This window comes from Aquidulcibacter sp., from assembly GCF_044346625.1.
Classification (GTDB): domain Bacteria; phylum Pseudomonadota; class Alphaproteobacteria; order Caulobacterales; family Aquidulcibacteraceae; genus Aquidulcibacter.
The window spans coordinates 1-44,543 of the sequence record NZ_JBIIYV010000021.1; the positions used below are offsets into that span (position 1 = coordinate 1).

Annotated in this window: 43 protein-coding genes and 1 tRNA gene; 31 read left to right on the forward strand and 13 right to left on the reverse strand. The window is 54.8% G+C overall.

Going from position 1 to position 44,543, the window contains the following annotated elements:
* Nucleotides 1–130: 130 nt before the first annotated feature.
* Nucleotides 131–1,387 carry a CaiB/BaiF CoA transferase family protein gene (locus tag ACIQ20_RS07290; protein ID WP_395778871.1) on the reverse strand — a complete coding sequence of 419 codons (1,257 nt, stop codon included), beginning with the start codon at nucleotides 1,385–1,387 and terminating at the stop codon, nucleotides 131–133.
* Nucleotides 1,388–1,476: 89 nt separating this feature from the next.
* Here ACIQ20_RS07290 and ACIQ20_RS07295 point away from each other — a divergent pair, with 89 nt between their 5' ends.
* Nucleotides 1,477–2,724 carry an MFS transporter gene (locus ACIQ20_RS07295; RefSeq protein WP_395778873.1) on the forward strand — a complete coding sequence of 416 codons (1,248 nt, stop codon included), beginning with the start codon at nucleotides 1,477–1,479 and terminating at the stop codon, nucleotides 2,722–2,724.
* Here ACIQ20_RS07295 and ACIQ20_RS07300 read toward each other — a convergent pair.
* On the reverse strand, nucleotides 2,721–3,344 hold the full coding sequence (locus tag ACIQ20_RS07300; protein WP_395778875.1) for a uracil-DNA glycosylase: 624 nt from the start codon (nucleotides 3,342–3,344) through the stop codon (nucleotides 2,721–2,723). The genes ACIQ20_RS07295 and ACIQ20_RS07300 overlap by 4 nt on opposite strands.
* Before the next feature lie 21 nt (nucleotides 3,345–3,365).
* Complete coding sequence (locus tag ACIQ20_RS07305; protein WP_395778877.1) at nucleotides 3,366–4,028, reverse strand: NYN domain-containing protein; 663 nt, start codon at nucleotides 4,026–4,028, stop codon at nucleotides 3,366–3,368.
* A 37-nt stretch (nucleotides 4,029–4,065) separates the two neighbouring features.
* On the opposite strand from ACIQ20_RS07305, the gene folK reads away from it, so the two are divergent.
* The 11 genes from folK to recO all read left to right on the forward strand — a co-directional run bounded on the left by folK (nucleotide 4,066) and on the right by recO (nucleotide 12,982).
* Nucleotides 4,066–4,596 carry a 2-amino-4-hydroxy-6-hydroxymethyldihydropteridine diphosphokinase gene (gene folK / locus ACIQ20_RS07310; RefSeq protein ID WP_395778949.1) on the forward strand — a complete coding sequence of 177 codons (531 nt, stop codon included), beginning with the start codon at nucleotides 4,066–4,068 and terminating at the stop codon, nucleotides 4,594–4,596.
* A gap of 92 nt (nucleotides 4,597–4,688) precedes the next feature.
* Nucleotides 4,689–5,042, forward strand: a complete 354-nt coding sequence (gene rpoZ, locus ACIQ20_RS07315) for a DNA-directed RNA polymerase subunit omega (protein WP_085340083.1) — start codon at nucleotides 4,689–4,691, stop codon at nucleotides 5,040–5,042.
* A gap of 15 nt (nucleotides 5,043–5,057) precedes the next feature.
* Entirely contained in the window at nucleotides 5,058–7,298 is a 2,241-nt protein-coding gene (locus tag ACIQ20_RS07320; RefSeq protein WP_395778879.1) for a RelA/SpoT family protein, read from the forward strand.
* Nucleotides 7,299–7,320: 22 nt separating this feature from the next.
* The gene (locus ACIQ20_RS07325; protein WP_395778881.1) at nucleotides 7,321–7,986 is read left to right on the forward strand and encodes an SDR family oxidoreductase; all 666 of its coding nucleotides are present in this window, start codon (nucleotides 7,321–7,323) and stop codon (nucleotides 7,984–7,986) included.
* Between the two features lie 30 nt (nucleotides 7,987–8,016).
* Nucleotides 8,017–8,613 carry an orotate phosphoribosyltransferase gene (gene pyrE, locus ACIQ20_RS07330; protein WP_395778883.1) on the forward strand — a complete coding sequence of 199 codons (597 nt, stop codon included), beginning with the start codon at nucleotides 8,017–8,019 and terminating at the stop codon, nucleotides 8,611–8,613.
* On the forward strand, nucleotides 8,610–9,359 hold the full coding sequence (locus ACIQ20_RS07335) for a pyridoxine 5'-phosphate synthase (protein ID WP_395778885.1): 750 nt from the start codon (nucleotides 8,610–8,612) through the stop codon (nucleotides 9,357–9,359). Before pyrE ends, ACIQ20_RS07335 begins: the two co-directional genes overlap by 4 nt.
* Entirely contained in the window at nucleotides 9,356–9,766 is a 411-nt protein-coding gene (gene acpS, locus ACIQ20_RS07340; RefSeq protein WP_395778887.1) for a holo-ACP synthase, read from the forward strand. Before ACIQ20_RS07335 ends, acpS begins: the two co-directional genes overlap by 4 nt.
* Nucleotides 9,767–9,781: 15 nt before the next feature.
* Nucleotides 9,782–10,579 (forward strand): signal peptidase I, encoded by a 798-nt coding sequence (gene lepB, locus ACIQ20_RS07345; protein WP_395778889.1) that lies wholly within the window; start codon nucleotides 9,782–9,784, stop codon nucleotides 10,577–10,579.
* On the forward strand, nucleotides 10,576–11,265 hold the full coding sequence (rnc, locus tag ACIQ20_RS07350) for a ribonuclease III (RefSeq protein WP_395778891.1): 690 nt from the start codon (nucleotides 10,576–10,578) through the stop codon (nucleotides 11,263–11,265). Before lepB ends, rnc begins: the two co-directional genes overlap by 4 nt.
* On the forward strand, nucleotides 11,258–12,235 hold the full coding sequence (era, locus tag ACIQ20_RS07355) for a GTPase Era (RefSeq protein ID WP_395778893.1): 978 nt from the start codon (nucleotides 11,258–11,260) through the stop codon (nucleotides 12,233–12,235). Before rnc ends, era begins: the two co-directional genes overlap by 8 nt.
* Nucleotides 12,236–12,244: 9 nt before the next feature.
* Nucleotides 12,245–12,982 (forward strand): DNA repair protein RecO, encoded by a 738-nt coding sequence (gene recO, locus ACIQ20_RS07360; RefSeq protein ID WP_395778895.1) that lies wholly within the window; start codon nucleotides 12,245–12,247, stop codon nucleotides 12,980–12,982.
* A gap of 3 nt (nucleotides 12,983–12,985) precedes the next feature.
* Here recO and ACIQ20_RS07365 read toward each other — a convergent pair whose 3' ends face one another.
* Nucleotides 12,986–14,065, reverse strand: a complete 1,080-nt coding sequence (locus ACIQ20_RS07365; RefSeq protein ID WP_395778897.1) for a GGDEF domain-containing protein — start codon at nucleotides 14,063–14,065, stop codon at nucleotides 12,986–12,988.
* A 151-nt stretch (nucleotides 14,066–14,216) separates the two neighbouring features.
* Here ACIQ20_RS07365 and ACIQ20_RS07370 point away from each other — a divergent pair, with 151 nt between their 5' ends.
* On the forward strand, nucleotides 14,217–15,671 hold the full coding sequence (locus ACIQ20_RS07370) for a coniferyl aldehyde dehydrogenase (protein ID WP_395778951.1): 1,455 nt from the start codon (nucleotides 14,217–14,219) through the stop codon (nucleotides 15,669–15,671).
* A gap of 75 nt (nucleotides 15,672–15,746) precedes the next feature.
* Here ACIQ20_RS07370 and ACIQ20_RS07375 read toward each other — a convergent pair whose 3' ends face one another.
* The 5 genes from ACIQ20_RS07375 to phaC all read right to left on the reverse strand — a co-directional run bounded on the left by ACIQ20_RS07375 (nucleotide 15,747) and on the right by phaC (nucleotide 22,594).
* A complete protein-coding gene (locus tag ACIQ20_RS07375; RefSeq protein WP_395778899.1) occupies nucleotides 15,747–16,988 on the reverse strand; it encodes a class I SAM-dependent methyltransferase in 1,242 nt (413 codons plus the stop codon).
* The gene (locus ACIQ20_RS07380) at nucleotides 16,981–17,766 is read right to left on the reverse strand and encodes a DUF1365 domain-containing protein (RefSeq protein WP_395778901.1); all 786 of its coding nucleotides are present in this window, start codon (nucleotides 17,764–17,766) and stop codon (nucleotides 16,981–16,983) included. Before ACIQ20_RS07380 ends, ACIQ20_RS07375 begins: the two co-directional genes overlap by 8 nt.
* Before the next feature lie 5 nt (nucleotides 17,767–17,771).
* Nucleotides 17,772–19,118, reverse strand: a complete 1,347-nt coding sequence (locus ACIQ20_RS07385; protein ID WP_395778903.1) for an NAD(P)/FAD-dependent oxidoreductase — start codon at nucleotides 19,116–19,118, stop codon at nucleotides 17,772–17,774.
* Nucleotides 19,115–20,608 carry a cryptochrome/photolyase family protein gene (locus ACIQ20_RS07390; RefSeq protein ID WP_395778905.1) on the reverse strand — a complete coding sequence of 498 codons (1,494 nt, stop codon included), beginning with the start codon at nucleotides 20,606–20,608 and terminating at the stop codon, nucleotides 19,115–19,117. Before ACIQ20_RS07390 ends, ACIQ20_RS07385 begins: the two co-directional genes overlap by 4 nt.
* A gap of 75 nt (nucleotides 20,609–20,683) precedes the next feature.
* Nucleotides 20,684–22,594 (reverse strand): class I poly(R)-hydroxyalkanoic acid synthase, encoded by a 1,911-nt coding sequence (gene phaC, locus ACIQ20_RS07395; RefSeq protein WP_395778907.1) that lies wholly within the window; start codon nucleotides 22,592–22,594, stop codon nucleotides 20,684–20,686.
* A 155-nt stretch (nucleotides 22,595–22,749) separates the two neighbouring features.
* Between phaC and ACIQ20_RS07400 the strand changes: the two genes are divergently transcribed.
* The 8 genes from ACIQ20_RS07400 (at nucleotide 22,750) to ACIQ20_RS07435 (ending at nucleotide 31,927) form a co-directional block, all read left to right on the forward strand.
* Nucleotides 22,750–23,289: a hypothetical protein gene (locus tag ACIQ20_RS07400; RefSeq protein WP_395778908.1), complete on the forward strand. Its 540-nt coding sequence runs from the start codon at nucleotides 22,750–22,752 to the stop codon at nucleotides 23,287–23,289.
* A gap of 73 nt (nucleotides 23,290–23,362) precedes the next feature.
* Nucleotides 23,363–24,556, forward strand: a complete 1,194-nt coding sequence (locus ACIQ20_RS07405; RefSeq protein WP_395778909.1) for an LL-diaminopimelate aminotransferase — start codon at nucleotides 23,363–23,365, stop codon at nucleotides 24,554–24,556.
* Nucleotides 24,557–24,614: 58 nt separating this feature from the next.
* Nucleotides 24,615–25,886: a homoserine dehydrogenase gene (locus ACIQ20_RS07410; protein ID WP_395778911.1), complete on the forward strand. Its 1,272-nt coding sequence runs from the start codon at nucleotides 24,615–24,617 to the stop codon at nucleotides 25,884–25,886.
* Between the two features lie 48 nt (nucleotides 25,887–25,934).
* The gene (gene glpX / locus ACIQ20_RS07415; RefSeq protein ID WP_395778913.1) at nucleotides 25,935–26,885 is read left to right on the forward strand and encodes a class II fructose-bisphosphatase; all 951 of its coding nucleotides are present in this window, start codon (nucleotides 25,935–25,937) and stop codon (nucleotides 26,883–26,885) included.
* A gap of 4 nt (nucleotides 26,886–26,889) precedes the next feature.
* Complete coding sequence (recJ, locus tag ACIQ20_RS07420; protein ID WP_395778915.1) at nucleotides 26,890–28,683, forward strand: single-stranded-DNA-specific exonuclease RecJ; 1,794 nt, start codon at nucleotides 26,890–26,892, stop codon at nucleotides 28,681–28,683.
* A 73-nt stretch (nucleotides 28,684–28,756) separates the two neighbouring features.
* Nucleotides 28,757–28,831: transfer RNA gene (locus tag ACIQ20_RS07425), tRNA-Glu, on the forward strand.
* A gap of 132 nt (nucleotides 28,832–28,963) precedes the next feature.
* Nucleotides 28,964–31,213, forward strand: a complete 2,250-nt coding sequence (gene parC, locus ACIQ20_RS07430) for a DNA topoisomerase IV subunit A (RefSeq protein WP_395778917.1) — start codon at nucleotides 28,964–28,966, stop codon at nucleotides 31,211–31,213.
* 285 nt (nucleotides 31,214–31,498) lie between these two features.
* Nucleotides 31,499–31,927, forward strand: coding sequence for a PaaI family thioesterase (locus ACIQ20_RS07435; RefSeq protein ID WP_395778919.1), 429 nt, complete (start codon nucleotides 31,499–31,501; stop codon nucleotides 31,925–31,927).
* Nucleotides 31,928–32,032: 105 nt separating this feature from the next.
* On the opposite strand, the gene ACIQ20_RS07440 is transcribed toward ACIQ20_RS07435, so the two are convergent.
* From ACIQ20_RS07440 to ACIQ20_RS07450, 3 genes are all read right to left on the reverse strand, one after another.
* Nucleotides 32,033–32,827, reverse strand: a complete 795-nt coding sequence (locus ACIQ20_RS07440) for a hypothetical protein (RefSeq protein WP_395778921.1) — start codon at nucleotides 32,825–32,827, stop codon at nucleotides 32,033–32,035.
* A 116-nt stretch (nucleotides 32,828–32,943) separates the two neighbouring features.
* The gene (locus ACIQ20_RS07445) at nucleotides 32,944–33,711 is read right to left on the reverse strand and encodes an arginyltransferase (protein WP_395778923.1); all 768 of its coding nucleotides are present in this window, start codon (nucleotides 33,709–33,711) and stop codon (nucleotides 32,944–32,946) included.
* Between the two features lie 80 nt (nucleotides 33,712–33,791).
* Nucleotides 33,792–34,682, reverse strand: a complete 891-nt coding sequence (locus tag ACIQ20_RS07450; RefSeq protein WP_395778925.1) for a flagellar motor protein MotB — start codon at nucleotides 34,680–34,682, stop codon at nucleotides 33,792–33,794.
* Between the two features lie 75 nt (nucleotides 34,683–34,757).
* Between ACIQ20_RS07450 and ACIQ20_RS07455 the strand changes: the two genes are divergently transcribed.
* From ACIQ20_RS07455 to ACIQ20_RS07465, 3 genes are read left to right on the forward strand one after another with little or no spacing between them, the layout of a single operon-like run.
* Nucleotides 34,758–35,246 (forward strand): flavin reductase family protein, encoded by a 489-nt coding sequence (locus ACIQ20_RS07455; RefSeq protein WP_395778927.1) that lies wholly within the window; start codon nucleotides 34,758–34,760, stop codon nucleotides 35,244–35,246.
* Nucleotides 35,243–36,121: an NAD(P)-dependent oxidoreductase gene (locus ACIQ20_RS07460; protein ID WP_395778929.1), complete on the forward strand. Its 879-nt coding sequence runs from the start codon at nucleotides 35,243–35,245 to the stop codon at nucleotides 36,119–36,121. Before ACIQ20_RS07455 ends, ACIQ20_RS07460 begins: the two co-directional genes overlap by 4 nt.
* On the forward strand, nucleotides 36,121–36,717 hold the full coding sequence (locus ACIQ20_RS07465; protein ID WP_395778931.1) for a hypothetical protein: 597 nt from the start codon (nucleotides 36,121–36,123) through the stop codon (nucleotides 36,715–36,717). Before ACIQ20_RS07460 ends, ACIQ20_RS07465 begins: the two co-directional genes overlap by 1 nt.
* A 3-nt stretch (nucleotides 36,718–36,720) precedes the next feature.
* Here the strand turns inward: ACIQ20_RS07465 and hemB are convergent, their stop codons facing one another.
* A complete protein-coding gene (hemB, locus tag ACIQ20_RS07470) occupies nucleotides 36,721–37,731 on the reverse strand; it encodes a porphobilinogen synthase (RefSeq protein ID WP_395778933.1) in 1,011 nt (336 codons plus the stop codon).
* 66 nt (nucleotides 37,732–37,797) lie between these two features.
* On the opposite strand from hemB, the gene ACIQ20_RS07475 reads away from it, so the two are divergent.
* From ACIQ20_RS07475 to ACIQ20_RS07505, 7 genes are all read left to right on the forward strand, one after another.
* Complete coding sequence (locus ACIQ20_RS07475) at nucleotides 37,798–38,940, forward strand: acyl-CoA dehydrogenase family protein (RefSeq protein WP_395778935.1); 1,143 nt, start codon at nucleotides 37,798–37,800, stop codon at nucleotides 38,938–38,940.
* Complete coding sequence (locus ACIQ20_RS07480; RefSeq protein WP_395778937.1) at nucleotides 38,930–40,075, forward strand: glycerophosphodiester phosphodiesterase; 1,146 nt, start codon at nucleotides 38,930–38,932, stop codon at nucleotides 40,073–40,075. Before ACIQ20_RS07475 ends, ACIQ20_RS07480 begins: the two co-directional genes overlap by 11 nt.
* The gene (locus tag ACIQ20_RS07485) at nucleotides 40,072–41,163 is read left to right on the forward strand and encodes an enoyl-CoA hydratase/isomerase family protein (RefSeq protein WP_395778939.1); all 1,092 of its coding nucleotides are present in this window, start codon (nucleotides 40,072–40,074) and stop codon (nucleotides 41,161–41,163) included. Before ACIQ20_RS07480 ends, ACIQ20_RS07485 begins: the two co-directional genes overlap by 4 nt.
* Nucleotides 41,157–42,044, forward strand: a complete 888-nt coding sequence (gene mmsB / locus ACIQ20_RS07490) for a 3-hydroxyisobutyrate dehydrogenase (RefSeq protein ID WP_395778941.1) — start codon at nucleotides 41,157–41,159, stop codon at nucleotides 42,042–42,044. Before ACIQ20_RS07485 ends, mmsB begins: the two co-directional genes overlap by 7 nt.
* 77 nt (nucleotides 42,045–42,121) lie before the next feature.
* Nucleotides 42,122–42,628: a MarR family winged helix-turn-helix transcriptional regulator gene (locus ACIQ20_RS07495; RefSeq protein ID WP_395778943.1), complete on the forward strand. Its 507-nt coding sequence runs from the start codon at nucleotides 42,122–42,124 to the stop codon at nucleotides 42,626–42,628.
* 192 nt (nucleotides 42,629–42,820) lie between these two features.
* A complete protein-coding gene (hemA, locus tag ACIQ20_RS07500; RefSeq protein WP_395778945.1) occupies nucleotides 42,821–44,041 on the forward strand; it encodes a 5-aminolevulinate synthase in 1,221 nt (406 codons plus the stop codon).
* A 41-nt stretch (nucleotides 44,042–44,082) separates the two neighbouring features.
* Complete coding sequence (locus tag ACIQ20_RS07505; protein WP_395778947.1) at nucleotides 44,083–44,370, forward strand: DUF6898 family protein; 288 nt, start codon at nucleotides 44,083–44,085, stop codon at nucleotides 44,368–44,370.
* Nucleotides 44,371–44,543: the final 173 nt, after the last annotated feature.

Below are 44,543 nucleotides of genomic sequence, written 5' to 3' on the forward strand. Positions count from 1 at the left end.
CTCAGCAACAAAAAGCCAAAAAAGCTCGCTCTCGCCGCCGTAGCCCGAAAACTCGTAACCATCGCAAATGCTGTCCTCAAACCAGTCCACATCTCACATGCTGAACTGACTTGATGACAGCGATTGCCCCCTAAATGATCCCCTTCGCCCGTAAGCCCTCAATCTGCGCATCACTGAGGCCCAGTAAGCTCTTGAGTTCGGCTTCGGTGTCCGCGCCAAGAGCCGGCGGGGCACGGCGTGGAACAGGTGGGGTCAGGCTCATTTTGATTGGGTTGGCGACCAGCGGGATCGTTGTGCCGTCGGCGCGGGACATTTCCTGCTGCATCTGGCGGGCGATGACTTGGGGGTCTTGGAAGACTTGTTCAATGGTCTGGATCGGGCCGCAGGGCACACCGGCTTGTTCCAAGATCGCGATCCAAGTGGCGGTCGTCTGCCCTGTCATGACGGGCATTAGGCCGGCGATCAAGCTGTCGCGATGGGCCACACGCTGGGCATTGGTTTTATAGCGGGCGTCTGCTGCCATCTCGGACAAACCGGCTGCCGCGCAAAACTGCTGCCATTGGCCATCATTGCCAACAGCCAGAACAATATGCCCGTCCTGGCTCGGGAAGACCTGATAGGGCGTGATGTTTGGATGGGCATTGCCCAGACGCTTTGGGGCTTGACCCGAGACCAGAAAATTAGCTGCCTGATTGGCTAGAACTGCCGTCTGACAATCCAGCAAAGCCATATCAATGTGCTGGCCTTGGCCTGTGGCCTCGGCGTGGCGCAGCGCCGCCAAAATGGCGATGGTGGCGTAAAGGCCGGTGAAGAGGTCAGCGACCGCCACGCCAACCTTTAATGGCTCAGCGCCGGGCGTCCCATCGGCTTGGCCGGTAACGCTCATGAGGCCGCCTGCAGCCTGCACCAAATAGTCATAGCCCGCACGGGGCGCATAAGGACCAGTTTGGCCAAACCCTGTGATCGAGCAATAGACCATTTTGGGGTTGAGCTTGGCTACGCTTTCATAATCGAGGCCATATTTGGCCAAACCGCCAGTTTTGAAATTCTCCACCAAAACATCATGATGCGGGATCAGGGCCCGCAAAATCTCGCTACCTTCCGGCGTTGTAAAGTCTAAGGTGAGGGAGGCTTTGTTACGATTGGCACAGGTGTAATAGGCGGCGTCGCCTTGGGTGCCGTTTTCATCCGTCAGGAATGGCGGGCCCCAATTGCGGGTATCATCGCCGACCCCTGGCTTCTCAACTTTGAGAACCTCTGCGCCTAAGTCACCCAAAGTCTGGGTTGCCCAAGGCCCGGCCAGCACACGGGATAGATCCAGCACCCGAACGCCTGCTAAGGCGAGGGGGGAAGCTAGCAGAGCGTTTGATTGCAGTGTTTTAGACATAGGTCGCGTTCTTTTCATTTGCTTCTTTGAAAAGATATATCATTGTCAGGCTTGCTGTTACTAGCGCAGCGCAGGGGGAGTCTCGCCACATGGCAGAAAGTGGTCATCAAGTTCAAGACACGCCAACAAAGCCGGCAAATGAATTCGTCCTCGGCTGGCCCATTCTTTTGGCTTCGATTGTTGGCGTCTATGCGTCTTTGGCGACCTTACCTTTTTATGCCGTGCAAAATCTGTTTGGCCCTTTAAAAGATGCGTTTGGGTGGAGCAGAACAGAAATCTCCCTAGCGATTACCTTGATGGGGGTTGGAAATCTCTTATCGTCCTATGTCGCCGGTGCGGTCACGGACCGGTTTGGCTCCCGTCCTGTAGCCCTGGTGTCAGGCCTGTTACTCGCGCTTTGTTTGTTCTTGGTGACGCTGAATACAGGTAATCTTCAGCAGTTCTGGTTGACCTACTTTATCATGACCATTGTTGCGGCAGGCACGCTGCCACTCACTTATACTCGTACGATCAATCAATGGTTTGATAAGTCCCGAGGTCTTGCCTTGGGGCTCACGCTCTTGGGCACATCATTTGGCGCGATCACATTGCCGATTTTCTACAAGATGGGGATTGATGCCTTTGGTTGGAAAGGCGTTTTCTATGTCGCGCTTGGCATAGTGCTCTTGTTCTGGCTGCCGATCTTTTTGCTCCTGTTCAAGGACCGCAGTGCGACGCACCAAGCCCAAACTGCATTAACGGCGACAGGGATGTCTCTGGGCGAGTCGGTGCGCACGGCGACCTTTTGGAAGATGGGCATCGCGTTTTTCTTCGTGACCTTCGCGATGAGTGGTATAGCCGTGCATATCGTTGCAATGATGAAGGATAATGGCCTGTCGGGCGCACAAGCCGCCCAGATTGCCAGCCTGATTGGCGTGTCTATTTTGGTTGCGCGTCTGGCCGTGGGTTATTTGATCGACAAGTTTCACGCGCCTCCGATTGCTGCTGCCTGTTTCGCTATCCCAGCCATCGGCTGCTATCTCTTGATGGGCGGTGGCCACGGACCGGCGATTGTGGCCGTTATTCTCGTCGGCGTAGCCTTAGGGGCAGAGCTCGATTTGATCGCCTTTTTCACCAGCCGCTATTTTGGCATGAAAAATTATGGCAAAATCTATGGCTGGCAATATGTGTTCTATACGTTGGGCGCAGGGATCAGCCCGCTCGCATTCGGTATCGCTTATGACAAATTGGGATCATATGATCAGGTCTTGTTCGCGTCATCTATCGGTTTGATACTGGCTGGCGTTTTGATGTTGAGCTTGCCGAAGTATCAAAAGACAGAAACGTTAGGGGCCTAAGCCCGATCAGCGATGGCCTTAGCAAACACATCCTCAAACATGTGCGTGGTCAGCCGCCCTGTGTTGGTGTTGTAGCGGCTGCAATGATAGCTGTCGTATAAGGTTTTATCGCCAATTTGATGGACCGCGCCATGAGCGAACTTATAGGCCGAGGGCTTGCCGCCCAGTGCGCGGACGGTTGCGTCATGGCTGATTTTGCCGAGGCAAATGAGGCTAGTCAGGTTCCCAAGGGCTGAAATCTGGGCCTTCAAGAAGGGGGCGCATTGGCTGATTTCAAAAGGCTCAGGCTTGTTGGCAGGCGGCGCACATTGGACCGCATTGGTAATCATCGCGCCCTTTAGCGATAGGCCATCACCGGCGTGGGCAGCATAGGTGCCTTCTGACAGCTCAAAGCGCGCTAGTGTCTGATACAATAGGTCACCTGCCCAATCGCCCGTAAAAGGCCTGCCCGTTCGATTGGCCCCAGTGCGGCCAGGGGCCAGACCGACGATTAAAAGCCAAGCGGACTCATCCCCAAACGAGGGGGCAGGGCCGTTAAACCAGTCTGGGTTTTCAAGTTGATTGGTCGCCCGATAAGCGACCAATCTGGGACAGAGCGGGCAATCGCGCGTGGGTTGCACAGCTTGCTTGCCAAAAGCCGCTTAAGCTTCAGTCTCGCCTTCGAGCTCGTCTTCCATGCCTTCAAGCTCATCGTCGAACTCGTCGGAGAATTCTTCACCTTCAACTGGGCGGCCGGGACGGAAATTAGCGCGTGGGTTTTCAAAGCCATCTGGACGTGGCGGACGGCCAATCAGCGCCGACAAGTCCGCGAGATCGATAAAGGTATCGGCTTGGCGACGCAGTTCATCAGCGATCATGGGTGGCTGTGTCTTGATCGAGGAGACAACCGAAACCCGTGGGCCACGACGCTGAACCGCTTCGATCAGAACGCGGAAATCACCATCACCGGAGAACAGGACGATATGGTCGACATGGGATGCAAGCTCCATCATGTCGACGGCAATCTCAATATCCATATCACCCTTAACGCGACGGCGACCCAATGTGTCGGTAAATTCTTTCGCAGGCTTGGTAATGACGTTGAAGCCGTTATAGTCCAGCCAGTCTGCCAAAGGGCGGACGGGGCTATATTCGACATCTTCGAGGATGGCCGTGTAATAGCTGGCGCGAACGAGACGACCGCGCTTCTTGAACTCTTCAAGTAGCTTGCGATAATCAACATCGAAACCCAAAGTGCGCGCTGCTGCGTAGAAGTTTGCACCATCGATAAACAGAGCGATCCGCTCATTGGGATAAAAAGTCATAGTGACGTCGCCTTCCTCTAAACAATTACATCCAAAAGTGCCTTCAGAGCCTTCTGGAATTTATATTGGCCTAGGGTCGAATCTAGGCTTGGGCTCTAATATGCCTCGAGATATCCTACTCGAAGCGTTAGAGATTTTATCACAAAATGGAGACCATGTCACCAGTCTGTCATCATTTTGGTCAACCAAAGCTTGGCCACCAAATCTCGGAAAACCCGACTATTTAAATGCTGTTTGTCGCATTGAACCTGCAGACAAGGACCCATTGGCCCTGTTGCAACGTTGTCAGGTAATTGAAGCGCGGATGAACCGCATTCGTTCCCTAGATGATCGTTGGGCAAACAGAACATTGGATTTAGATGTAGTCGATTACAATGGCATTGTTAGTGCCAATAGCAGCGTCATAACTTTGCCCCACCCACGAATAGCAGAAAGAGACTTTGTTTTGCTGCCGCTGTTAGAGATTGCGCCAGATTGGCGACATCCAGTTTCGGGCACGCCCGGGCAGGTTTTGCTGAAACATTTGCAAGACTCAGAGAATCTCAACCATTGCGTGCGACTGGCTTGAGCGCAGGGGGGCGACTTCATCTGCGTGCAATGGTTGAGAAACGCCAAGACTTCCCGTAAAGAGACTTCTCACTTTCCGACAGGATTAGATATATGGCCCGCGTGACGGTAGAGGACTGCGTTGAACGCGTCCCAAATAGATTCTCTCTGGTTTTGTTTGCAGCGCATCGCGCCCGCCAAATTTCTGGTGGTGCAGCCCTGACGCTCGACCGCGATCGCGATAAAGATCCTGTTGTTGCGCTTCGCGAAATTGCGGACGCCACGGTAGAGACCGAAGAGTTGCGCGATGGCTTGGTCGCTTCGCTGCGTGAAGTGCGCCCACATGCGGTCCGCGAAGAAGAAGAGAGCGATCTCTTGGCTTTGGAAGCCCCTGTGCTCGCAACTGAAGACGATGTGCTGCGTGCTTTGCAGCAAGAGCAAGAAGCAGTCCGCGAAGACCCCTATTGATCTTAAAGGTTCACCATGGACGATGGCAGGGCCTCTGAGACGTTAGAAGAATCTGGGGAATTGCCGTTCCCGGCGCAAATCGTGCGGCCTCCTAGTCGGGGCCGCATTTTGCGTCAATATGAGTTGATTGATCGCATTCGGGCCTATGATCCCCATGTGAATGAAGATGCAATCAACCGCGCTTACGTGTTTGCGATGCAGCGCCATGGTAGCCAATTGCGGGCTTCAGGCGATCCATACTTTGCCCATCCAATTGAAGTAGCAGGCATTCTGACAGAGCTACGGTTGGACGCAGCATCCATCATCACAGGCCTTCTGCACGACACGGTTGAAGACACGACCGCCACGACTGCCGAAATTGGCAAGCTTTTCGGCGATGAAGTTGCCCAATTGGTCGATGGGGTGACAAAGCTTTCCCAGCTTGAGCTGAACTCAAACCGCACAAAGCAAGCCGAAAACTTACAAAAATTCATCCTCGCTTTATCGAAGGATGTGCGGGTCTTGTTGGTGAAATTGGCCGACCGTCTGCACAATATGCGGACTTTGCACTTCATCAAGAAGCGCGAGAAGCGGGAGCGGATCGCCCGCGAAACGGCGGACATCTATGCCCCCTTGGCGCGGCGTATGGGGATCCAACGTTTTTCGGGTGAGCTTGAAGAACTGGCCTTCCAGTACCTCCACCCGGAAGCTTACAAGACCATCAACGAACAGCTGGCCAGTTTACGTGCCGAACGCTCTGGTGCCGTGGCGGCAGTAACACAAAAGATTAGTTCTGCCCTCGAGGCAGCGGGCATTGAAGCCCGCGTGGTCGGTCGCGAAAAGCGAGCCTATTCGGTCTGGAAAAAGCTTGAGCGTAAGTCGATCTCGTTTTCTGACGTCTCAGACTTGTATGGCTTCCGAGTCGTGGTGAAAGATACCACCCAATGCTATGCAGCACTTGGCGTGATCCACGAGGCTTGGTCTTGTGTGCCGGGCCGGTTCAAAGACTTTATTTCGGTACCCAAACCCAATGGCTATCGCTCCATCCACACAGGCGTTGTGGGGCCTAGCGCGACTTCAGTTGATATACAAATCCGCTCGGAAGAAATGAACCGGATTGCCGAAGATGGCGTTGCCGCGCACTGGCGCTACAAAAACAGTACCTATGGCTACCATCCAATCGCTGGCAAGCAATCGGACCCCTTGGCACCGTTACGAAATCTCGTGGAAATCCTGGAGCATGGCGGCGACCCGGAAGAGTTTCTGGAAAATGCTAAACTCGAAATGTTCCAGGATCAGGTGTTCGCCTTTACGCCAAAGGGGGATTTGATCGTTCTGCCCTATGGGGCCACCCCACTCGACTTTGCCTATGCCGTACACACCCGCATTGGCGATACGACCGTTGGCGCAAGGATTAATGGCGAAGAACGACCGCTTCGGACAGCATTGTCCAATGGCGACGTCGTGGAGATTTTACGGTCCGATATGCGCAAGCCCGTGGCGGATTGGGAATCAGTCGCGGTGACCGGCAAAGCACGGTCGGCTATTCGTCGTTTGGTGCGCGAAAGTGAGCGTGAGGAATTTGCGACCTTGGGCCGCCGGTTGGCAGGACATGCACTGCGACGCGTTGGCCTCAATCCAGAGGACATAAATCTTGAGGATGCGCGCCAGCGGCTGAATTACGACACGATGGACGAGCTCTATGCCGCGATTGGTCGGGGGCGGCTGACCGGGGCAAGCCTAGCTGAAGCAGCCGTGCCTGGCTTTGTGCGCAAAAGTGTCTTGGGTGAGCCAAGATTTATGATTGATAATGACCATGCGAGCGACTTCGTTCGCGGTTCGGACTTGATGGTCGGCGTCGCCCTCCATTTCATGCCCTGCTGTTCGCCTTTGCCGGGCGACCGGATCGTCGGGGTTCATGTGCCGGATCGTGGCGTCGAAGTGCACACGATTGATTGTGACCATTTGGCTGAGCATGATGCCAATGAAGATCAATGGATCGATCTGGCGTGGACCGATGAAGCCAAGCGCAATGGGTTGGCCTTGGGTCGCCTCGTTATGAGCTGTGAGAACACCAAGGGCGTGTTTGCTCAAGTCGGTAAGATTATTTCTGAATGTGATGGCAATATTACCAATGTACGCGCGCAAAACCGCCGTGAGGACTTCATCGACCTTTTGGTCGATGTCGAAGTTGCGGACTCAAAGCATTTGAACGTGATCGCAGCATCGCTGCGGGCATTGCCCGTTGTGGTCGATGTTAAGCGGTTGCGCGGCTGAACGGACGACAAGGGACAAAGCGATGGCAACCTATCTGGTGACTGGGGTGAACCGCGGGATTGGCCGTGCGTTGGTTGAAGGCTTGCTGGCACGTGGCCACATTGTGATCGGCACAACCCGCGACGGGAATGCGCCGTTTGAGCATCCAGATTTCCAAGTATTGGCCTGTGATATCGGTGATACGGCGTCGGTTCGCGCGGCGGCGCAAGCCTTATCAAAGCCAATCGACGTCTTGATCCAAAATGCCGGCGTCTTCGGCCCGCGACCGCAGGAATTAGCCGATCTGGCACCTGATGATTTTCTTGAAGTCCTCAATGCCAATGTGGTTGGCCCATGGCGGGTGTTGCAAGCCTTTTTGCCGAGTCTAAAGCGCTCTAGCCGAGGCCGGGTCTTGATGATCTCCTCTGGTATGGGCCGCTTTTCGGGGTCTTCACAAGGCGCGCCCGCGTATCGCGCGTCCAAGGCGGCCTTAAACAAACTCGTGCAGACATTTGCGCACGATCTAAAAAGTGATGGTATCGCGATTGTTGCCTGTCATCCAGGCTGGGTCCGCACCGATATGGGCGGGGTAGGGGCCGAGATCGATGCCAAGGCGAGCGCGGACGGCCTCATTCAACTTGCCGAAGACTTGCAACTGTCGGGCACCGGTCGCTTCATGGACTGGACTGGCCACACGCAGGACTGGTGAAACTAGCTTAGAAAGTGATAATAAGCACCTATGACCAATGACGACGTTCTTTCCATCTTCAAGTCGGCCGGTGGCCTCTTGGAAGGCCATTTCATTTTAACATCGGGCCGTCACAGCCGCACCTTCTTGCAAAAGGCGTTTGTGTTTATGGACCCGCCCGCTACCCAGTCGCTGTGCAAAGCCTTGGCCGAGAAAATCAAAGATCGGTGGGGGCAAGTTGATTACGTGGTGTCACCAGCCGTGGGGGCGGTTATTCCGGGCTATGAGACCGCACGGCATCTGGGGGCAAAAGCTGTCTATGTAGAGCGCGAAGACGGTAAGTTCCGTTTGCGCCGCGGCTTTACTTTGCCAGCTGAAGCCCGCGTCGTGATCGTCGAAGACATCGTCTCAACGGGTATTTCGGTGCGCGAGACTTTGGAAGCGATCAAGGATGCACCTTGCGTGGTCTTGGGGGCTGCTGTGATTGTGGACCGCAGCGCTGGCCGTGCCGATGTGGGCTGTGAAATGGTGGCTTTGGCCTCTATCGAAGTCGAAAGCTTTGCACCCGATGAGATTCCAGACGATCTAAAGGCTATTCCTGCCATCAAACCGGGCAGTCGGGCACTATCACAAGGCACATCCGCATGAGTTTTGACCATCGCTTGCGCCTCGGGATCAATATTGATCACGTGGCGACGATCCGAAATGCGCGGGGTGGCCCGCATCCTGATCCGCTGCGCGCCGCCCAGATGGCAGCAGTAGCCGGAGCAGATGGGATTACGCTGCATTTACGCGAAGATCGTCGTCATATTCGCGACGAGGATCTTGAGAAATTCATTGCCCAAGTCGAATTGCCCATCAATCTCGAACTCGCTGCCACCGAAGAAATGCTCGACATTGCGCTACGCCATCCCACGCACGCAGTATGTATCGTGCCGGAAAAGCGCGAGGAGCGGACAACCGAAGGCGGCCTTGATGTCGCGCGCTTACATAATTCAATTGCGCCAATGGTACGTAAGCTGGCAGCCGCTGGCCGCCGCGTTTCGCTGTTTATTGAGCCCGACCCTATTCAACTGGCCGTTGCCGAAGCTATGGGTGCCCAAGTGGTTGAGCTTCATACGGGGGCCTATGCCGAAGCTGCACTTGAAGGACATTTCCAGGAAGCCGAACAGATTGTTGAAAGGCTAGCGGAAGCTGCGCGCATCGGTACAGCGCGCGGTCTTGAGGTGCATGCCGGTCACGGTCTCACCTTTGATAATGTGAAGCCGATTGCGGCTATTCCAGAGCTGGTTGAATTAAATATTGGTCATTTCATCATAGGTGAAGCAATTTTCATTGGCCTTGAAGATGCCATTGGCCGTATGCGTCGGCTCATGGATGAAGCACGCGCATGATATTGGGAATTGGCTCAGACCTGTGTCGGATCGACCGGATTGAGAAGACGTTGTCGCGCTTTGGCAGCCGCTTTGAAGCCCGCTGCTTTACAGCAGGCGAACAAGCCCGTGCTAACCGACGCCCAGCCAAACGGGCAGACACCTATGCCAAGCGCTTTGCCGCCAAAGAAGCTTGTTCGAAAGCGCTGGGAACGGGCATGCGGCTCGGTGTCGCCTGGCGCGACATGGAAGTCGTCAATCTGCCAACTGGCAGACCGACTTTAAGTTTGACGGGCGGCGCGCTAAAGCGGTTGCAAGAACTGACACCACCGGGTTTTGCTGCTGACATTCACCTTAGTCTGACCGATGACCACCCTTTGGCTATGGCCTTTGTGGTGATCGGCCTGCGGCCCCTCGAAACAAATTGAAAAGAAACGAATCTGATGGTTGACACTACAAACTCTAAGGCTGCCTCGAAGAAGGCGGTAAAACCAGCGCCACAGGGCGACAGCCTGATTGAAAGCGTCAAGACCATTGTTATGGCCTTGAGTATTGCGCTTTTTTTGCGGATTTTCTTGTTTCAGCCTTTCAATATTCCCTCTGAATCCATGCGTCCCGGCCTTTTGGTGGGCGATTATCTTTGGACGTCAAAGTGGGACTATGGCTATAGCAATGCCTCCATTCCTTTCTCGCCCAAGATCCTGAATGGCCGCGTCCTTGGTCAAACGCCAGAACGGGGCGACGTGGTGGTTTTCAAACTGCCGGCCGATCCGCGCCAGGACTACATCAAGCGGTTGATCGGCATGCCGGGGGATCGGATCCAAGTTGTCGGTGGACAGGTTATTTTGAATGGCACGCCGGTCAAACACGAGATGTTAGAGCCTGAGACCATTACCGAACAGAATGGTAATATTCGCACCACAACCCGCTTTCGCGAAACGCTGCCGAACGGTCGTAGCTATGTGACCTATGATTTTGAAACCAATGGCATGTTTGACGACACCCAAGTCTTTGTGGTGCCCGAAGGCCATTATTTCATGATGGGCGACAATCGCGATAATTCGACTGACAGCCGGGCTGATCCGATTCTGCAGTCTGGTGTTGGCTTCGTGCCTGCCGAAAACCTCGTCGGTCGCGGCCGGATTGTGCTGCTCTCATTTGATGAGTCCACCCGTATCTATCTGCCGTGGACGTGGTTCACGGGCTTGCGGTGGGATCGGCTCGCTGTCCCTATTCGATGACGCGAGACGCTAAGCTTCAGGCGCTACAAGACAAGATCGGATATCATTTTTCAGACCGATCTCTGTTAGAGCGCGCCTTTACCCATAAGTCGCGTGGCGATGGTCAGCCGGGCTTTGCCCATAATGAGCGCTTGGAGTGGCTCGGCGACCGGGTCTTGGGCCTGATGGCGGCCGAGCGCCTGTTTGAACGCCACGGTCGCGCCGAAGAGGGTGAACTAACACGGCAATTCAATGCCGTTGTGTCTGGCAAAAATTGTGCAGAGGCTGCACGCAGCATTGGCATGGCTGAGCTAATGGTGGTTTCTCGCGGTTTCAGCGCGGATGCGGTCGCTGAAAACGACTCCATTCTGGGTGATGCGTTTGAGGCCTTGATGGCTGCCCTCTGGTTGGATGGCGGCCGACCCGCGGTTCAGGGCTTGTTTGAACTTGCATGGGTGGCCGGTCAGCAAGAGCCTTCGGGGCTTCATCGCAATCCAAAAAGCGCGCTTCAAGAATGGGCGCAGAAGCGCGGCTTCCCGCCGCCAGTTTATCAGGTGCTAGAACGCGATGGCCCTGACCATGCGCCTCGTTTTGTGATAGAGGTCAAAGCTGGGACCCATGTTGCAACCGCAGAGGGATCCTCAAAACAAAATGCAGAGCGGGCTGCGGCCCAAGCGCTTCTGAAGCAAGGCGGATTACGTGTCTGATAATAATGAAACTACACCCATCCCAGCAGGGCCAGAAAAAGCCCGCTGCGGCTTTGCTGCCATTTTGGGTGCGCCAAATGCGGGCAAATCAACCTTGGTCAATGCGCTTGTTGGGCAGAAGATTTCGATAGTCACCCAAAAGGTACAAACCACCCGTTTCCCCGTGCGCGGCGTTGCCATTCATGGCGATGCGCAGATTGTTCTCGTGGACACACCGGGCGTGTTTACGCCCAAGCGGCGCCTTGATCGCGCCATGGTCGCCTCTGCTTGGGGTGGCGCAGCCGATGCCGATGCTTTGGTTCATGTGGTTGACGCGCCAGCTGCCAGCCGGATGGCCGAGAATCGCGGTGATGGCAGCGACAAGCGAACGTTTGAAGATGTGCAGCAGGTCATTGAGGGCCTGCAAAAGCAAGGACGTAAGGTGATCTTGGCACTGAATAAGGTCGACGTTCTTGAACGCGCGAAACTGCTCGACCTTTCTCAGGCCTTTTTTGAAAAGGGCGTCTATGATGAGGTAGTGATGATTTCGGCGCTGAAGTCATCGGGCCTCAAGCGTCTCAATGATCTACTGGCTGAGCGTATGCCACTGGGCCCGTGGCTCTATCCTGAAGAACAAGTGGCTGACACGCCGATGCGGGTGATGGCGGCCGAAATCACGCGCGAAAAGGTGTTTCTGCGTCTACACGAGGAATTGCCCTATCACGCAACCGTTGAAACCGACGCTTGGACAGAGAAAAAGGACGGTTCGGTTCGCATCAACCAGACCCTCTATGTCATGCGTGACGGCCATAAGGGCATCGCCATCGGCAAAGGCGGTGAGACCTTGAAATGGATATCGCAAAACGCACGCAAAGATATCGCCGAAGCGATTGAAAGACCTGTCCACTTGTTCCTGCATGTCAAAGTGCGCGAGAATTGGATTGACGAGCGCTCGCATTATACCGCTTTGGGCCTCGACTTCGATGCCTAGAGGCCGTTCATGAGCGCGTGGACAGGCAATGCAATCGCCTTGTCGGCGCGACGCTTTGGCGAGAATGACGTCATTCTAGATGTCTTAAGTGACCAAGTCGGCAGGGCTTCAGGCCTTGTCTATGGCGGCGCGGGCAAGCGAAAGCGTGCGTTGATTGAGCCCGGCACGCGCCTGCATGTAGCGTGGAAGTCTCGTCTTGAAGACCAACTTGGCTTCTTTGATGAGATGGAGGGCAGGGGCGGTGGTCCTGCCGACGTGATGGATGATGCCGCCGCACTTGCCGCGCTTTCATGTGTAGCAACGCTTCTTTTGGAAGTAGCGCCAGAGCGTCAGCCCTGCGTCGGTCTGTTTGAAGCGACCGAGATTTTGCTCCAAGCCCTCAGCGACAGCCAAGGTTGGCCCGCCCTTTATATTCGTTGGGAAATGGGGCTTCTGGCCGAAATGGGCTATGGCCTAGATCTGTCGCAATGCGCCCTGACAGGGTCTCCCGATGACCTTGCTTGGGTGAGCCCGAAGACAGGGCGGGCGGCATCGCGCGCCGCAGGTGAGCCGTTTGCTGATAAATTGCTGGTGTTGCCGCCTTTCTTGTTGGGCGGACAAAATAGACCTGTGAGCGGGGATGTCGCCGACGGTTTTGCACTGATGGGTCATTTTATCGAGCGCGAATTGCTCAACCCCGTGCGGAAGACCATGCCAGAGGCGCGCGCGCGGCTAATCTTTGCTTTGGGAAAGACCAGCCGCTTGTAGAGATTAAGCAGCTTTAGCTTTGACCAATTCTTCTTGGCTGACGCGGTTGCGGCCGTTGCGCTTGGAAGCATAGAGCGCTGCATCGGCGCGCTCGACCATATCGTTTGGCTTCTCAGCCTGACGACGTTGCGAGACACCCAGCGAAATGGTGATTTTGCCAAGGTCTTCGTTTGAAGCGCGACGCACCAGACGTTTGCCTTCGACGGTTTGGCGGATTCTTTCTGCAATCGCCATGGCTGTCTTCCGGTCTGTCATCGGAGCAATCATCGCGAATTCTTCGCCACCCAAGCGGGCAACAACACCACCTTTAGGCTTTGCGCGGTCCATAACGGTCGCAACAAAGCGGATAACTTGATCGCCTGTCTGATGCCCGAACGTGTCATTGATGCGCTTGAAAAAGTCGATATCGGCCATAATGACGGTCACGGGGCCAGCACCGCGATCGGATGCCGAGCACATCTCTACAAGACGGCTGTCAAATTCTTTGCGGTTTGCGAGGCCTGTCAGTGAGTCCGTTGCAGCTTCAATCCGCACTTGTTCTAACTGCACGCGCAGAGCTTCAATCTCAACGCTAGATTCTGCAAGCTTGGTTTCAAGGTTCTTAGATTGAGCGGCCATTTCACTGGTTGCGCCAACCAGACTATCGACTAAGTCACGGGTGATGAGCGGGCTATCCGTTTTAGCGAGTTCTCGCTTGGCCACTTCCAATTGTTCGCCATAGGCCTTGGTTTTGATCCCGGCGTTCAACAAGCCCTGGCGCACATCTTCCATTTCGGCAGCAATTTTGCCACCGGCCTTCATCATGCGCGAACCAATGGCTAAGTCTTCAAAATACTTGATGTAAAGCGTGTCACAAACATGGTCGTCAATCACGCGCTTTGCGGCGATCATCATCTCAAGCTCAGCGCGAAGGTCAGCCTGTACCCCAGTATGATAAGCCAACCATACGGCATAATTTTCTGGTGATGGCGTGATTTTTCGCTCTTTGAGCGATTTCACCGCAGCATCCGCTATCGCCATTCCTTGTTCGCCGACCAGGATTTCTACCACTTTTTCCACCACAGACCTATTACTACGGGTCATATATAGCGGGGCCAGTATGGAGATTGCGTAAACGCGGCGACTTATTTTACTTGCAGGCTTGGAAAAAACTGCAATTCGTGCGCATAGATAGGGTCGAAAAAGTACCACGCGGTGCAAATAAAAGACTTAGGGAGCCAGTATCATGAACGACATGACCTTCTCAGTACGTGGAGACGGCGAAACCATCGCGAGATTGAACCAGATTCTAGCCATCCAAAAGGCGGCCCAATTACGTGACGGGATTCCCTCAGCAGAAGTGCGGATCAACCGAATCGATCGTTGTATTGGATTGCTGGTCGATCATGCAGAGCAAATCGCTGATGCTTTGTCGGAAGACTTTTCATGCCGGGCGCGTGAAACCAGCCTGATCACCGATGTCGCCAGCTCGCTCGGACCGCTTAAGGATGCCAAGGCGCATTTGGCAAAATGGATGCGGCCTGAAAAGCGCAAAACCTCGCCCTCGCTCTTGGGCTTGTTGGGCGCAAAGGCTGAAGTCCGCTATCAGCCCAAAGGTGTTGTCGGCATCATCGCACCTTGGAATTTTCCAGTTAATCTGACATTTGCGCCGCTCGCGCAAATCTTGGCCGCGGGCAATCGCGCGATGATCAAGCCGTCAGAGTTAACGCCTGTCACATCCGAATTGTTGCGCCAGATGTTTGCCAAAGCCTTTTCTGAAGAAGAGATCGCGGTGATTACAGGTGGGCCCGATGTCGGCCAAGCCTTCTCGCGCTTGGCTTTTGACCACATGATTTTCACAGGCGGAACCTCCATTGGCCGCCACATCATGCGCGCAGCTTCTGAAAACCTCGTTCCTGTGACGCTGGAACTGGGTGGGAAGAGCCCGGTGATTGTGTCACGCTCTGCCGATGTCGCCACGACCGCCGACCGGATAATGGCCGGTAAGACCCTGAATGCTGGCCAGATTTGTTTGGCACCCGACTATCTGTTGGTGCCGACTGAAAAGCGGGATGAACTGGTTGGCGCTTTGACCAAATCCGTTACCGCCATGTATCCGAAATTGCGCGATAACCCAGACTACACAGCCATAATCTCACCACGCCACTTTGACCGGATTCAAGCTTTGCTGACCGATGCCAAAGCAAAGGGTGCGACAATTGTAGAGATCAATCCCGCAGGTGAGGACTTCTCATCGCAGAATGGTCGTAAAATTCCGCCAACCTTGGTCCTCGATACCACCGAAGACATGAGCATCATGCAGGAAGAGATCTTTGGCCCTGTGCTTCCGATCAAAACCTATTCCGATGTCAAAGAAGCCGTCGGCTATGTGAATGCTAATGATCGTCCACTGGGCTTCTATTACTTTGGTGCTGACCCAAGTGAGCAGGAATATGTGTTGACCAACACCACCTCTGGCGGGGTAACGGTCAATGACGTGATCTTCCACATTGCTATGGAAGATTTGCCATTCGGTGGCATCGGCCCATCTGGCATGGGGTCCTATCATGGGCATGACGGCTTTAAAGAGTTCAGCCATGCCCGGTCGGTGTACAGCCAGTTGAAAAAGGATTTGGGGCCGATGAAGGCCTTGCGACCACCTTACGGCAAAGGCGTTCGCGACTATATCGCCAGTCAAATCAAGCGCTAAAGCGCCATCTGCAGGCAAAAAAAGGCGCGGGACCCTAAGGTCTCGCGCCTTATACTTGTTGAGCCAGTTAACGCCTTACGGTTTGATCATCGAGAAATGGCCGACATCGATGCGGCCAGTCCGGAAACCTGCCTCGCAATAGGCTAGGTAAAAGCGCCACAATTGCTTGAACCGCTCATCAAAGCCCATGTCCTTGATGTGGATCCATTCTGCCAAAAAGGTCTTTGCCCAAGCAGCCAATGTGTCGGCATAGGACAGACCAAAAGCAGCCGTGCTCTGCCAGACCAAACCGGCGCGTGCCACTTCCAGCTTGAGACGGGGCACGCTGGGCAACATGCCACCCGGGAAGACATAGCTTTGGATGAAGTCCGCGCGGCTGCGATATTCTTCAAATAAGCGCTCATCAATCGTGATGATTTGCAGGCCAGCTTTACCGCCTGGCTTCAAGACCGAATTGACCTTGTCGAAATAGGTCGACCAATATTGTTCGCCGACCGCTTCGAACATTTCGATCGAAACGACCGCATCAAATTGACCCTTGATATCGCGGTAATCCATCAGCTGGATTTCAGCGAGATCGCTTAAGCCTGCCTTGGCCAAGCGTTCGGTCGCATATTTGTACTGTTCTTCCGAAATGGTGACCCCGGTGACCCGCGCGCCATACTCTCGGGCAGCAAATTCGGCAAAGCCGCCCCAGCCGCAGCCAATCTCGAGTACATGCTGACCGGCTTTAAGGCTGACTTGCTCTGCCAAGGCGCGATATTTGTTCATTTGCGCGCTCGTCAAATCCTGACCGTCTTTTTCATAGACGGCGGATGAATAGGTCATGCTGGGATCAAGCCACCGCGAATAGAAATTATTGCCCAAGTCATAATGGGCGAGAATGTTCTTCTTCGAGCCAGTTTTGGTATTCCGCTTCAAGAATTTGTGACGGAAATTATTGATCACGGCCCACAAGGGTCCCCCAATCAAAAGCTTGGGCATCAAATCTAGGTTGGACGAGAAGACCTCTAGCAAAACGGCAAGATCGGGCGTGTCCCACTCGCCAGCCATCAAGCCTTCTGCAAAGCCAATATCACCTTGAGCGGCAACACGCTTGATAAAACTAAAGTTTATGATTTGAAGCACCGCACTTTTACCGGGCTTCTCACCTTGGAAAATCAGTTTGCGACCATCGGGCAACCACACCCGAATCTCGCCTTCCACGATATTGCTCATCGCCACGGCCGCCATTTTAAAGGCCATCGGGACTTGGCGAAGTTGGCGCGCCAATTTTGGCGTCATGATCACGGAGTTGGCGTTTTGATCGTCACTCATGGGGCGATGGAATCCTGCTTAATCTGGCAACACTGGCGGAAATGGGCGGTTTCGGTTTATGGTAATAGCGTGCACCTTTTACCAATAATTTCAAGGCTTCCCAGTGAATGCCTAAGACAACTTTGAACGTCAAGAACGGAATCGCAAAAAATGCGCGGGCCAGATTTTTGTCATTCAATGTTTCTCTACGCAATTTCAGCGAGGCCAGATGATCTCGAACTGCTTCTGAGTATTTATCGATTGTGAGCGAGAGCGTTTCGCCGCTGGTCCGCAGGGTGAACGCATATCGGCCTGATACATCGAAGAAGGGTGAGACGTGGAAGACTTTATCGGCTTCTTGGTGCTCAACCCCATGTCCGCTAGCGGGCGCGACATAGCTGTGCGTCTCACTAAAGGTGTTGTTCACCTCATAAATCACGGCAGCTAAGCTGAGATCGTGATGATAGGCTAAGAAAACCGAGATCGGGTTGAATACAAATCCAAGGACACGCGGAAAGGTCAATAAATGGATTGGCCCGCCCTCATAGGCAATATTGGCTGCAGACAATTGGGCTTCAGCCCAAATCCGTAAGGGCGCACCCGTTCGATCACCGTGGTCCTTGTCATAAAAGGCCAGTGGCGCAAACCGATTGTGCGCCATCCATTTCAAACCCCGAAATTGCGCATCTGGGTCGTCCACATCAATCAAGATCTGATAGAGGTCATAGGCCAAGCGATGCTCAAACGGTTGAAAGCGGACGTGGATGGTCCGGCCTCGCATCAGTCCAAGGTTGGTCATGTCGGTCACAATGCCGGTTCTGCTTTCTGTGCGGGTTGATCTTGAGTCATAGCCAAGGTTGAACGTGAAACCGGGGGCAATTCGCGCAAAATATCGTCATCGACGAAGGTCCAAGGGATTTGACCGCCCAGTTTCAGGGCGACCCGCAGACCTGCCCGCAAGCCGTCTTCATGGAAGCCATATCCCTGCCAAGCCCCGGCAAACCAAGTCTTGTTGACGCCTTGGATTGACAGAATTTGGCGTTGCGCTTGTGCCGCTGGGGTATCAAATTGAGGGTGGGCATAGTTGAAGCGGGCAAACACGTTGGCCTCATCAATCGGCTTTGCCGGGTTCAAGGTTACAAATAGCGGAAAATTGCTATCTTGGCCTTGCAGGCGGTTCATCCAATAGGTCAGTTCAATGGGCGCATCAGGATCACCCCGCGAGACATTCCAACTCGCCCAAGCCGCTTTGCGGGTTGGCATATAGCTGGCGTCTTTGTGCAAGATCGCTTCATTTGGTGCGTAGCGGACGGCCCCCAATATCGCGCTTTCTTGAGGGGTCGCATCGGCCAATAGGGCAAGGGCCTCATCAGAGTGGCAGGCGAGGATAACTTCGTCGAACCGATGGCTGGTTCCACCTACAACTACATCCACACCGTCTGCGTCGCGGCGCACTTGGGTAACGGCGGCTTGCAAGTGGACGCGATCTCCCAGAGCTTGAGCAAACTTTTCGACATAGCGGCGCGAACCGCCTGTAACGGTGCGCCAATTCGGCCGTTCAAAATGGACGAGGCGATGGTTATTGAAGAAGCGAACAAAGCTTGCCGCGGGATAATCCAGCATGCCCTTCTCCGGCGTCGACCAAATGGCCGCGCCCATTGGCACGAGGTAGCGTTCCAAGAAGCGCTGAGACAGCCCCAGTTTGGCGCTGTACGCACCTAAACTCATGGTTTGAAGGGCTGGATCTTGAACGTCCTTTTGGGCTTGAGAGTTAAAGCGCAACATATCGGCCAAAAGCGCCCAGTGACTGAGATCAAAGGCATTGCGCTTCCAAGCGAAATAGCCCGGCGCGCCATCCGAACCCCATTCGCTGCCGGCGCGGCCATCGCGAACCGAAAAGCTCATATCCGATTGTTGGGTTGGTACATTTAGAGCTTCAAATAGCGCAATTAGATTAGGGTAGTTCAGCGCATTATAGACGATGAAGCCGGTATCAACGTCGAGCTTCTTGCCGTCATAATCGACCGTGACGGTGTTGGAATGGCCGCCTAAACGCGCCTCTTTCTCAAACACAGTCACCTCATGCTGATCTTTCAAGGCCCAAGCGGCGGAGAGACCGGTAATCCCTGTGCCAATGATCGCGATTTTCATTCCAGGTCTCCAGAGGTATTCTGCTTGAGGCTTGCAAGGGCATCTAATGCGCGCTTGCGGCCTTTTTCATGATTGACGATGGGCAAGGGATAAGTCCCCCCGAGATGCACGCCAGCCATGCGAAGCGTTTCGGTCGGGCATTCAAACGGGCGGTGAAGGTTCTTGTTGGGAAGTTTCGCCAGCTCTGGCACCCAAGCGCGCACATACTGACCATCAGGGTCAAACTTTTCGCCTTGTGACATTGGATTGAAGATGCGGAAATAGGGGGCGGCATCGGCACCACAGCCTGCAACCCACTGCCAACCCGCTGCATTATTAGCGACGTCAGCATCTACCAATGTGTCCCAGAACCAAGCTTCGCCCACGCGCCAATCTTCCAGCAAATGTTTGACCAAGAAGGACGCAACAATCATGCGCACACGATTATGCATCCATCCTGTCTTCCATAGTTGACGCATACCTGCGTCCACAATGGGGTAACCTGTTTGTCCGCGTTGCCAAGCCCGCTGTGCGGATGGATCGTTTTTCCATGGGAAGCTTCGAAACGCTTCCTTCCAACTCTTCTGCGGAAAATCCTCATAGTGATAGATTAATTGGGTGGAGAATTCGCGCCAGCCGAGCTCAGAAAGAAAGACTTGGCCGTCGTGTTGCAAGGCAGGATTGGCCCGCATCGCTGCCCGCGCGGCATTCCACACCCGGCGGATGGAGATTTCGCCAAAATGCAGGTGAGGAGATAGAAACGAGGTTGCTGGTTTGCTCGGAATGTTTCGTCCCTCGCCATAGCCCAAAAGCGTATTTTCGATGAAATGAGCCAGCCGCTTTTGAGCACCGGCTTCACCGGGCTCCCAAGTGTCTGCCAGACCGCTAGACCAATCCGGGGTTTTGGGCAGTAAGTTCCAGTCTTCCAACGAGTCTGAATGGATATCAGGCGCGTTATGGCCGGTTAAGGGCGGGATAGGGGCCGCAAGCTCTGCCCAAGCATCACATAGGGGCTGGGCCGCTCTGAAAAAGGGCGTGAAGACTTTGAAGGCTCCTCCGGCTCCGGTCTTCACTTCCCAAGGCTCAGTCAGAACCTGCGCTTTATGGCTGCCTACGTCGACGCCCATATCCGTCAGCTCTGCCTTGATAGCTGCATCCACCGGGCGCGACCACGCATAATAGCGCCGGTTCCAATGGACACTGGATGCGCCCAATTCCTTGGCTAGGGCGGGGATGAGCTTACGTGGGTCGCCTTGTTGTAGGATCAAGCTAATCCCGTGTTGGGCCAGTTCAGCCTTTAGGCTGATAAGGCTGTGATGCAGCCACCACTTTAACGCCCCGCCAAGCGGTCTGCCCAAGTCGCCGCCGGTTTCAAGAATATAGATCGCACAAACCGGGCCAGCTTGGGCAACGGCAGCCAAAGCAGGATGATCATCAATCCGTAAGTCATCGCGAAACCAAACGAGAGACGGGCGTGCAGCAGGGGAATGGCCGGATGTGGCGGATTGCATAATACCATCTACGAGTGAAGCGTGGGGTCGGATTGCTGGTGGCTGCTTAAGGTAAGATCAGGCCAAGGCCCTGTCTCAGTCCGACGATTTCACCAACACATAAGTTCCTGGCGCGTCGCCAATGACTGCCACTTCATGATCTCCCGGCACGCGTGCAGGCACTTGGCCGCCAGAACGCTCGCCCAGCCATTTCGCCCAATCTGGCCACCACGAGCCCTTATATTCAACCAGTTGCGCCTGCCATTGGTCAGACGTGTCTGGTAGATCTTTCATGGTTTCCGGCGGCAGCCAGTGCTGATACTTTTTTGCTTCCGGATGATTGATCACCCCAGCAATATGACCAGACCCCGCAAGGATCATGCGAACCGGCCCACCAAAAAGCTTAGCCCCACGATAGATCGACCGCCAAGGCGCAATGTGGTCCTCTTTGGAAGATTGCATATAGATGGGCGTATCCACGTTCTTCAGGTTCAGAAGATAACCCGACAAGGTCATCTCACCTCGGCCCAAGCGGTTCTGGCGATAGAAATTATCCAGATAATAGAGATGGAGCGCCTTTGGCATCCGCGTCTGGTCAGCATTCCAGAACAAAAGGTCGAATGGCTTTGGATCTTTGCCCATCAGATAATTATTGACCACAAAGGACCACACAAGGTCATTGGCGCGCAGGAAATTAAACGTCTCGCCCATCACGGTCGCATCAAGCACGCCACCAGCATGCTCAATCTCATCCTTGATGTATTGGATGGCCGCATCATCGGTAAAGACTTTAAGGTCGCCGGCCTCTTCAAAGTCGGATTGGGACGCAAAGAAGGTGGCCGAATTGATGCGCTTGTCACCCGTTTGCGCCATGACTGCCATGGTGGAGGCCAGAAGCGTGCCGCCGATGCAATAGCCGACTGTGTTGACCTTGTCTTGACCTGTTGCGCGCGTAACTACGTCCAGCGCTTCGTAAATGCCCAGACGGGAATAGTCTTCAAACGTCTTCTCGGCATGCTCAACACCGGGATTGAGCCAAGAGACGACGAACACGCTGTGACCTTGCTCCGTCAGCCATTTCACCATGGAATTATCTTGGCGCATGTCCAAGATGTAGAATTTATTGATCCAAGGCGGAAAGAATAGGATCGGGGTCGCGAAGACCGTAGGCGTCACTGGATCATATTGGATGATCTCAAGAATTTCGCCGCGATGGATAACTTTGCCCGGCGTGATTGCGATATTTTCGCCGATCTTGAATGGCCGCTCATCGACTTGGGCCGGGGTGAGGCGACCATGCCCGCGTTTGAGGTCTTGTTCGAGATTGGCGAGGCCGCGCAAAACACTTTGCCCGCCGGTGCGTAATGCTTCGCGCAGGGCGACCGGATTGGTCATCAAGAAGTTTGACGGGGCAAAGGCGTCGGCGAATTGCTTGTTAAAAAAGGTCGCCTTGCGGCGCGTCATATCGTCGATGCCATCGACATGATCAATCAGGCCCGTGAACCAATTGGCTGTATGCAAATAGGTTTTCTGCAAGAGATTGAACATAGGCAGCTTGTGCCAATCGGGGTCTGCAAAGCGCTTATCGGCATATTTGGGGTCTGGTTTGGTCTCGGTCGTGTCATCCTTCAAACTCGATTTGATGGAGTCAGCCCAAATCTCTGCAAAGCCTTGCCAAAGCTCTTGATGGGCGGCCATCAGCTTTTCGGGATTGCCTGCAAGGCGCGTTGCCACATCGGCGGCATAAGGCGCAAGGCCATAAGGGTCGGCGCGAAGGGGGCGCGCATCCTCGGCCATGACCCCGTCAACGGCGGACACGCCTAGTGCACCCATCCGAGTGACCGCATCGCCCAAGTTCCGCGTCAGAGTTTCAAGGGTTTCGAGATTCTGGGCTTGCAGCGCATCCATTAATCCGCCGGCTTCATTGGCCTTTGATAGTGGCGGCTCAGTCTCGGGCTTTGGGCGGGCCGTCTCCGTGTCTTGGCCATCCGATTTCTGTTTAGCCATTATTTTTGCCCCATCATTTCTGCCAATTCGCCGCGCATATCATGAATTTATGCACTCTTTGCCTTGCAGCAAACACCGCAGCGGCGCAATAAAACACTGTAGCGATTTGCGGTGGGAACTTCCACTGCTTATGGCTCTAACCCGTTAGCGGCAGCATGGCACATTTGGCGTGTCGTGTCCTTGCCGCTCACCTTGATGTGACACAGGAAAGTGCTGCGGCGATGCCGACTAAAGCGACACCAGCCCACGTCCAACCTACGCACCAATTACGGTGCAAGCCGAAGGTGTTTGCGCTTGGGCTCCTTTTTGTGCCGCTCTGCGCGTGTCAAACGCTTGGCCAAGAGGAAGGCTTTCTGCCAGACACAATCCGGTCTGCCAGCGCGGTGTTGAAGCCCGGTGATTATCCAGACTTAACGAAAATCCCCGACGCTCCAACAGATTTGCCAAGCCAAAAGGCTTGGGCAAACTTGCAGTCTGGTTTACAGGCAGATGCCAAGCGTCTCGACGCCAACCCAAATTCCAAGCCAATTCCCGCCGGCGAGATTGACCAGGCTTGGGCCAAGGCAGCAAAGCAAACCATGGATTCCAATTCTGCCTCGGCTCAGACCGCGCAAACGGACGCGGAGTCGGACGCTTGGGCTGCGGCCGCACGAGCTAAGATGGAGGCGGATATTGCGCGTCTGCCTCCAACCTAGTTTCGCGCAATAGAGCATCTTTCCTGATACAAAGGGGGCAAATAGTCCCCAAATGAAATAAAGGTTTTCCGCCATGATCGGCGATTTTTATAAAATTAAGCGCCTTCCTCCTTATGTGTTCGAGGAAGTGAACAAACTCAAAGCTCGTTTGCGGGCGAACGGAACTGACATCATTGACTTTGGCATGGGCAATCCTGATTTGCCGGTGCCAGAACATATCGTTGAAAAGCTGGTTGAAACGGCGCGAAAGCCACGCAGTAATCGCTATTCGGCATCGCGCGGTATTCCGGGGCTGCGTCGCGCTATGGCGGGCTATTATGATCGTCGGTTTGGTGTGAAACTAAATCCTGACACCGAGATTGTCGCGACTTTGGGTTCCAAAGAAGGCTTTGCAAACCTCGCGCAAGCCATTTGTGCGCCGGGCGATGTGGTGATTGCCCCCAATCCGTCTTACCCTATTCATGCTTTTGGCTTCATCATGGCTGGCGGTGTCATTCGCTCGATCGAAGCCCATAGCCCAGAACAATATCTAGCTGGCATCAGTCGGGCCGTACGCCATTCTGTTCCGCCACCAATTGCGATGATCGTCTGCTATCCCGCCAATCCAACTGCTCAAGTGGTGGAGCTTGATTATTATAAAGAGGTCGTGGCGCTCGCTAAAAAGCACAATATGCTGGTGATCTCCGACATGGCCTATTCGGAAATCTATTTCGATGAATCCAAGCCCCCGCCAAGCATCCTGCAAGTCGAAGGTGCGAAGGATGTGGTGGTTGAGGTCAACACCTTGTCGAAAACCTATTCCATGGCAGGCTTTCGCGTCGGCTTTGCTTTGGGCAATGAGCGGGTGATCGCCGCGTTGGCGCGGGTGAAATCCTATTTGGACTATGGGGCCTATACGCCGGTGCAAGTGGCGGCGGTCGAAGCGCTGAATGGACCTCAGGAGTGTGTGGCAGAGATGCGCGCGATTTATAAGGCGCGTCGTGACGCACTGATTGACTCCTTCTCGCGGGCTGGCTGGGATGTTCCAGAACCTCAGGCCTCGATGTTTGCTTGGTCCTTGATCCCTGAGAAATTTAGAGGACTCGGTTCAGTTGAATTCTCTAAGCGATTGGTGGAAAAGGCTGGCGTCGCCGTGGCACCCGGGGCAGGTTTTGGCGAGTATGGCGATGAATATGTGCGTATCGCTCTGGTTGAGAACGAGCAAAGAATTCGCCAAGCCGCGCGTGCTGTGCGGAAGTTTTTGATCGAGGAGAGTGGGTCGATTTAGACCCACACTCTGATCTAGTCGTAATGAACAGGCCTTTATGCCTGATAGAGAGATTTATATGGGTATCTTGAGAATTGGGATTGCCGGCCTCGGCACAGTGGGTGGCGGGCTTTTGAAGCTGGCATACGGGCAGGGCCCCTTGGCTTCGACTGTGAAAGTGGCAGGGGTTTCAGCCCGCACCAAAGGCCGTACGCGTGACGTCGACATTTCTGGCATCGCTTGGTTTGACGATCCTGTCGAACTGGCTTCCAGCCCGGACATTGACGTGTTTGTCGAATTGATGGGCGGCTCTGAAGGCAGCGCTAAGGCTGCTGTCGAGGCTGCTCTTACGGCTGGCAAGCACGTGGTTACAGCCAATAAAGCGCTGTTGGCCGAGCATGGGGCAGCCCTTGCCTCGCTCGCCGCCAAGCATGGCGCAGAAATTCGCTATGAGGCAGCCGTAGCTGGTGGTATTCCGGTCATTAAGGCCCTGCGTGAAGGCTTGGCTGCTAATTACATCACTGCTGTTAGTGGTGTCTTGAACGGCACGTGCAATTACATCCTCACCGAGATGGACCTAACAGGGCGCAGCTTTAGCGAGGTTTTGGCCGATGCACAGCGCCTTGGCTATGCTGAAGCAGATCCGACACTCGATGTCTCTGGCGCGGATGCCGGGCATAAGCTGGCCATTCTGTCTGCGATTGCCTTTGGCGGCGCACCAAACTTTGCCGCCTTGCGCCTTGAGGGCATCCAAGCGATTGAGCCGATTGATTTGGAAAGCGCTAAATTTCTTGGCCGCCGCGTAAAGCTATTGGCCAAAGCGGCCCGCGTGGGGGATAGCGTTGTTCAATCTGTACGCCCAACTCTATTGGCGCAAGATCATCCAATCGCGCGCGTCAATGGTCCTCTCAATGCAGTCGTGATCGATGCAGACCCAGTCGGTCGTTTGTCTTTGGTTGGCGCTGGGGCAGGGGCTGGGCCGACAGCTTCGGCAGTTGCGGGCGATTTGATTGATCTTTCGCACGAAGATTCACGGCCTGTGTTTTCCGGTCCCGGTCAAGCCAACCAATTGACCGCAGCCACGGGTGGGCTTTTGGTTTCATCGAAATTCTATGTTCGCTTACGTGTCCCCGACAGGGCTGGAACCATCGCGAAAATCACCGATACGCTGGCAAAGCACCTTGTTTCCATCGAAAGCTTCCTGCAAAAGCCCCCCGAAGATGCATCCCGTGTGCCCATCGTGCTGACCACTCAGCCCATGGCAGAGCAGGATTTGTTGGACGCCTTGGATGAGCTTTCTCGACTGGACGTCCTGGTTGAGGCCCCAGTCTTGATGCCTCTGGAAGACTAATCACGGCCCGTTGGCCTGTTCATGATCTCTAGTAAAGTTGGACCTTTTATGACTGTAAACCTTCCCCCTGATATCGCCGCTGGTGCTTTGGCAGCTACCGAGGCCGCCGCAATTGCCTCCTATCGGGGCATTGGCCGGGGAGACGAGAAGGCCGCCGATCAATTGGCCGTTGACGCGATGCGGACGGGTCTGAATGCCATAGCCATGAAGGGCCGTGTGGTCATTGGTGAGGGCGAGCGCGATGAAGCGCCGATGCTTTATATTGGGGAAGAAGTTGGGACCGGAGAAGGCGGCGAGTTTGATATCGCGCTGGATCCTTTGGAAGGCACGACTCTGACTGCGAAAGCGATGCCCAACGCCTTAGCCGTTTTGGCCATCGCACCTAAAGGCGGGCTTTTGTATGCCCCAGATACTTATATGGACAAAATCGCGGTTGGCCCCGACCTGCCAGCGGGCGTTGTCGACATTGATCGCACCCCAGCTGAGAACGTCATTGCTTTGGCGAAGGCCAAGGGCGTTGAGCCAGCAAACATCGGCGTCTGCGTGCTGGACCGTCCACGCCATAGCGGAATCATTGAAAGCCTGCGCTCCGTTGGAGCCCGTATTCATCTGATCACCGATGGCGATGTTGCAGGCGTAATCTACACCACGGACCCTGAAACCGGGATCGACCTTTATTTGGGTCAAGGCGGCGCGCCCGAGGGTGTGTTGGCTGCTGCAGCCCTAAAGTGCGTCGGCGGTCAATTCCAAGGTCGTTTGGTTTTCCGCAATGAGGATGAAAAAGGCCGGGCCCGTCGCATAGGCATCACGGATTTCAACCGCACCTACCAATTGGACGAATTGGTCTCAACCGACGTGGTCTTCTCCGCGACAGGCGTGACTAATGGTGCGCTGGTGGCAGGCGTGAAAGCAACTTCCAAGGGCTTTGTGACTGAGACTTTGGTTTTGGACTCAGCTGCGAAGACCGCTCGTGTCGTTCGCACCCAGCACCTAGGCTAGGGTGATGCTTGGCTCTTTCCTCGGAACAGAGTCGAGCCTGACTGGTCGGAGATGGCTTCAGCGTTTGCCCGATGGGCAGTCTGAAGCGGACATTGGTGTTTTGGAAGAAGGCGTGCGTCGTCTCGGCATTGGGGCGATGCAAGCCAAGCTTTTGGTTGCGCGCGGGGCGGTGCCTGACACCGCGATGCGCATCTTATCACCCAAGCTCAAAAACGAGCTGCCTGAGCCCTTCACCCTGCAAGACATGGAGAAGGCGGTTGAGGCCATCCTTGCCGCTGTGCAGGACCAAAGGGCCATTACCATTCTGGCCGACTATGATGTCGATGGCGGGACTTCTGGCGCTTTGCTTTTAAGCTGGTTCAAAGCGATTGGCGCGCGCGCCAATGTGTTTGTGCCTGACCGCATTTTGGACGGCTATGGCCCTAGCCCAAAGATCGTCAACAAGATCAAGGCTAGCGGCACCGATCTTCTGATTACAGTCGATTGTGGGGCGGCCGCCTATGCTGCGCTCGAGGAAGCCGCCCGAATTGGCTTGGATGTGGTGGTGTTTGACCACCATTTGATGCATGGCGCGCCGCCACCTGCTTTGGCGGTCGTCAATCCTAATCGGCAAGATGATCGCTCGAGTTTAGGCCATTTAACGGCCGCAGGTGTGGTCTTTGTGGCGCTGGTTGCCCTCAATCGTGCGGCGCGTCAGCAAGGGCTTTGGTCTGGTTCAGAATATGATCTCTTAAGCCGTCTTGACCTCGCAGCGCTTGGAACAATTTGCGATGTTGCCCCGCTGACAGGCCTCAACCGTGCTCTGGTGGCCCAAGGCTTGAAGGTGCAGGAGAAACTGACCAATCCGGGTCTTGCGGCTTTGGCGGTGACGTCGAAACTTAAGGACCCCGGCAGTGTCTATGCGTCTGGTTGGGTATTTGGCCCACGCTTGAATGCAGGGGGCCGCGTAGGGGATTCCTCGCTCGCGGTGCGGCTCTTGTCGACCGACAATGCTGCTGAAGCTTCCCAAATCGCAGAAGAGCTCGAACTCCTCAATCAAGAACGTCGCGCCATTGAGGCCAATGTGCTTGAAGAAGCCATTGCTCGGGTTGAACGGGGTGAAGCAGGGCCGCTGGATGGCCCGCTTTTGATGCTGGGCGCGCCGGGTTGGCATCCTGGCATCATCGGCATTGTGGCTGGGCGCTTGAAAGACCGTTTCCATCGCCCTGTCATTGTCATTGGCTCCGCCGATCCAGATGATCCCCATGCAAAGGGGTCTGGCAGATCAGTGCCGGGCATTAATCTGGGCGCAGCTGTTTCTGGTGCCGCAAGTGACGGCGTCATTCTGGCTGGCGGTGGGCATGCGATGGCCGCGGGCCTAACCATGACATTCAAGGACCTAAGGTCCGTCCATCAGGACCTGGCTCGCCGATTACGCACCGAATCGGACGCGACTGGCACCAGCCGTGATTTGGCCATCGACGCCCTTGTTGGGCTAGGGGCCGCAACGCCCGAACTCCTCGATGCCATGGCAGAGGTTGGTCCTTATGGTGCGGGTTGGCCTGACCCGGTCTTTGCCTTTGCCGATGTGCGTCCCTATGCGGCCGCGCCCGTTGGAACTGGCCATGTGCGCCTGATGCTGGAAGACCAATCCGGACAAAGAATCAAAGCGATTGCATTTCGCGCTTTGAACACGCCGTTAGGCGACGCTTTGATGGGACGACGGCCGGTCCATGTTGTGGTTCGGTTGAAAAAGGATGATTGGCGCGGCGGAAACGCGGTAGATTGTGAGATTATCGATGCAAGTCCTGCATCTTAGCAGCAAAGGCCGCTTGCGTGTTGGCAACGGCCTTTGTATAGAGCGCCCCTCTCGTGTGAACAACGCGTGATGTGGCTCCTTCGTCTATCGGTTAGGACGCCTGATTTTCAATCAGGAAAGACGGGTTCGACTCCCGTAGGAGCTGCCACTCCCACCCCGCGTAAATCCCCATAAATCGGCACTTCATTGCAGTACTTGTCCACAAGTCGCTGCCGCTTGTCGTCGCACTTGGCCGCACACGCTGCCATGATGGACGCCTGATTCGAAGGATAGTGGGTCCATGGGCGATGTAGTGGAATTAGATGGCAGTGGCGGCGACAGCGGCAACATTATCAATGAGCCGTTTGATCGCGCTTTAGAAAGCCGCTACCTGGTCTACGCCTTGTCCACCATTACCAGCCGCGCGCTGCCCGATGTGCGCGATGGCCTAAAGCCCGTTCAGCGCCGCATCATTCATGCCATGGGCGAATTGGGCCTCGACCCATCCAGCAATTTCAAAAAGTGCGCCAAGATCGTCGGTGACGTGATGGGCAAATATCACCCCCATGGCGATAGCGCGATTTACGATGCGCTTGTTCGCTTGGCCCAAGACTTCTCCGTTCGTTATCCATTGGTCGATGGGCAAGGCAATTTCGGCAATATCGACGGCGATTCCGCAGCGGCGTATCGTTATACCGAGGCGCGCCTAACTGCGATTGGCGCGTTACTGATGGAAGGGGTGGATGAGGATTCGGTTCTTTTCCGCGAGACCTATAGCCAAGAGGATGAAGAGCCTTCGGTTCTGCCTGCTGGCTATCCAAACCTATTGGCCAATGGCTCGATGGGCATTGCGGTGGGGATGGCGACGTCGATCCCGCCCCATAATGCAGCTGAGCTGATCGATGCCTGTCTATTGCTGATCGATAAGCCTGAAGCGGATCTGGATGAAATCTTAGGTCTAGTGCCCGGCCCCGATTTCCCGACTGGCGGGATATGTATTGAATCGCGCGCCGCCATCCGTGAAGCCTATGCCACTGGTAAGGGGGGCTTCCGTACCCGCGCCCGCTGGCATGTCGAAGACACAGGGCGCGGCACCTGGCGTATCATCGTGACCGAGACGCCCTATCAGGTGCAAAAGTCCAAGATTGTTGAGCGCTTGGCAGAGCTCATTGAAAACAAGAAGGCCCCACTGTTAGGCGATGTACGCGATGAAAGCGCTGAAGACATCCGTCTCGTCCTCGAGCCGCGCGCGCGCACGGTTGAGCCCGAACAATTGATGGAGAGCTTGTTCAAGCTCACCGATCTGGAAAACCGCTTCTCGATGAACCTCAACGTACTGGACGCAAAAGGCGCGCCGCGTGTGATGAGCTTGATTGAGTGTTTGAAGGCGTTTCTCGATCACAAGCGGGACGTGATTGTCGCGCGTGCCAATTGGCGACTACGCAAGATTGAGGCGCGTTTGGAGATTTTGGCGGGCTTGCTCGTCGCCTATCTCAATCTCGACGAGGTCATCCGCATCATCCGCTATGAGGATGAGCCCAAGCAAGTCTTGATCAAGACGTTTGACCTAACCGATGTCCAAGCCAATGCCATTCTCGACACGCGCTTGCGCAATTTGCGTAAGCTCGAAGAGATGGAAATTCGCCAAGAGAATGAAGATTTAAAGGCCGAACGCGAAGGCCTGATGGCAATGATTGCTTCGCCCGCTTTGCAATGGGCGCAAGCATCTGAAGAATTGCGCGAAATCCAGTCGGCTTTCTCCAAAGATACCCCACTCGGTGCGCGCCGCACAACCTTTGCCGACGCTCCAGTGGCCCTGTCGTTGAGTGCCGAGGCCTTCGTGACACGCGAACCCATCACGGTGGTTTTGTCGCAAAAGGGCTGGATCCGGGCGCTGAAGGGCAAGATCGATGATCTCTCGACCGTCAAATATAAGGATGGAGACGGCTATTACCTCTCGCTCCATGCCGAGACGACGGACCGCATCGTTCTATTTGCCACTGATGGCCGCGCCTTTGCCTTGGCGGGTGATAAATTGCCCGGTGGCCGGGGCTTAGGCGAACCCGTGCGCCTGTCCATTGATTTGGGCGAAGAGTACGACATTCTGGCCATGTTCTTGCCCAAGCCCGATGGCGAGCGCTTGATTGTCGCCAGCTCTGGTTATGGCTTTGTGGTCAGCGACGAAGAATGTGCGGCCATGCGTCGCTCGGGCAAGCAAGTCTTGAACCTGGATGACGGGGCGAAGACCGCGGTGGTTGCCCCCATCCAGGGCGACATGGTGGCTGTGGTAGGTGAGAACCGGAAACTCGTGGTCTTCAAAACCGAAGAATTACCACGCATGGGCCGGGGCAAAGGCGTCAAATTGCAAGCCTATAAGGATGGTGGCCTTTTGGACGCACTGACCTTCAAGGCAGACGAAGGCCTCGCATGGTACGACACCTCCGGCCGCCGCCGCGATGTACCCGACTGGAAAGACTATGTCGCCAAACGCGCCGCCGCCGGCCGCATGGTCCCACGCGGCTTCTCGCGGTCGGGCAAGTTTGTGGGGTAGGGGCTAAAGTCCCCCTTCCCCTAACGGGGCGAGGGGAGTGACCTTGCTCCCAAGCTTGCGCAAAAAGTTTGGTGGGCGGCTTCAAGGCAAGTGAAGAGCCGCGTAATGCTTGAGCGGAGGCACGACTACACCGATCTCAGAAATTTCATGACCTTGGTGCATTCCATTGATGGACCGCACCCCACAGCGCGAAGTCTATTGCTTACGAGCACACACATCCAATACTGCATATCCCTATCGACCATTCCCTGTATGATTGCGCTCAACAAGAGATGGAGGGCGCAGATGACTTGGGCGACTGAAAGATTGGATTTGCTGAAGACAGGGGCCGCAGTTTTGCCCCCGGTGGTTCAAACTCTGCAACTTGGTGGGTTAGATGATTGGGGCGCTGGTTGGGTGCGCAAACGTTGGATTCCAAATCCGGACTTACTAAATGTGGATGGGTCATTGTTCGGTGGCTATCTCACCGCACTTGCGGACCAAGCAGCCGCGTTCGCGGCGATGACGTTGGTTCCAGATGACATGGTATTTCGAACCACGAACCTTACAATGAACTTTGTTCGTGTCGGGCGCGCTGAGGCACTTTTGATAGAGGCGAGGGTGGTCGCTCAGACGAGCCAAATGATCACATGCCGAGTAGAGCTGAAGCGCGAGAACGACGAGCTGATTGCCGACGCCTCTTCGCAACAGCTGCTTTCTCCGATCAAAGCCTAGCACGTGTGACCACTCGTAACCCTGAGGGGTTTGCCAAACACCCACCCAGCAAAAAGGGCGCTGGTCAACCAAGCGCCCTTTAAATCAAGTTCGATATTGAGAAGCCTAGAACGCCGCGTTCAACCGCACTGACACAGGGATTGAGATCCGGTCGGACTTGTCATTGGCCGCAGCCAGGCCCAGCGCGGTTAGGCCAGTGTCGATCTCAGACAGTTTAGAATTGTAACGCACACCAACTTCCGCGCCGATTTCGGCAAATGGTGCGACCAGATAGGTCGCACCGAAGTCAGCGCCGACAACATAGGTAACTTTGTCGTCATAGAGGTTCCACGTGCCAAGGGCAGCATTGGGCACCAGAGAGGTTGACGCTACAACAGTCGCAGACAAGGCGTCCGTTTGGGTTACGCCAGCGCGCAAGGTGTAATAGGTGAACAATCGGTCGCTCAGGAACGGGCTTTCCAGCCATTGACGATAGCCTAGCTCAACGCCCATTTGCTTGAAGTCGCTAAAGGTTGCGGTCAGCGGGGTCGAGCAGTCTGGAGCGCCCGAGACGACGATTTCGACGCAGCCAATGTTGGCGCTTTTGCCGTCGGCTTGGCTATAAGTGATCGCACCAAACATTTCAGAAGTCTGTGTCAAAGCATAGCGCACTTCGATGGTTGCCTTGAGTGGCGCATCTGAGCTGTCTTTAAAGTCTGTCCCGCGAAGCCGCAAAATACCTGTACCCGCAAGGGCTGGATTTAGGGTCGTCAGATTTAGGCTGGCGCTGGATGTTTCATCGATGATCTTGCCACTGACGGGAAACTCATACCCAACCGAACCACCAAAAGAGAACGGTGAATCTGCCAGTGCCGGGCCGCTTAACAAAGCAAGTGCAGGAACAAGATAAGACAAGCGCATAACAGATTACTCCACTCACAAAAAAATCGCTATTTTGCTTGTGGCGCGTAATGCTTAACGTTTCCTAACTTGATAGGTTTATTCGCCTGAATTTCTGGAAAATGCCTCAACACTTCCTAGTCTTTATCAAGTAATGGACTTAAATCAGTCCATCCTGAGGAGCTTAATGCTTCAATAGGTCGGAAGTTGGCTTTATAGGCCATTTTGCGAGAACCGCGCACCCAATAGCCCAAATAGACGTATGGATAACCGACATCTTGGGCTTGGCGTAAATGATCGAGAATCATGAAGCTGCCCAAGCTGCGACTTGATTCGCTTGGGTCAAAAAACGCGTAAACCATCGATAGCCCATCAGCGAGGGCGTCGACCAAGGCACATCCAACCAAACGACCATCTTCGCCATCTAGGCGGTACTCAATTATATGGGTTCGTACCGAGGTTTCTTCGACCATCGCCGAATAATCAAACACCGACATGTCTGACATCCCAGCCCCGAAATGGCGATCCTTCAGATAGGTTTGTAGCAGGGCATATTGCTCATAGGTGGCATGGGCAGTTACCAAGTTTGACACGATGTCCTGATTGCGCGCCAGAACCCGTCGCCAGCGCTTGGCAAAGACAAATTGCGCGGCTGGAACACGAACCGAGACGCAGGCAGCGCACATATCGCAAGCTGGTCGGTAAGCGATGTTTTGTGAGCGACGAAATCCGGCATGGGTCAAGCTGTCATTCAACTCAATCGCATCGGGTCCATCAAGTGCCGCAAAAACCTTCCGTTCCCGCCGCCCGTCTAAATAAGGGCAAGGCTGGGCTGCAGTCAGGTAAAACCTGATATTCTTAGAAGCGGAAATCCGCCCCGCAGGTGAAGTCGGGTCTGTGCTCATGTTGAGAGAGTGTAACAACCTTCCCAGTCTTTCGCCAACACCTGAAAAAACAAAATCAGCCTTGCAGTCTGCGGAAAAACTTACAATCCGCCATCTGCTGGTAAGGGTGGCGATGCACGCTGCAGGACAATGGCAATCCGGCGGTTGGCCGCCTGATAGGGATCGTCTGGGAAGAGGGGGTCAGACCCTGCTTTCCCGGATACTTGCGCGATGCGGTCTTCACTCAAGCCCGCTGCTGTCAACACGCGGCGCGCGGAATTCGCGCGGGCTGATGACAGGTCCCAATTGGAATTGCGCGGATCAGGATTTGGGGCTGCATCGGTATGGCCTGAGATACTGACGCGATTGGGCAATGTCTCAACGATACGTGCTGCAGCTTGCAAAATCAGGCGCGCGCGATCATTCGGCACCGTTGAGCCGGGCTCAAACATCGGGCGACCTTCCTGGTCAACCAATTGAATGCGCAAGCCCTCTGGCGTTTGATCCACGATGATGTTGCGCGACATCTCAGCCAGTTCTGGCATGTCCTGCAAGGCTTGGCGCAAACTCATCTCAGCTTGTTGGAATTCGGCGGCTTCGCGTTTGGCGATGGCATCTTCAGCGGCCTTATCCGCGGCGTCTGCCGCACCTTGCCCACTGCTTTCACCCGCTTGGCTGGAGGGTTGGCTCGCAGGTGCTGCTGATTCAAAAATCGGGGTTGCCCCTTTTTGCATCGCGCCAACTTCGCCCAAGGCCGTGCCGCCCAGAATCCCGCCAGAGCCCGAGGTCGAAGCAGACACACTGGCTGGTGCGAAATAGTCTGCAATCCCGCGCTTTTGCTCGGGTGAGGAGGTGTTGATCAACCACATCAACAAAAAGAAGGCCATCATGGCGGTCACAAAGTCAGCGTAAGCCACTTTCCATGCGCCACCATGGTGTCCGCCGGCTATCTTTTTGACTCTTTTAATTATTATGGGCCGATTGGACGACATGATGAGCTTCTCACAGTGATAGTGTTGAGAAGTATGCACGATGTCGGTTAAGAGCAGGTTTGCAGGAATGAACAAATGACATTTGACTTAAAAGACTATCGCACTGCCTTGGGCAGCTTTGCCACGGGCGTCACGATCGTGACCACGTTGGATTCAAACGGAAATGGCCATGGCTTAACGGTCAATAGCTTTACGTCAGTGTCGCTGGAGCCGCCTCTCGTGCTGTGGTGTCTGGGCAATAAGTCTGACTCGTTTGACCTGTTCTCAAAATGTGATGCCTATGCGATCAATATTCTGTCAGACAGCCAAGGCGAGATGGCCATGCGCTTTGCCGGTAAGGGCGATCAAAAGCTCGCAGTGGGTGAGTATGCCGCCTTGGAGACCGGGTCCCCAATTCTGCCCGGCACCATTGCGGCCTTTGACACCAAAGTCGCGAAGCGCATTGAAGCGGGGGATCATTTGATCCTAATTGGTCAAACCATGGCTTATCAAAGTCATCAGGGCCAAGGCTTGGCTTATTTCAGTGGACAATTTGGTTCCACCGCAGCCTTGGCAAAGTCATGAGCCAGCCGACGCTGGCTTTTTTAGGGTTGGGGGTCATGGGTGGCCCTATGGCTGGTTGGCTGGTCAAAAACGGCCATTCGGTACGCGTTTGGAATCGCACACATGCGAAAGCCGAAGCTTGGGCGCAGTCCAATCCCGGTGAAGTTGCTGAGACGATTGCGTTGGCGGTCACTGGTGCAGACTTTGTGATGGCCTGTGTTGGCGATGATCCTGATGCACGGGCAGTCGCGCTCCAAGCCTTTGCCGCAATGAAGCCAGGCGCTGTCTATGTTGACCACACCACGACCTCTGCTGCCCTATCGAAAGAATTGGCGCTGGCTGCTTCCACGGCAGGGCTAGACTGGCTGGATGCACCGGTTTCTGGTGGTCAGGCTGGCGCGATCAATGGCCGACTGACCGCAATGTGCGGTGCCAACGAAGCGGTTTTTGAGCGCGCGACGCCTGTATTGTCTGCCTATTGCGGCAATATTGTCCGGATCGGTCAGGCGGGCGCAGGCCAACTGGCCAAAATGGTCAATCAAATCGCGATCGCAGGGGTCGTCCAAGGCCTTGCTGAGGCCGTTTCCTTTGCCAAAGCACAAGAGCTTGATACCGACGCGGTCCTTGCCGCCATTTCCAAAGGGGCCGCAGGCTCATGGCAGATGGAAAACCGCTGGGCGACCATGGTTGAAGATCGCTATGATTTTGGCTTTGCTGTCGATTGGATGCGCAAGGATTTGCGGATCGTATTAGAAGCTGCCCAATCTAAAGGGCTTGATCTTGCCTTGACCCAAATGGTCAATGGCTATTATGCCGAAATCCAAGCCGATGGGGGTGGCCGTCTGGATACCTCCAGCTTGGCTAAACGTTTCACTTCTTTAAGAAAGCCCGATTGATGTTTTCCCTTTTGATGATGGCAGCTATCGCTGAGACTCCAACGCCTTTTAAGCCGACTGTCTTGTGTGATGGGGTTGCAAAAATTGAGCTGGCCACATTGGACCGGCCGCTCGCGTTTAAATCCTTAGTGGCAACTGAGACCCGCCCAACGCGCGTGCGCAACGGGCAGGGGGTGTTGACCGTCGAGAACCGGCCTGTGACAGTGGTGAAGCCGCTGGAAGGTCTAACCGATTGTCGCTTTGTCTATAATGCCTCGATCTCCTTGGCATGCTATGGCGCGCCAGTAGTCGATGAGGCTGATGAAGCGGCAGTTGCACAGGCCTTAGCGGACTTTTCTGATGAAGTCGCAAAATGTTTGAAAAATGAAAAGCTAGCGCGGCGCAACGATGATTTTGGCTCAACGGCCTCGGTCGCTTTTTCTGGCGGCGCTAAGGAGCCGTTTTATCAGATTTCGATGGTGCCTTTGCCTGACGTCGCAAACAAGCGTCGGCCAGAGCTTTTGGTCTTAGGCCCTGCAGAAGTTCCGCAAGCCCCTGTGGTAAAAGCAAAGCCTGCTGCACCTAAAAAAACTGCACCCAAAGCAAAACGACGCTAAGGCTTAGGCGTTGCGTAGCCGCTTGGCTGCTTCCATCGCCCAATAGGTGATGATGCCGTCCGCGCCCGCCCGCTTGAAGCAGGACAGAGCCTCGATCCGCACGCGTTCACCGTCTAGCCAACCATTGGCGATGGCTGCTTCCATCATCGCGTACTCGCCGGAAACTTGGAACGCATAGGTCGGCACGCCAAAGTGTTCTTTGACGCGGCGAACAATATCCAAATAGGGCATGCCTGGCTTGACCATGACCATGTCGGCACCTTCGGCGATATCTAAGGCCACTTCGCGCAAGGCTTCGTCGCTATTGCCCGGGTCCATCTGATACGTTTTCTTGTCGCCCTTTAGTGCACCTTTAGAGCCGATGGCATCGCGGTACGGACCATAGAAGGCAGACGCATATTTTGCGGCATAAGACATGATGGCTACATCATGAAAGCCTGAAGCATCGAGGCCCGCCCGTATGGCCCCAATCCGCCCGTCCGTCATATCAGAGGGGGCGACAACATCGGCACCCGACTGCGCTTCAAGCACGGCCTGTCTAACCAAAGCTTCAATCGTTGGATCGTTCAGCATGGTGCCCGCGTCATCGATCAGACCGTCATGGCCATGGTCTGTAAAGGGGTCGAGCGCCACATCCGTCATCAGCCCAACATTTGGGGCCGCTGCCTTCATCGAGGCGATTACTTCGGGTATCAAACCCTTCGGGTTAAAGGCTTCGGATCCTTCGCCGTTTTTCAGCGCTGAATCGATGAACGGAAAGACCGCGATCATCGGGATGCCGAGGCTCTCAGCCTCTTGAGCCACCGCAACCGCCTCGTTACGACTATAGCGGAAGGTGCCGGGCATAGAAGCCACCGGAATACGACTTTCGGTGCCGTCGTGAACCACCATCGCCAAGATTAAGTCATTGACGCTTAATTGGGTTTCGCGGGTCAGTCTGCGTCGCCAATCGGTCAAACGATTGCGGCGCATACGGGTGGCAGGGAAGGCGGCGGAGGGTAGATGTGTCGTCATGGAAGTATGTGTAGCGCCATAATTGCGAAACGGCTACGCTGCCCAACATCACAGGATTCACACTCTATGGCCTACGACACGACCGAAGACCAAAACCTTATCATTTCAACGGCTCGCCGCTTTGCAAAGGAGTCGCTCGCCCCCCATGCCATGGCGTGGGAAGAGGCGGGAACCCTAGACCGCGCTACCTTGCAGGCTTTGGCGGAACTGGGCTTTGCTGGGATCTATGTGCGCGATGATATGGGCGGCTCTGGCCTCACGCGCTTGGATGCGGCGATTATATTTGAGGAATTATCTCGCGGCGATGTCTCCCATGCGGCCTTCCTATCTATCCACAATATGGCTAGCTGGATGATTGATACATTTGGCTCAGAAGAACAGCGACAGAGATTTCTTCCGGCTCTAACCAGCATGGACATGATTGCCAGCTATTGTTTGACAGAGCCTGGCGCTGGGTCAGACGCGGCTTCCTTGTCGACCACCGCCCGCCGCGATGGCGATGACTATATCGTCAATGGCACCAAGGCGTTCATTTCCGGGGCTGGCTTCTCTGACCTCTATGTCGTGATGGTCCGGACAGGCGAAGCAGGCCCGCGCGGTATCTCGACCCTATTAGTGCCAAAGGATACGCCTGGTCTGTCATTTGGCAAAATTGAAAAGAAGATGGGTTGGCAGGCTCAGCAAACTGCACAAGTCATTTTCGAAGATTGCCGTGTGCCCGTTGCCAATCGGCTGGGCGAAGAAGGCCAAGGCTTTACCTTTGCCATGAAGGGTTTGGATGGTGGCCGCCTCAATATCGCGGCTTGCTCGTTGGGCGGCGCAACCGATGCGATTGAACGGGCCTTTGCTTATTCGCGCGACCGCAAACAATTTGGCCAAGCGCTGTGGAACTTTCAAACCACGCAATTCAAATTGGCCGATATGGCGACCGAGCTAGAGGCTGCGCGTGTCTTCCTGCGCCATGCAGCTGCAGCCTTGGATGCCAAAAGCCCTGAAGCGACAAAATTATGCGCTATGGCGAAACGGTTTGTCACAGATATCGGCTTTCATGTCGCAAATCAGGCGCTGCAGATTCATGGCGGTTACGGCTATCTCAAAGACTATGAGGTGGAACGCATTGTTCGGGATCTGCGGGTGCATCAAATCCTTGAAGGCACCAATGAGGTCATGCGCGTGATTATCGCAAGGGAATTAGATCGTGGTTTCTAACGTTTATCTAGGTCGTCGCAAACTGTTGTTGGGGATGGGTTCCGCCCTTGGTGCAGGGTTGGTTTCGGCTTGCGCCACTGGCCAAACTGGCCCTGTCGCCACCCGCCAAGCAAAAGGAGGTTCCGTCTTGACCAAGCCGATTATCATCGCCCACCGCGGCGCGTCGGGCTTGCGGCCAGAACATACGTTGGCCGCTTATCAACTTGCGATTGACCAAGGTGCCGACTTTATCGAGCCTGATTTGGTCTTGACCAAAGACGGTCACCTAATCTGTCGGCATGAAAATGAGATCAGCGGCACAACAAATGTGGCTTCAAAGCCAGAGTTTGCCGATCGAAAGAAAGTGCACGTCATCGATGGCGAGCCTTATGAAGGCTGGTTCACCGAAGATTTTACTTTGGCTGAGATCAAAACTCTGCGGTGTAAGGAGCGTTTGCCGCAATTGCGGCCCGGCAATATGGCCTATGATGGGCAATTTGACGTGCCGACTTTTGAAGAGGTTTTAGAGCTTGCCAAACGGCAAATCGCCACAACCGGTCACACGATTGGCGTGTATCCTGAAACCAAGCACCCCACTTGGTTTGAAGGTCTAAACCTATCGTTTGACGCGCCCTTGGTGACGCTTATTCAGCGATACGGTCTTGATGCGGCTGACGCGCCAATTTTCATTCAGAGTTTTGAAGTCACCAATCTCAAGCGCCTGCGCGGCAAGACTAAAGCGCCATTGGTGCAATTGATGGCTAAGGACGGTGGCCCATTTGATCTTAGCAAGGCAGGTGTCACTTATGGCAGCATGGCGACAGCGGCGGGCCTGAAAGAAATCGCCACCTATGCCAACGGCGTGGGGCCAGAGAAAATCCTGATCCTGCCGCGCGACGCCTCCAATAAAAACTTAATTCCAACCAGCTTTGTCGCCGATGCGCATAAAGCGGGGTTGGTGGTTCACCCTTGGACTTTCCGAGCTGAGAATTACTTTTTGCCGGACGACTATCGCCGAGGTCAAAGCTCTGACCCAACCTATTTGGCCCAACATGGTGATCTGATTGCCGAAGTTCAGGCCTTTATGGCCGCCGGTGTGGATGGGGTCTTCTCGGACTTTCCAGATATTGCAGTTCAAGCACGGGCGTCACAATGAGTGAAGCTGCTTCCCTGCCTGTTTTAGTTTCAACCCAAGGACACTTAGGCGTTCTGACCCTGAACCGCCCAGACGCGCTGCACGCGCTGGATGGGCAGATGGTCAAGATCATGACCGAAGCCTTATTGGCATGGCGAATGGATCCCGCCATCGCGGGTGTTATGGTCGATCATGCGGGGCCTCGCGGCTTTTGTGCGGGCGGCGACATCCGAATGCTGGCTGAAAGCGGGGCAAAGGATGGACAGGAAGCCCGCGCGTTCTTTTATAACGAATACCGCCTGAACCATCTGATCGCCAATTATCCAAAGCCCTATGTCGCGATCCTCGACGGCGTCACCATGGGTGGTGGGGTTGGCATCTCCGTTCATGGACCATTTCGTATTGGAACCGAGCGCACGTTGTTTGCCATGCCAGAGACCGGGATTGGCTTGTTTCCCGATGTTGGCGGTGGTTGGTTTTTGCCTCGCTTGTCTGGTGAGATCGGCATGTGGCTGGCGCTGACCGGCACGCGCATCAAAGCCGCTGATTGTGTGATTGCCGGCATTTTAACCCATTACATCCCCAGTGAACTTCTCGACGCGCTCAAGGCGCAAGTTGCGGGGGCTATGTCGACCCACACGCCACTGGCTGCCCTAAAATCTGGTCTCGCGGCTCTGGAAGAAGAGGCGGGCAGGCCCCAGCATCTGACCGCTGAGACTGTCGCCATCATCAATCGCTGTTTCGCGGGCGATAGCGTTGAAGCGATCGTGGAAGCCCTCGTTCAGGACGAAGGCGCGTGGGCTCAGGAACAAGTCAAAATTTTGGAGCAAAAGTCCCCCCAGACCTTGAAAGTAGCCTTTCGGCAGTTGCGCGAAGGTCGCGCAGCGACCGACTTTGCGACCCATATGGCGATGGAATATCGCATTGGCGCACGCGTTGTCCGGCGGCATGACTTCCTTGAAGGGGTTCGCGCGGTCATAATCGACAAGGATCAGGCGCCAAAATGGCAGCCAGTCAGTCTGGAAGAAGTGGACGACGCCCTGCTTGATGCAATTTTTGCCCCCCTCGAGGCAGGGGAAGGTACCGAATGGGAACCAATCACATGGTAGATATCGCCTTTATCGGCTTGGGTGCTATGGGCTCGGGCATGGCGGCAAATTTGGCGAAGGCTGGCCATCGGGTGTTTGCGTATGATCTTGCGCCTGCTGCGCTTGAAGCAGCCGTTGCTGCTGGCTGTGAAGCGTCACTATCTGTGGCAGAAGCCGTTGGGAAAGCTGATTTTGTGGTGACGATGTTGCCAACTGGGGCCCACGTAGTCGACGTCTATCAAAGCCGAGCTGGGGTGCTTGCCCATATTCGACCAGATACGGTTTTGATCGATTGCTCGACGATATCGGTTGATGATGCGCGGGCTGTGGGCGAGGCCGCGCGTGCTAAGGGCTTTGTAATGTGCGATGCCCCCGTATCCGGTGGCGTAGCCGCAGCGTCTGCCGGTACCTTGACCTTTATGGTTGGAGGTGCGGCAGAGGAATTTGAGCAGGCGCAACCTATTTTGCAAGCCATGGGCAAGGCCGTGATCCATGCGGGGCAATCGGGTGCAGGGCAGGCAGCCAAAATCTGCAACAATATGCTGCTAGCGATCTCCATGATTGGCACCTGTGAGGCGTTCGTGTTGGCCGAAAGGCTGGGTCTAGACCCCAAAGCTTTCTTTGACATCGCCTCTCAATCCTCTGGCCAAAGTTGGTCAATGACCAGCTATGCGCCAGTGCCAGGATTGGTACCTCAAGCGCCATCAAACCGAGATTTCATCAACGGATTTGCCGGAGCACTGATGTTGAAGGATTTAAGGCTGGCTTTGGAAGCAACGCACGGCGTCGGCATGACGGCGGCCTTAGCCTTAAAATCAGAAGAAATTTATAGTGAATATATTCTTAAGTACACACCAAATCGGGATTTTTCCGGTGTCATTGATATGCTTAGGAGCGAGTAAAGTTCATTTTAACAAGATATTAGAGACTTTGCCTTAAGTTGTCTCGAAACGTCGAAGAATACGGCGGGAGAAAAATTATGGCGGGTCAAACACAACAAAACTCGATCGGCGACTTGGTCGAAGAATCGAGCCTAAGCGAATATCGTCGTGCGCTTTCTTTGGTAGAGCGCCTCCATCGGCAATTGCTGGATGTCGTTAAGGACGATTTGGATCGTGCGGGTCATGATGATTTGACCCCCGTTCAGGCGCTCCTGATCTTCAACATTGGCGATGCCGAATGGTCTGCGGGTGAATTGAAGTCCCGCGGCTTCTATCTGGGTTCCAATGTTTCTTACAATTTGAAGAAGCTGCACGAGCTCGGCTATGTCGAGAGCGGCAAGTCTTTGCACGATAAGCGTCAGATCCGTTTACGTCTGACTCAAGAAGGCAGCGAGTTGCGCAAGCAGTTGGACGTGATGTTCCAGCGCCATGCCGCAACCTTGAGCCCAGTCGGCGGTGTCGAGAGCCCGGATCTAGTGGCATCGAACAAGACGTTGACCCGGTTAGAGCGTTTCTGGGCAGACCAAATCCGCTTCCGGCTCTAGGCTCTCGAAGCTTTCCAGATCAAAAAGCCGCTATCGAAGGGTCGATAGCGGCTTTTTTGCGCCCACACGCTACTTTAGTCTGCCAGCTGCGACATATTGCCTATGGCTTTGTGACCAATTTCATCTACTTATTCCTCAACGACTGATCGGATTAACGCGCGCGATGAGGGGGCTCGTAGGGGCCAGCTTACTATGGATTATGAAGGTGCCTTCAAAAAGGCCGTCACGGAAGTCCGCAATGAAGGCCGCTATCGGGTTTTCGCCGATGTGAAGCGCGTCCAAGGTCAGTTCCCGCGCGCGCGCCGTCGGACAGAATCTGGTGAGCAGGAGATCGTGATCTGGTGCTCCAATGATTATCTGGGGCAGGGGCAACACCCGCGTGTGTTGGCAGCCATGACCAGCGCGATTGATGATGTAGGTGCGGGATCGGGTGGAACGCGCAACATTTCTGGCACCACCAGTTTCCATGTCGATTTAGAATATGAACTCGCTGATCTGCACCAAAAGGAAGCAGCACTTCTCTTCACCTCTGGCTATGTCGCAAACGATGCGACTTTGGCTACGATGTCGCGCATCCTGCCGGGCTGCATCATCTTTTCCGACGAAAAGAACCATGCCTCGATGATCGAGGGCATTCGCCGTTCTGGTTGTGAGAAGCGCGTTTTCCGGCACAATGATGTTGCGCACTTGGAAAGTCTTCTTGCGCGTGCGCCGCTGGATGCGCCCAAACTGATCGCGTTTGAAAGCGTCTATTCCATGGATGGCGATGTGTCGCCAATTCATGCGATTTGCGATCTGGCAGAGCGCTATAATGCGATGACCTATCTGGACGAAGTTCATGCAGTTGGCCTGTATGGCGCACGCGGGGCAGGCATTGCAGAGCGGGATGGTGCCCTTGACCGCATTGATGTAATTGAAGGCACGCTAGGTAAGGCGTTTGGCCTAATGGGCGGCTATATTGCAGGCAGCCATTCAATGGTGGATGCAATCCGATCATTTGCCCCAGGCTTTATCTTCACCACCTCTTTGGCCCCCGTTTTGGCGGCTGGCGCTTTGGAGAGTGTGCGTATACTGAAAAGTTCAGAGGGCATAGAGTTGCGGGCGCAACATCAGCGCCAAGCCAATCTGCTCAAGCGTTTGTTCCTACAGGCCGGTCTTCCGGTGATGGATAGTTCTACGACACATATAGTGCCGCTTTTTGTCGGTGATGCAGTCCGCTGTAAGACGATTTCAGATCGTTTGCTTCAGGACCACGGGGTCTATGTGCAGCCAATCAATTTCCCAACTGTTGCGCGAGGCTCGGAGCGGTTGCGCTTTACGCCGAGCCCACTTCATGATGATCAACTGTGTGAAGCGTTGGTAGGTGCGGTGCTGGACGTTTGGCACACCAAAGCGCAGAGCCAAGTTGCATAGATATGGCGCACCAAGCGCAGCCAGACCCCCTTTTGAGGCAAATGGCTGCGCGGGAAATCTACATTGAACGACAGAACCGGGGTGCGTACGCGCAGGTCCGGGCTATTGATGCGCAAACCGGCTTGGAAGTCTCAGTAACTACGCCTTCAAACGCCGCCCAATTTGACCAAAATCGCTTGGCCTTACGGAAGCTGGGGCAATGTCTTATGGCGCAAGGTCATATGGTTCTCGACAATTGGAACGATAACGGCGCCGACTTGCCTGAGAAAGGTGAGGAGGTTTCCAAAAACACGGCTACGTCCTTGCCAAAACGTGGAATTTATACTTAGATTTCTCAAGTATTATCTTGAGGTTTTAAGTATAAATAGCAATCTCGTCGCATGTGAACAATCCGATTTCGGCGCATTTAGGATAATCTGCCTTTGAGAGGCAGCTTTTTGGCTGGATGGTGGTTTGTGGTGTCTATGTGGCCCTGAGTGGGCTGCGTGGGATCATGGTAGCG

Coding starts and splice junctions, on each gene's coding strand:
- ACIQ20_RS07290 (WP_395778871.1), bottom strand. CDS start 1,387: ATGTCTAAAACACTGCAATCAAACGCTCTGCTAGCTTCCCCCCTCGCC.
- ACIQ20_RS07295 (WP_395778873.1), top strand. CDS start 1,477: ATGGCAGAAAGTGGTCATCAAGTTCAAGACACGCCAACAAAGCCGGCA.
- ACIQ20_RS07305 (WP_395778877.1), bottom strand. CDS start 4,028: ATGACTTTTTATCCCAATGAGCGGATCGCTCTGTTTATCGATGGTGCA.
- rpoZ (WP_085340083.1), top strand. CDS start 4,689: ATGGCCCGCGTGACGGTAGAGGACTGCGTTGAACGCGTCCCAAATAGA.
- ACIQ20_RS07320 (WP_395778879.1), top strand. CDS start 5,058: ATGGACGATGGCAGGGCCTCTGAGACGTTAGAAGAATCTGGGGAATTG.
- ACIQ20_RS07325 (WP_395778881.1), top strand. CDS start 7,321: ATGGCAACCTATCTGGTGACTGGGGTGAACCGCGGGATTGGCCGTGCG.
- pyrE (WP_395778883.1), top strand. CDS start 8,017: ATGACCAATGACGACGTTCTTTCCATCTTCAAGTCGGCCGGTGGCCTC.
- ACIQ20_RS07335 (WP_395778885.1), top strand. CDS start 8,610: ATGAGTTTTGACCATCGCTTGCGCCTCGGGATCAATATTGATCACGTG.
- acpS (WP_395778887.1), top strand. CDS start 9,356: ATGATATTGGGAATTGGCTCAGACCTGTGTCGGATCGACCGGATTGAG.
- lepB (WP_395778889.1), top strand. CDS start 9,782: ATGGTTGACACTACAAACTCTAAGGCTGCCTCGAAGAAGGCGGTAAAA.
- rnc (WP_395778891.1), top strand. CDS start 10,576: ATGACGCGAGACGCTAAGCTTCAGGCGCTACAAGACAAGATCGGATAT.
- recO (WP_395778895.1), top strand. CDS start 12,245: ATGAGCGCGTGGACAGGCAATGCAATCGCCTTGTCGGCGCGACGCTTT.
- ACIQ20_RS07365 (WP_395778897.1), bottom strand. CDS start 14,065: ATGACCCGTAGTAATAGGTCTGTGGTGGAAAAAGTGGTAGAAATCCTG.
- ACIQ20_RS07370 (WP_395778951.1), top strand. CDS start 14,217: ATGACCTTCTCAGTACGTGGAGACGGCGAAACCATCGCGAGATTGAAC.
- ACIQ20_RS07375 (WP_395778899.1), bottom strand. CDS start 16,988: ATGAGTGACGATCAAAACGCCAACTCCGTGATCATGACGCCAAAATTG.
- ACIQ20_RS07380 (WP_395778901.1), bottom strand. CDS start 17,766: ATGACCAACCTTGGACTGATGCGAGGCCGGACCATCCACGTCCGCTTT.
- ACIQ20_RS07385 (WP_395778903.1), bottom strand. CDS start 19,118: ATGAAAATCGCGATCATTGGCACAGGGATTACCGGTCTCTCCGCCGCT.
- ACIQ20_RS07390 (WP_395778905.1), bottom strand. CDS start 20,608: ATGCAATCCGCCACATCCGGCCATTCCCCTGCTGCACGCCCGTCTCTC.
- phaC (WP_395778907.1), bottom strand. CDS start 22,594: ATGGCTAAACAGAAATCGGATGGCCAAGACACGGAGACGGCCCGCCCA.
- ACIQ20_RS07400 (WP_395778908.1), top strand. CDS start 22,750: ATGGCACATTTGGCGTGTCGTGTCCTTGCCGCTCACCTTGATGTGACA.
- ACIQ20_RS07405 (WP_395778909.1), top strand. CDS start 23,363: ATGATCGGCGATTTTTATAAAATTAAGCGCCTTCCTCCTTATGTGTTC.
- ACIQ20_RS07410 (WP_395778911.1), top strand. CDS start 24,615: ATGGGTATCTTGAGAATTGGGATTGCCGGCCTCGGCACAGTGGGTGGC.
- glpX (WP_395778913.1), top strand. CDS start 25,935: ATGACTGTAAACCTTCCCCCTGATATCGCCGCTGGTGCTTTGGCAGCT.
- recJ (WP_395778915.1), top strand. CDS start 26,890: ATGCTTGGCTCTTTCCTCGGAACAGAGTCGAGCCTGACTGGTCGGAGA.
- parC (WP_395778917.1), top strand. CDS start 28,964: ATGGGCGATGTAGTGGAATTAGATGGCAGTGGCGGCGACAGCGGCAAC.
- ACIQ20_RS07435 (WP_395778919.1), top strand. CDS start 31,499: ATGACTTGGGCGACTGAAAGATTGGATTTGCTGAAGACAGGGGCCGCA.
- ACIQ20_RS07440 (WP_395778921.1), bottom strand. CDS start 32,827: ATGCGCTTGTCTTATCTTGTTCCTGCACTTGCTTTGTTAAGCGGCCCG.
- ACIQ20_RS07445 (WP_395778923.1), bottom strand. CDS start 33,711: ATGAGCACAGACCCGACTTCACCTGCGGGGCGGATTTCCGCTTCTAAG.
- ACIQ20_RS07450 (WP_395778925.1), bottom strand. CDS start 34,682: ATGTCGTCCAATCGGCCCATAATAATTAAAAGAGTCAAAAAGATAGCC.
- ACIQ20_RS07455 (WP_395778927.1), top strand. CDS start 34,758: ATGACATTTGACTTAAAAGACTATCGCACTGCCTTGGGCAGCTTTGCC.
- ACIQ20_RS07460 (WP_395778929.1), top strand. CDS start 35,243: ATGAGCCAGCCGACGCTGGCTTTTTTAGGGTTGGGGGTCATGGGTGGC.
- ACIQ20_RS07465 (WP_395778931.1), top strand. CDS start 36,121: ATGTTTTCCCTTTTGATGATGGCAGCTATCGCTGAGACTCCAACGCCT.
- hemB (WP_395778933.1), bottom strand. CDS start 37,731: ATGACGACACATCTACCCTCCGCCGCCTTCCCTGCCACCCGTATGCGC.
- ACIQ20_RS07475 (WP_395778935.1), top strand. CDS start 37,798: ATGGCCTACGACACGACCGAAGACCAAAACCTTATCATTTCAACGGCT.
- ACIQ20_RS07485 (WP_395778939.1), top strand. CDS start 40,072: ATGAGTGAAGCTGCTTCCCTGCCTGTTTTAGTTTCAACCCAAGGACAC.
- mmsB (WP_395778941.1), top strand. CDS start 41,157: ATGGTAGATATCGCCTTTATCGGCTTGGGTGCTATGGGCTCGGGCATG.
- ACIQ20_RS07495 (WP_395778943.1), top strand. CDS start 42,122: ATGGCGGGTCAAACACAACAAAACTCGATCGGCGACTTGGTCGAAGAA.
- hemA (WP_395778945.1), top strand. CDS start 42,821: ATGGATTATGAAGGTGCCTTCAAAAAGGCCGTCACGGAAGTCCGCAAT.
- ACIQ20_RS07505 (WP_395778947.1), top strand. CDS start 44,083: ATGGCTGCGCGGGAAATCTACATTGAACGACAGAACCGGGGTGCGTAC.